56 protein-coding genes (1 of these 56 only partly in view) are annotated in these 57,671 nt (G+C 40.9%); 21 read left to right on the forward strand and 35 right to left on the reverse strand.

What is annotated here, in order from left to right:
* The first annotated feature begins 59 nt into the window (after window positions 1–59).
* From ACTF5Q_RS06825 to deoD, 3 genes are all read left to right on the forward strand, one after another.
* Window positions 60–2,027, forward strand: a complete 1,968-nt coding sequence (locus tag ACTF5Q_RS06825) for a methylmalonyl-CoA mutase family protein (protein ID WP_438953888.1) — start codon at window positions 60–62, stop codon at window positions 2,025–2,027.
* Between the two features lie 89 nt (window positions 2,028–2,116).
* A complete protein-coding gene (locus ACTF5Q_RS06830; protein WP_438953889.1) occupies window positions 2,117–2,563 on the forward strand; it encodes a GNAT family N-acetyltransferase in 447 nt (148 codons plus the stop codon).
* A 3-nt stretch (window positions 2,564–2,566) separates the two neighbouring features.
* Window positions 2,567–3,277, forward strand: a complete 711-nt coding sequence (gene deoD / locus ACTF5Q_RS06835) for a purine-nucleoside phosphorylase (protein ID WP_438953890.1) — start codon at window positions 2,567–2,569, stop codon at window positions 3,275–3,277.
* A gap of 19 nt (window positions 3,278–3,296) precedes the next feature.
* On the opposite strand, the gene ACTF5Q_RS06840 is transcribed toward deoD, so the two are convergent.
* The 6 genes from ACTF5Q_RS06840 to ACTF5Q_RS06865 form a co-directional block, all read right to left on the reverse strand.
* Window positions 3,297–4,076 (reverse strand): succinate dehydrogenase iron-sulfur subunit, encoded by a 780-nt coding sequence (locus ACTF5Q_RS06840; protein ID WP_153693650.1) that lies wholly within the window; start codon window positions 4,074–4,076, stop codon window positions 3,297–3,299.
* Window positions 4,077–4,086: 10 nt separating this feature from the next.
* Window positions 4,087–5,898, reverse strand: coding sequence for a succinate dehydrogenase flavoprotein subunit (gene sdhA, locus ACTF5Q_RS06845; RefSeq protein WP_438953891.1), 1,812 nt, complete (start codon window positions 5,896–5,898; stop codon window positions 4,087–4,089).
* A 10-nt stretch (window positions 5,899–5,908) separates the two neighbouring features.
* Window positions 5,909–6,250, reverse strand: a complete 342-nt coding sequence (gene sdhD / locus ACTF5Q_RS06850) for a succinate dehydrogenase, hydrophobic membrane anchor protein (RefSeq protein WP_438953892.1) — start codon at window positions 6,248–6,250, stop codon at window positions 5,909–5,911.
* A 37-nt stretch (window positions 6,251–6,287) separates the two neighbouring features.
* The gene (gene sdhC / locus ACTF5Q_RS06855; RefSeq protein ID WP_438953893.1) at window positions 6,288–6,671 is read right to left on the reverse strand and encodes a succinate dehydrogenase, cytochrome b556 subunit; all 384 of its coding nucleotides are present in this window, start codon (window positions 6,669–6,671) and stop codon (window positions 6,288–6,290) included.
* A 102-nt stretch (window positions 6,672–6,773) separates the two neighbouring features.
* Window positions 6,774–6,980, reverse strand: a complete 207-nt coding sequence (locus ACTF5Q_RS06860) for a DUF1737 domain-containing protein (protein ID WP_154034292.1) — start codon at window positions 6,978–6,980, stop codon at window positions 6,774–6,776.
* Window positions 6,980–7,531 (reverse strand): NnrU family protein, encoded by a 552-nt coding sequence (locus ACTF5Q_RS06865; protein WP_164377043.1) that lies wholly within the window; start codon window positions 7,529–7,531, stop codon window positions 6,980–6,982. The genes ACTF5Q_RS06860 and ACTF5Q_RS06865 overlap by 1 nt, the downstream gene beginning before the upstream one ends.
* A 288-nt stretch (window positions 7,532–7,819) precedes the next feature.
* On the opposite strand from ACTF5Q_RS06865, the gene mdh reads away from it, so the two are divergent.
* The 6 genes from mdh to lpdA all read left to right on the forward strand — a co-directional run bounded on the left by mdh (window position 7,820) and on the right by lpdA (window position 16,799).
* A complete protein-coding gene (gene mdh, locus ACTF5Q_RS06870; protein ID WP_438953894.1) occupies window positions 7,820–8,782 on the forward strand; it encodes a malate dehydrogenase in 963 nt (320 codons plus the stop codon).
* Between the two features lie 231 nt (window positions 8,783–9,013).
* A complete protein-coding gene (sucC, locus tag ACTF5Q_RS06875) occupies window positions 9,014–10,207 on the forward strand; it encodes an ADP-forming succinate--CoA ligase subunit beta (RefSeq protein ID WP_153902518.1) in 1,194 nt (397 codons plus the stop codon).
* A 4-nt stretch (window positions 10,208–10,211) separates the two neighbouring features.
* Window positions 10,212–11,102: a succinate--CoA ligase subunit alpha gene (sucD, locus tag ACTF5Q_RS06880; protein ID WP_438953895.1), complete on the forward strand. Its 891-nt coding sequence runs from the start codon at window positions 10,212–10,214 to the stop codon at window positions 11,100–11,102.
* Window positions 11,103–11,147: 45 nt separating this feature from the next.
* On the forward strand, window positions 11,148–14,111 hold the full coding sequence (locus ACTF5Q_RS06885) for a 2-oxoglutarate dehydrogenase E1 component (protein ID WP_438953896.1): 2,964 nt from the start codon (window positions 11,148–11,150) through the stop codon (window positions 14,109–14,111).
* A 3-nt stretch (window positions 14,112–14,114) separates the two neighbouring features.
* Window positions 14,115–15,344 (forward strand): 2-oxoglutarate dehydrogenase complex dihydrolipoyllysine-residue succinyltransferase, encoded by a 1,230-nt coding sequence (gene odhB, locus ACTF5Q_RS06890; protein ID WP_438953897.1) that lies wholly within the window; start codon window positions 14,115–14,117, stop codon window positions 15,342–15,344.
* A gap of 69 nt (window positions 15,345–15,413) precedes the next feature.
* On the forward strand, window positions 15,414–16,799 hold the full coding sequence (gene lpdA, locus ACTF5Q_RS06895; RefSeq protein WP_438953898.1) for a dihydrolipoyl dehydrogenase: 1,386 nt from the start codon (window positions 15,414–15,416) through the stop codon (window positions 16,797–16,799).
* A gap of 51 nt (window positions 16,800–16,850) precedes the next feature.
* Here the strand turns inward: lpdA and ftsH are convergent, their stop codons facing one another.
* The 16 genes from ftsH to ACTF5Q_RS06975 all read right to left on the reverse strand — a co-directional run bounded on the left by ftsH (window position 16,851) and on the right by ACTF5Q_RS06975 (window position 33,040).
* Window positions 16,851–18,776, reverse strand: coding sequence for an ATP-dependent zinc metalloprotease FtsH (gene ftsH, locus ACTF5Q_RS06900; RefSeq protein ID WP_438953899.1), 1,926 nt, complete (start codon window positions 18,774–18,776; stop codon window positions 16,851–16,853).
* 74 nt (window positions 18,777–18,850) lie between these two features.
* Window positions 18,851–20,128 carry a tRNA lysidine(34) synthetase TilS gene (gene tilS, locus ACTF5Q_RS06905; protein ID WP_438953900.1) on the reverse strand — a complete coding sequence of 426 codons (1,278 nt, stop codon included), beginning with the start codon at window positions 20,126–20,128 and terminating at the stop codon, window positions 18,851–18,853.
* A gap of 9 nt (window positions 20,129–20,137) precedes the next feature.
* Window positions 20,138–20,956, reverse strand: coding sequence for a tetratricopeptide repeat protein (locus ACTF5Q_RS06910; RefSeq protein WP_438953901.1), 819 nt, complete (start codon window positions 20,954–20,956; stop codon window positions 20,138–20,140).
* Window positions 20,957–20,977: 21 nt separating this feature from the next.
* Entirely contained in the window at window positions 20,978–21,478 is a 501-nt protein-coding gene (gene pal, locus ACTF5Q_RS06915; protein ID WP_438953902.1) for a peptidoglycan-associated lipoprotein Pal, read from the reverse strand.
* Window positions 21,479–21,547: 69 nt separating this feature from the next.
* Complete coding sequence (tolB, locus tag ACTF5Q_RS06920; protein ID WP_438953903.1) at window positions 21,548–22,858, reverse strand: Tol-Pal system beta propeller repeat protein TolB; 1,311 nt, start codon at window positions 22,856–22,858, stop codon at window positions 21,548–21,550.
* The gene (locus ACTF5Q_RS06925; RefSeq protein ID WP_438953904.1) at window positions 22,858–23,988 is read right to left on the reverse strand and encodes a hypothetical protein; all 1,131 of its coding nucleotides are present in this window, start codon (window positions 23,986–23,988) and stop codon (window positions 22,858–22,860) included. The genes tolB and ACTF5Q_RS06925 overlap by 1 nt, the downstream gene beginning before the upstream one ends.
* A 6-nt stretch (window positions 23,989–23,994) precedes the next feature.
* Window positions 23,995–24,462 carry a protein TolR gene (gene tolR / locus ACTF5Q_RS06930; RefSeq protein WP_020044576.1) on the reverse strand — a complete coding sequence of 156 codons (468 nt, stop codon included), beginning with the start codon at window positions 24,460–24,462 and terminating at the stop codon, window positions 23,995–23,997.
* 1 nt (window position 24,463) lies between these two features.
* Entirely contained in the window at window positions 24,464–25,135 is a 672-nt protein-coding gene (tolQ, locus tag ACTF5Q_RS06935; RefSeq protein WP_020044575.1) for a protein TolQ, read from the reverse strand.
* Window positions 25,136–25,237: 102 nt separating this feature from the next.
* Complete coding sequence (gene ybgC / locus ACTF5Q_RS06940; protein ID WP_438953905.1) at window positions 25,238–25,630, reverse strand: tol-pal system-associated acyl-CoA thioesterase; 393 nt, start codon at window positions 25,628–25,630, stop codon at window positions 25,238–25,240.
* Window positions 25,630–26,262 carry a hypothetical protein gene (locus ACTF5Q_RS06945; protein ID WP_438953906.1) on the reverse strand — a complete coding sequence of 211 codons (633 nt, stop codon included), beginning with the start codon at window positions 26,260–26,262 and terminating at the stop codon, window positions 25,630–25,632. The genes ybgC and ACTF5Q_RS06945 overlap by 1 nt, the downstream gene beginning before the upstream one ends.
* Before the next feature lie 22 nt (window positions 26,263–26,284).
* Window positions 26,285–27,313, reverse strand: a complete 1,029-nt coding sequence (gene ruvB, locus ACTF5Q_RS06950; RefSeq protein WP_153696889.1) for a Holliday junction branch migration DNA helicase RuvB — start codon at window positions 27,311–27,313, stop codon at window positions 26,285–26,287.
* Between the two features lie 4 nt (window positions 27,314–27,317).
* Window positions 27,318–28,028 (reverse strand): Holliday junction branch migration protein RuvA, encoded by a 711-nt coding sequence (gene ruvA, locus ACTF5Q_RS06955; RefSeq protein WP_438953907.1) that lies wholly within the window; start codon window positions 28,026–28,028, stop codon window positions 27,318–27,320.
* Window positions 28,025–28,531, reverse strand: a complete 507-nt coding sequence (gene ruvC, locus ACTF5Q_RS06960; RefSeq protein WP_153696887.1) for a crossover junction endodeoxyribonuclease RuvC — start codon at window positions 28,529–28,531, stop codon at window positions 28,025–28,027. The genes ruvA and ruvC overlap by 4 nt, the downstream gene beginning before the upstream one ends.
* Window positions 28,532–28,660: 129 nt before the next feature.
* Complete coding sequence (locus ACTF5Q_RS06965) at window positions 28,661–29,530, reverse strand: 50S ribosomal protein L11 methyltransferase (RefSeq protein ID WP_438953908.1); 870 nt, start codon at window positions 29,528–29,530, stop codon at window positions 28,661–28,663.
* Window positions 29,531–29,579: 49 nt separating this feature from the next.
* Window positions 29,580–30,794 (reverse strand): MFS transporter, encoded by a 1,215-nt coding sequence (locus ACTF5Q_RS06970; protein WP_438953909.1) that lies wholly within the window; start codon window positions 30,792–30,794, stop codon window positions 29,580–29,582.
* A gap of 44 nt (window positions 30,795–30,838) precedes the next feature.
* On the reverse strand, window positions 30,839–33,040 hold the full coding sequence (locus tag ACTF5Q_RS06975) for a primosomal protein N' (RefSeq protein WP_438953910.1): 2,202 nt from the start codon (window positions 33,038–33,040) through the stop codon (window positions 30,839–30,841).
* Window positions 33,041–33,123: 83 nt separating this feature from the next.
* Here ACTF5Q_RS06975 and fsa point away from each other — a divergent pair, with 83 nt between their 5' ends.
* The 7 genes from fsa to ACTF5Q_RS07010 all read left to right on the forward strand — a co-directional run bounded on the left by fsa (window position 33,124) and on the right by ACTF5Q_RS07010 (window position 38,761).
* The gene (gene fsa, locus ACTF5Q_RS06980; protein WP_153902536.1) at window positions 33,124–33,777 is read left to right on the forward strand and encodes a fructose-6-phosphate aldolase; all 654 of its coding nucleotides are present in this window, start codon (window positions 33,124–33,126) and stop codon (window positions 33,775–33,777) included.
* 50 nt (window positions 33,778–33,827) lie between these two features.
* Window positions 33,828–34,520, forward strand: coding sequence for a DUF484 family protein (locus ACTF5Q_RS06985; protein WP_438953911.1), 693 nt, complete (start codon window positions 33,828–33,830; stop codon window positions 34,518–34,520).
* On the forward strand, window positions 34,508–35,437 hold the full coding sequence (locus ACTF5Q_RS06990) for a tyrosine recombinase XerC (protein WP_438953912.1): 930 nt from the start codon (window positions 34,508–34,510) through the stop codon (window positions 35,435–35,437). Before ACTF5Q_RS06985 ends, ACTF5Q_RS06990 begins: the two co-directional genes overlap by 13 nt.
* A 39-nt stretch (window positions 35,438–35,476) precedes the next feature.
* Window positions 35,477–36,166: a CDP-alcohol phosphatidyltransferase family protein gene (locus tag ACTF5Q_RS06995; protein ID WP_438953913.1), complete on the forward strand. Its 690-nt coding sequence runs from the start codon at window positions 35,477–35,479 to the stop codon at window positions 36,164–36,166.
* Window positions 36,167–36,252: 86 nt separating this feature from the next.
* Window positions 36,253–36,828 (forward strand): GcrA family cell cycle regulator, encoded by a 576-nt coding sequence (locus ACTF5Q_RS07000; RefSeq protein ID WP_438953914.1) that lies wholly within the window; start codon window positions 36,253–36,255, stop codon window positions 36,826–36,828.
* Window positions 36,829–36,904: 76 nt separating this feature from the next.
* Window positions 36,905–38,266 (forward strand): 30S ribosomal protein S12 methylthiotransferase RimO, encoded by a 1,362-nt coding sequence (gene rimO, locus ACTF5Q_RS07005; RefSeq protein WP_438953915.1) that lies wholly within the window; start codon window positions 36,905–36,907, stop codon window positions 38,264–38,266.
* 102 nt (window positions 38,267–38,368) lie between these two features.
* Window positions 38,369–38,761, forward strand: coding sequence for a thiol-disulfide oxidoreductase DCC family protein (locus ACTF5Q_RS07010; RefSeq protein WP_438953916.1), 393 nt, complete (start codon window positions 38,369–38,371; stop codon window positions 38,759–38,761).
* Here the strand turns inward: ACTF5Q_RS07010 and ACTF5Q_RS07015 are convergent.
* The 10 genes from ACTF5Q_RS07015 to coxB form a co-directional block, all read right to left on the reverse strand.
* Window positions 38,751–40,163 carry an FAD-binding oxidoreductase gene (locus ACTF5Q_RS07015; protein ID WP_438953917.1) on the reverse strand — a complete coding sequence of 471 codons (1,413 nt, stop codon included), beginning with the start codon at window positions 40,161–40,163 and terminating at the stop codon, window positions 38,751–38,753. The genes ACTF5Q_RS07010 and ACTF5Q_RS07015 overlap by 11 nt on opposite strands.
* Before the next feature lie 48 nt (window positions 40,164–40,211).
* Window positions 40,212–40,802 (reverse strand): GNAT family N-acetyltransferase, encoded by a 591-nt coding sequence (locus ACTF5Q_RS07020; protein ID WP_438953918.1) that lies wholly within the window; start codon window positions 40,800–40,802, stop codon window positions 40,212–40,214.
* A 2-nt stretch (window positions 40,803–40,804) separates the two neighbouring features.
* Complete coding sequence (locus ACTF5Q_RS07025; protein ID WP_438953919.1) at window positions 40,805–42,070, reverse strand: M16 family metallopeptidase; 1,266 nt, start codon at window positions 42,068–42,070, stop codon at window positions 40,805–40,807.
* Between the two features lies 1 nt (window position 42,071).
* Entirely contained in the window at window positions 42,072–43,457 is a 1,386-nt protein-coding gene (thrC, locus tag ACTF5Q_RS07030; protein WP_438953920.1) for a threonine synthase, read from the reverse strand.
* Window position 43,458: 1 nt separating this feature from the next.
* Window positions 43,459–44,130, reverse strand: a complete 672-nt coding sequence (locus ACTF5Q_RS07035) for an SURF1 family protein (RefSeq protein ID WP_438953921.1) — start codon at window positions 44,128–44,130, stop codon at window positions 43,459–43,461.
* 89 nt (window positions 44,131–44,219) lie between these two features.
* A complete protein-coding gene (locus ACTF5Q_RS07040) occupies window positions 44,220–45,020 on the reverse strand; it encodes a cytochrome c oxidase subunit 3 (RefSeq protein WP_438953922.1) in 801 nt (266 codons plus the stop codon).
* Window positions 45,008–45,619 (reverse strand): cytochrome c oxidase assembly protein, encoded by a 612-nt coding sequence (locus ACTF5Q_RS07045; protein WP_438953923.1) that lies wholly within the window; start codon window positions 45,617–45,619, stop codon window positions 45,008–45,010. Before ACTF5Q_RS07045 ends, ACTF5Q_RS07040 begins: the two co-directional genes overlap by 13 nt.
* Window positions 45,612–45,779 carry a hypothetical protein gene (locus ACTF5Q_RS07050; RefSeq protein WP_438953924.1) on the reverse strand — a complete coding sequence of 56 codons (168 nt, stop codon included), beginning with the start codon at window positions 45,777–45,779 and terminating at the stop codon, window positions 45,612–45,614. Before ACTF5Q_RS07050 ends, ACTF5Q_RS07045 begins: the two co-directional genes overlap by 8 nt.
* Window positions 45,776–46,717, reverse strand: coding sequence for a heme o synthase (gene cyoE, locus ACTF5Q_RS07055; protein WP_438953925.1), 942 nt, complete (start codon window positions 46,715–46,717; stop codon window positions 45,776–45,778). The genes ACTF5Q_RS07050 and cyoE overlap by 4 nt, the downstream gene beginning before the upstream one ends.
* Window positions 46,718–46,780: 63 nt before the next feature.
* Entirely contained in the window at window positions 46,781–47,659 is an 879-nt protein-coding gene (gene coxB, locus ACTF5Q_RS07060; RefSeq protein ID WP_438953926.1) for a cytochrome c oxidase subunit II, read from the reverse strand.
* Window positions 47,660–47,806: 147 nt separating this feature from the next.
* Here coxB and tldD point away from each other — a divergent pair, with 147 nt between their 5' ends.
* The 4 genes from tldD to pdeM all read left to right on the forward strand — a co-directional run bounded on the left by tldD (window position 47,807) and on the right by pdeM (window position 55,191).
* Window positions 47,807–49,228, forward strand: coding sequence for a metalloprotease TldD (gene tldD, locus ACTF5Q_RS07065; RefSeq protein WP_438953927.1), 1,422 nt, complete (start codon window positions 47,807–47,809; stop codon window positions 49,226–49,228).
* Between the two features lie 196 nt (window positions 49,229–49,424).
* Entirely contained in the window at window positions 49,425–51,923 is a 2,499-nt protein-coding gene (gene topA, locus ACTF5Q_RS07070; RefSeq protein WP_438953928.1) for a type I DNA topoisomerase, read from the forward strand.
* A 156-nt stretch (window positions 51,924–52,079) separates the two neighbouring features.
* Complete coding sequence (locus ACTF5Q_RS07075; RefSeq protein ID WP_438953929.1) at window positions 52,080–54,491, forward strand: ligase-associated DNA damage response DEXH box helicase; 2,412 nt, start codon at window positions 52,080–52,082, stop codon at window positions 54,489–54,491.
* A 31-nt stretch (window positions 54,492–54,522) separates the two neighbouring features.
* Complete coding sequence (gene pdeM, locus ACTF5Q_RS07080; protein WP_438953930.1) at window positions 54,523–55,191, forward strand: ligase-associated DNA damage response endonuclease PdeM; 669 nt, start codon at window positions 54,523–54,525, stop codon at window positions 55,189–55,191.
* Window positions 55,192–55,197: 6 nt separating this feature from the next.
* On the opposite strand, the gene ACTF5Q_RS07085 is transcribed toward pdeM, so the two are convergent.
* Genes ACTF5Q_RS07085 through ACTF5Q_RS07095 form a run of 3 tightly spaced genes read right to left on the reverse strand, consistent with a single transcriptional unit; the run spans window position 55,198 to window position 57,514 of the window.
* Window positions 55,198–55,935 carry a lysophospholipid acyltransferase family protein gene (locus ACTF5Q_RS07085; protein ID WP_438953931.1) on the reverse strand — a complete coding sequence of 246 codons (738 nt, stop codon included), beginning with the start codon at window positions 55,933–55,935 and terminating at the stop codon, window positions 55,198–55,200.
* Window positions 55,935–56,804 (reverse strand): cell division protein FtsX, encoded by an 870-nt coding sequence (locus ACTF5Q_RS07090; RefSeq protein ID WP_438953932.1) that lies wholly within the window; start codon window positions 56,802–56,804, stop codon window positions 55,935–55,937. The genes ACTF5Q_RS07085 and ACTF5Q_RS07090 overlap by 1 nt, the downstream gene beginning before the upstream one ends.
* Before the next feature lie 32 nt (window positions 56,805–56,836).
* A complete protein-coding gene (locus tag ACTF5Q_RS07095) occupies window positions 56,837–57,514 on the reverse strand; it encodes a cell division ATP-binding protein FtsE (protein ID WP_438953933.1) in 678 nt (225 codons plus the stop codon).
* 125 nt (window positions 57,515–57,639) lie between these two features.
* Here ACTF5Q_RS07095 and ACTF5Q_RS07100 point away from each other — a divergent pair, with 125 nt between their 5' ends.
* A protein-coding gene (locus tag ACTF5Q_RS07100; protein ID WP_438953934.1) for a zinc-ribbon domain-containing protein crosses the window boundary here: on the forward strand, window positions 57,640–57,671 show its beginning. 646 nt of this gene lie beyond the right edge of the window; the window shows 32 of its 678 coding nt (coding positions 1–32); its start codon is at window positions 57,640–57,642; its stop codon lies beyond the right edge, outside the window.

Here is a 57,671-nt window from a genome sequence, read left to right on the forward strand (position 1 = left end):
TTCATTATCTACCCTCCAAGTCTAAGATTATTTCGAAAAGAATACTCAAGGAGTTTTAGATGTCACAAACTACAAAAGATCGTCCGTGGCTTATTAGAACTTACGCTGGACATTCAACAGCCTTAGCATCGAACCAACTCTACAGATCAAATCTAGCCAAGGGGCAAACTGGACTTTCGGTAGCTTTCGACCTTCCAACTCAAACAGGATATGACAGTGATCATCTGCTTGCCCGCGGTGAGGTTGGAAAAGTTGGTGTACCCGTATGTCATCTTGGAGATATGAGAACCTTATTTGACCAAATCCCTTTGGATCAAATGAATACTTCGATGACCATTAATGCTACAGCTCCATGGCTTCTAGCTCTGTACATAGCGGTAGCTGAGGAACAAGGAGCTGACATCCGAAAACTACAAGGCACTGTTCAGAATGATATAATTAAAGAATACCTTAGCAGAGGAACATACATTTGCCCACCTCAAGCTTCTCTAAAGCTAATAGGTGATGTTGCAGAATACTGTTATTCAGAAATCCCAAAATGGAACCCAATGAATGTTTGTTCTTACCATTTACAAGAAGCAGGCGCCACTCCAGAACAGGAGCTTGCATTCGCATTAGCAACAGCCACCGCGGTTTTGGATGAATTGCGCCCACGTGTTTCCAAAAAGGAGTTTCCACAGCTCGTGGGAAGAATTTCGTTTTTTGTAAATGCGGGCATTCGATTTGTGACAGAAATGTGCAAAATGCGCGCTTTCGTAGATCTATGGGATGAGATTTGCACAAAGAGATATGGTGTTTCTGACCCAAAGTATCGCCGTTTCAGATACGGCGTACAAGTGAACTCTTTAGGATTGACAGAGCAACAGCCTGAAAACAATGTTTACCGAATTCTAATCGAGATGCTAGCTGTAACCTTGTCAAAGAAGGCTAGAGCAAGAGCTGTTCAACTGCCTGCTTGGAATGAGGCATTGGGTTTACCACGTCCCTGGGATCAGCAGTGGTCAATGCGAATGCAACAAATTATGGCATACGAGACAGACTTACTCGAGTACGAGGATCTATTTGATAATAATCCAGCAGTTGAAGAAAAAGTTAAAATTTTAAAAGATGGTGCGCGTCACGAATTGGCAAACCTTGATAGTATGGGAGGTGCAGTTCAAGCAATCGAATACATGAAATCAAGGCTCGTGGATTCAAATGCAGACCGGCTCAACAAAATTGAAACGAATGAAACAGTTGTTGTTGGTGTAAACAAATATACATCCACCGAAGAGTCTCCTCTTACTACAGGTGACAAGGGTATTATGATTGTTGATCCAGCAGTCGAAAATGAACAGATTGATAGACTAAATCAGTGGCGCGACGGAAGAAATGCTGAAGTAGTAGAAAAAGCACTAGCTGAGCTTAATGATGCTGCAAAGAACGGCGATAATATTATGCCTGCTTCGGTAAACGCTGCTAAAGCCGGCGTAACAACCGGGGAATGGGCTGCGATTATGCGATCAGTATATGGTGAATACCGCGGACCTACTGGCCTGTCAAAATCGAAATCAAACAAAACTGATGGCTTGGATGAAATACGTTCGGCTGTAGACTTAGTATCTGACAAACTAGGACGAAGATTAAAGTTTCTTATGGGAAAGCCTGGTCTCGATGGGCATTCAAACGGTGCCGAACAAATTGCTTTTCGTGCCAGAGATTGTGGAATGGAAATAGAATATCAGGGAATTCGCTTAACGCCAGAGCAACTGGTTGATGCAGTTCTAGAAACACAACCACATGTTATTGGGCTATCTATTCTATCTGGAAGCCACATACCGTTAGTAAAAGAAACATTAGAAAGGCTGTCAAAAGCGAATTTGAACCATATTCCATTGGTAGTTGGAGGAATAATCCCTGACGAAGACGCCACTGCACTTAAAGCAATGGGCGTGTCTAAAGTTTACACTCCAAAAGACTTTGAGCTAAATTCTATAATGATTGATATAGTGGAGCTCGCAGATCCCCAACGAGTAGCAGCTGAATAACTTTGCCATTGCAGAGACCTTCTCAAAAAAGCTTGGATGTTTATTCTGGTGTATGATAGATAAAATACTTCAGAAAAACAGGCCAAACGATGACTAAAAGTTTCAATATTAGACCACTAGAAGAGCAAGACAGGGATCAATGGCAGTTTATCTGGGGAGAATATTTGAGGTTTTACGAAACGAAACTGCCACTGGAAATATACTCTGAAACCTTCTCTCGACTAATCAATAGAGATAACAAAAATCAATGCTGTTTAGTTGCTTACAGTGGAGATAAGCTACACGGGCTAATACATTATATTTTTCATGCTCACAACTGGCGGACGGAAGATGTATGCTATTTGCAAGACTTATTCACGCTGAAAGAAATGCGGCGTCATGGTGTTGCAAAAGCTTTAATTCAATCTGTCTACGAGGCGGCCGATGAAAATGGAACTTCGTCGGTCTACTGGATGACGCAAGAATTTAATCATGATGCACGGAAATTATACGATCAAATTGCATCTTTAACCCCATTCGTAAAATACCAAAGGTAAATAATGACTACTCACATTGGAGCTAAAAATGATGAAATCGCCGAAACGGTTCTTTTACCGGGAGATCCAATGCGAGCAAAATGGGTGGCAGAAAACTTTCTGACGTCTCCTCGTCTCGTAAACCAGGTTCGAGGAATGTTTGGCTACACAGGATCTTTCAATGGAAACCGCGTTACTATACAGGGCAGTGGTATGGGAATGCCTTCCCTTTCAATTTATGCGAATGAACTCATAAGGGATTATGATGTAAAAACTTTAATTAGAATTGGTTCATGCGGCGGAATGCAGCCAAATATAAATATTCGCGATATAGTCATTGCACAAACTACCAGTTACATATCAACGCCTTCTTCTACTATAATGAAAGAAGTAAGCTTTTCTCCATGTGCAGATTTTGAACTTCTGCATAAAGCTTATAATTTTGCAAAGAGTAAAGGCATTAAAACCCACGTTGGAAATATTTATTCTTCAGACACTTTCTATGACGAAAGACCAGATCTTAATGAGCAAATGGTCAGACATGGTATTATGGCTGTAGAGATGGAGGCGGCTGAACTATATACTTTAGCTGCGCGTTTTAATAGAAAAGCGCTTGCAATCTTAACTGTATCTGATCATCTTCAGACGGGAGAGGCCCTGCCATCTGATGAACGAGAAAAGACATTTGCTCAAATGATCGATGTGGCTCTGGCAGCAGCGTTTCCAGCCAAATAAAACGTCATAAAAGTTTTCGCTAAAAACTTCTCTCTACCATCATTTTTTTTACCTCAGCTATTGCTTTGGCAGGATTAAGTCCCTTTGGACATGTATTTGTGCAATTCATTATTGTATGACAGCGATATAGTTTAAACGGGTCTTCAAGCTCACCCAGGCGTTCGCCGGTCGCCTCATCTCTGCTGTCAATAATCCAACGATAAGCGTGAAGCAAAGCAGCAGGACCTAGGTACTTATCACTATTCCACCAATAAGATGGACATGAGGTCGAACACGATGCACACATTACGCATTCGTATAGGCCATCCAATTTCTTCCTATCTTCGATAGACTGTTTCCACTCCTTTGCCGGCCTGTTGGATTTGGTCTCTAACCATGGCATTATCGAGGCATGTTGGGCATAAAAATGAGTTAGATCAGGAATAAGGTCTTTAATCACAGGCATATGAGGTAGAGGGTAAATATTTATATCCCCTTTTATGTCGTCAATTCCATGAATGCATGCCAAAGTATTAATACCATCTATACTCATAGCACATGATCCACAAATCCCTTCACGACAAGATCTACGGAACGTAAGGGTCGGGTCTATCTCTGTTTTAATTTTTATTAAAGCATCCAAAATCATTGGACCACAGTTATCAATATCTACGAAGTAAGTATCTAAGCTAGGGTTTTTTGTATCATCTGGCGACCAACGATAAATGTTAAAGACGCGTAAATTGTTAGCTCCTTCAGGCTTTGGCCAAGTTTTGCCCTTCTTTATTCTACTATTCTTTGGAAGTGTTAGTTGTACCATGCCATAACCTCTAAAATGTCCGCTCTTTTGGTGCTATTTTTTCCAAACTTATGCCTCCCTGCTCTTCGGACGAAAGAGGCTCTTTTATTACAGGCCGATAGCTTAAATCAATTGAATTTGCGTTGTCAGAAAATCTTGCGATCGTATGTACACGCCATTTTTCATCATCACGACTCGCAAAATCTTCATGAGCGTGTGCACCTCGACTTTCTTTCCTGGCTTCAGCACCCCAAATAGTACTTAATGCGTTCGGCATTAGATTTGTAAGCTCTAATGTTTCCATCAAATCACTATTCCAGACTAGACTTCTGTCGGTAACTGACAAATCTTTTACATCAGATGCAATTTTATTCATCTTTTTGACACCATTCGCGAGCGTCTCTGATGTTCTAAAAACAGCCGCATCCTCTTGCATGGTTTTTTGCATTTGCAACCTGAGGTCAGCTGTCGGAATTTCACCTTTCGCATAACGGAGATTGTCAAAACGATCAAAAGCTTGGTCAATTGATAGCTTATTTAGTTCTGGATTAGATGAACTTGAATCTACAACTTCACCAGCTTTTATTGCCGCTGCTCTTCCAAAAACCACGAGGTCAATTAAAGAATTAGAACCTAATCTATTAGCCCCATGAACTGAAGCGCAACCAGCTTCGCCAACAGCCATTAAGCCTGGCACAATTTCATTTGGGTTTTCTGGTTTAGGACTCAAAACCTCACCCCAATAATTTGTGGGGATACCGCCCATGTTATAATGAACCGTTGGGAGCACTGGTATTGGCTCTTTGGTAACATCGACTCCAGCAAAAATTTTTGCAGACTCAGAAATGCCAGGAAGCCTTTCCGCAAGCGCATCTTCTGGTAAATGACTCAGATTAAGATGTATGTGATCTCCTGACTTACCCGCGCCTCGACCTTCACGAATTTCCATAGTCATGCAGCGGCTTACGTAATCTCTGGGAGCTAAGTCTTTATAATGTGGAGCGTACCGCTCCATGAAACGTTCTCCCTCTGAATTCGTCAAATAACCACCCTCACCTCGAGCCCCTTCTGTAATTAAACAGCCTGAACCATAAATGCCGGTTGGGTGAAATTGTACAAACTCCATATCTTGAAGCGGAAGTCCAGCACGAGCAATCATGCCACCACCATCACCGGTACATGTATGAGCTGATGTTGCGCTAAAATACGCCCTCCCGTAGCCACCGGTTGCGAGGACAACCATTTTCGAGTTAAACACATGGAAGGACCCATCATCCAACTTCCAGCAAACAACACCTTGGCAGCGCCCATCTTCGGCCATTATCAAATCAACAGCAAAGTACTCAATATAGAATTCAGCGTTCTGCTTCAGTGATTGACCATATAATGTATGCAGGATTGCATGACCGGTCCTATCCGCCGCCGCACACGTTCTTTGAACTGGCGGTCCGTCACCAAATTCTGTCGTATGACCGCCAAACGGACGTTGATAAATCTCACCCTTTTCAGTTCTACTGAAAGGAACCCCATAGTGTTCCAGCTCATATACAGCCTTAGGTGCTTCTCTAGCCAAATACTCCATAGCATCGGTGTCACCAAGCCAATCCGAGCCTTTAACCGTATCATACATATGCCACTGCCAATGATCAGGACCCATGTTTCCAAGTGAAGCCGCTATGCCACCTTGTGCCGCTACGGTATGCGAACGAGTAGGGAAAACCTTTGTTATGCAAGCTGTTTTGAGACCTTGCTCAGCCATGCCCAAAGTTGCACGAAGTCCTGAGCCACCGGCGCCCACAACAACTACATCATACTCGTGGATTTCATGAGAATATGCTTTCAATGAAAAGTCCCTATAACAATATTTTAGTCAACGCAAAAAGTGTTAGTCCAATCAACAGATAAGATAAGGCAATGGTAATATTTATCCATACTTTGCTCATACTTCCGTGCACATAATCCTCTATCAAAACCTGAACTCCACTTTTAAAATGTAGCAGACCTACTGTAAAAGTTAATGCGACGATAAGCGCATAAATAGGCTGTTCAAGTTTCGCCAGAATTATTTCACGTTTTTCACCAACAATAGGTGCTATTGTAAATAAAAAAAGTGGGATCAGCAGTACTAATATCATAGAGCTAATTTTCATGGCTCTAAAGTGCGAGGTTCCTGTTTTAATCATTTTGAATGTCATTTATCTGATACCTTAATATAATTAATGTACAATGAGTTCACAAAAATAAAACGGTTACGAAGGTCAAAGCAAAGGAGCCAATCACCACAGACCAGCCTAAAAGTCTTGATTTTCTAATATCAAGCCATACCGCGTGATCCCAAATAAGATGCCTAATGCCTGCTAAAGTGTGATACCAAAGGGCCCAGAGAGATCCAATTAAAATCAGCTTGCCAAACCAACTCGAAATTATCGCATTTACAGCCCGAAAACTAGCATCAGAAGTAGCTGCAGCAAGTAACCAACTCACAAATAGTATAACGCCAACAATCAGTGCATTACCAGTAATCCTCGTAAGAATTGAAGTAATAGCATGCAACTGCCATTTATAAACTGATAGATGCGGTGACAGTGGGCGTTGATTACTCTTTGAAGTCGACATTGTTGGGCTTATACCTATCAAGCAGAAGTTGTGTTATGGACTTATTGCGGGAACAATACATAGATTAAATTTTTAATTAGGGCCAGAGGCTAAGATTATATTTCATTGTTCTCCCAACTTCATGTCTGCATCGTAGTCCTGACTAACATTCTTGATCACAGCTTGAGCACAACGCATCTTACTGGTTTGACCGTCATAACTATACTGAGGATCCCCGTAAAGACACCAACCTCTTGCCAATGCTAAACTCACCTTGTGACAAAACTCAGAACTGTCTTCGCCTGTAAGCAATCTATATAGCTGTGCCACTACGCAGCTCCCGGGAATGGCCAAACACCTAAAGCCCAATGAATACCCGAAACTAAAACATATACAGACAATACTATAACCACCAGAACTGCATCCTTTTTTGCCTCACCGGGTTCTGGTCGCTCCCATGTTTCAGATTTGTTTATTAAAACTACAGCCATTGCAGCCCACGCCAACATTGAACCAAATAGAATTATCGATGCCAAATCACCATTTACCAAAAGGTGTGCAAGAGCCCAAATTTTTACAGATGTAAGCATTGGATGGCGCAAACGACCTCGTAAGCGACCTTTTGTATGACCGATTGCAAATACAAAAACAGCTGCAACCATCATTAAGTTATTAATATGAAGGAAAAATTGTGGAGGTGTCCAAACGCCGATGTACTCGGCAGATCTATAACCTAAGATCATGAGTACCAATGATATGATTATCAAGAAAGCAACGGCACCCTTGCCAGCATTTCCTAAGGAATTCCTGAAATTCGGCAATAAGCGCTTGAATGTATGTGCAATTATCCAAAGAATATTTCCAAATATTAAAAGTGTCATAAGTTCTCTCTTTTGCTTAAAATTAGATCCATTTAATTCGGTATTAAACGTAGACAAATTCAATGTCGAGTAATGGTAAAATTTACAAAATACCGGAAGAAACTAAAATGTTCGGCTGCATTTAAATTTACAATAAAAAATCGTTAGAAGTCACAAATAAGTTTGTAAAGCTGTAATTAAAAAAAATTATATTAAAAAGATGTCTAACTCTGACAGATACCTTGCGAAAGTAGGTTAAAAAGTCTAGAGCTTCAGTGGATTTTCTTATTAGCAGTACCGGAGTTTTCTATGGCTAGATCTAAAATCGCTCTTATTGGTGCGGGACAAATTGGTGGAACTTTAGCACATCTTGCAGCAATCAAAGAACTAGGCGATGTTATTTTGTTTGATATCGCAGAAGGTATCCCAAATGGCAAAGCTCTGGATATTGCAGAAGCCGGACCATCCGAGGGCTTTGACGTGGCTTTAAAGGGAACACAATCATATGAAGATATAGCAGGCGCCGATGTATGCATTGTGACAGCTGGAGTTGCAAGGAAACCGGGTATGAGCCGAGATGATCTGCTTGGTATAAACCTAAAAGTTATGAAATCAGTCGGTGAAGGAATTAGCTCTCACGCACCCAATGCGTTTGTGATCTGCATAACCAACCCTTTGGATGCAATGGTCTGGGCATTGAGAGAATTTTCTGGATTACCTGAAAATAAGGTATGCGGGATGGCAGGGGTATTGGACAGCGCTCGATTTCGTCACTTTTTGTCCGTTGAATTCAACGTGTCCATGCGGGATGTGACAGCTTTTGTTCTGGGTGGACATGGCGATACAATGGTGCCATTACCGCGGTATTCAACGATTGCCGGTATTCCATTGCCAGACCTTGTTGAAATGGGTTGGACTACCCAGGAGCGAATAGATAACATTATTCAAAGAACACGAGACGGCGGCGCCGAAATAGTTGGACTACTTAAGACCGGCTCTGCTTACTACGCTCCCGCTACCTCAGCAATTGAAATGGCTGAGGCATATCTGAAAGATCAAAAACGGTTACTACCCTGCGCGGCTTACTGCAAGGGCGAACTAGGGGTTTCCAACATGTATGTGGGCGTTCCAACTATTATTGGACGCGAGGGTATCGAGCGTATCGTAGACATCAAGCTCACTAAAGACGAACTCGACATGTTCAATAGTTCTGTCGAATCAGTAAAAAGTTTAGTTTCAGCATGTAAAGCAATAGATAATTCGCTCAATTAAATAGGATCACTTATGTTGATCCCTGAGTCAAAATTGCCCCGCTTAAATACGGGGATATAGGCATTTAACCAATATTGATAAACCTTATTGATCAACTATGTGATCACAAAATTATGATTGTGATCACATATCTATGAATTATTATTTATTTCATAAAATTTTCAAAAATTTAGTAGAAACTTCAGTGTCTTAATGGCCTTTTGACGATCAAGGTAAATCAGGAAAATAAATATGAATATTCACGAATACCAGGCAAAAGCTCTACTTAGAAGCTATGGCGCACCCGTTTCGGATGGAAGAATTGTCCTTAAGTCAGAGGATGCTAAAACTGCAGCAGGTGAACTAGATGGTCCACTTTGGGTGGTAAAGGCTCAGATCCACGCGGGAGGGCGCGGCAAAGGTTCTTTTTTAGAAACAGATGCCGGAACTAAAGGCGGGGTACGAATTACCAAATCAGTGGAAGAAGCTGCCTCCGAAGCAAAGAAAATGCTTGGCCGCACCTTGGTTACCCACCAGACCGGTCCGATCGGCAAACAAGTAAATCGAGTATATATTGAGGATGGCTCTGACATCACCAGAGAATTATATCTAGCTATTTTGGTAGATCGTCAATCAAGCAGAATTTCATTTGTATGCTCTACCGAGGGTGGAATGGATATTGAAGCCGTTGCCGCAACTTCTCCAGAAAAAATCTTATCATTCTCAATAGATCCGACCACATCATTTCAACCATATCATGGCCGGAGGATAGCTTTCATGTTGGGGCTGGAAGGTAAACAATTAAAGCAGTGTGTCTCGTTAATGAGCACCCTTTATAACCTCTTTGTTGATAAAGATATGGAGATGTTAGAAATCAATCCATTAATTGTATCTGGCTCTGGAGATCTAAAATGTTTGGATGCAAAAATGGGCTTTGATGGAAATGCAACATATAGACATGCAGATATAGCAGAGCTGCGCGACACTACGGAAGAAGATCCAAAGGAATTAGAAGCTTCAAAATATGATTTGAATTACATTGCTTTGGATGGTGAGATTGGCTGCATGGTCAACGGCGCCGGGTTAGCGATGGCCACCATGGACATTATTAAGTTGTATGGGGCCGAGCCAGCAAATTTCTTGGACGTGGGTGGTGGTGCAACAAAAGAGAAAGTCACTGAAGCGTTCAAAATAATAACATCAGATCCAAACGTTAAAGGTATTTTAGTAAATATTTTTGGGGGGATCATGAGATGCGACGTGATTGCCGAGGGCGTTGTAGCCGCGGTCAAAGAAGTAGGCTTAAAGGTGCCACTAGTTGTCAGATTAGAAGGAACAAATGTAGAGGCAGGAAATAAAATCATAAACTCATCAGGCTTAGATGTAATTGCAGCTAATAATTTAAAAGACGGCGCCGAGAAAATAGTTAAAGCGGTAAAAGGGTAAAACGATGGCAATTCTAGTTAATGAAAACACCAGGGTAATTTGCCAAGGGTTTACAGGGTCACAAGGTACATTTCATAGTGAACAGGCCATCGAATACGGTACAAATATGGTCGGAGGGGTCACTCCTGGCAAAGGTGGTTTAAAACATATTGGGTTGCCTGTTTTTAACTCAGTTCATGAAGCAAAAAGTGCTACTGGGGCAAATGCAAGCGTGATATACGTGCCACCACCATTCGCCGCCGACTCGATCCTGGAAGCAATAGACGCTGAAATCGAACTTATAGTTGCAATTACTGAGGGAATACCAGTCTTAGACATGGTTAAAGTTAAGCGGGCACTGGAAACCTCAAAATCAACTTTAATCGGACCAAACTGTCCCGGTGTAATTACCCCGGGCTCATGTAAAATTGGTATAATGCCAGGTCATATTCACCGCGAAGGGTCCGTTGGTGTCGTGTCACGATCTGGAACACTAACTTACGAGGCCGTTAAACAAACATCAGATGTAGGATTAGGACAATCGACATGTGTGGGAATAGGCGGTGATCCCATAAAGGGAACAGAGCATATAGACGTTTTGGAATGGTTTCTATCAGATGATGAAACCGAGAGCATTATAATGATTGGTGAAATTGGAGGTTCTGCTGAAGAAGAAGCCGCCGATTTCTTAAAACAAGAGGCTAAGCGTGGCCGACAAAAACCAGTTGCAGGTTTTATTGCTGGCCGCACTGCTCCACCAGGTCGCCGCATGGGGCATGCCGGTGCAATTGTCGCCGGAGGCAAAGGTGGTGCTGACGACAAAATAGAAGCAATGCGATCTGCTGGGATTATTGTTGCAGAAAGTCCCGCAGAATTGGGTGAAGCTGTCTTAAAGGCAATAGACAACAAAAAATAAATCAAAAGTTTATCGTATTAATAATAGCTTTGAATAGGTATAAAAATGAACGAGCAATCTTCTAACGAATTCTTTCACGGATCGTCATTTATGCAGGGTCAGAATGCAGAATACTTGGAGAATTTGCGATTAAACTTCAAGGAAAATCAAAATTCTGTTGACAGTGCATGGCAGGCATTTTTTCAGTCTCTTGAGTCCAATGCTAGTGAACCTTCGGAAAGCTCGTTTAAACCAAGCTGGACGCGACAGGATTGGCCGCGACAACCGAATGATGAATTAACTAATGCGTTAATGAACGAATGGAATACTGACCCTGAATTTGCAGTTAGAGCCGGTCAAGAAATAAATGCAAAGGCAAATGAGGCAAATATAACTTTAAGTAATGATGCAGTTGAAAGGGCAGTTCTTGATAGCATAAGAGCCATAATGATCATAAGGGCTCATCGAATTCGTGGACACCTTGTGGCAGATCTCGATCCTCTCGGGCTAAGAAATGAAAAAATCCATCCTGAATTAGACCCAAAATCCTATGGGTTTAAAGATGAAGACCTAGATAGACCTATTTTCATTGACAATGTGTTAGGCCTTCAAATTGCATCCATGCGTGAAATAATTGATTTGGTGCGTCGAACCTACTGCGGTACTTTTGCACTCCAGTATATGCACATTTCAGATCCTGAACAGTCTGCTTGGTTAAAAGAAAGAATAGAAGGATATGGGAAAGAAATAAAATTTACCAGAGAGGGCAGAAAGGCCATCTTGAACAAGTTAGTTGAAGCTGAGGGCTTCGAAAAATTCCTTCACGTCAAGTACATGGGCACAAAAAGATTTGGTCTCGACGGTGGAGAGGCGCTAATACCAGCTTTGGAGCAAATAATAAAACGCGGTGGTGCTTTGGGCATCAAAGAGATTGTAATTGGAATGCCACACAGGGGACGATTATCTGTTCTGGCAAACGTGATGGGCAAACCATACAAGGCAATTTTTAACGAATTTCAAGGAGGCTCATTTAAGCCGGAGGATGTTGATGGATCTGGTGATGTAAAATACCATCTTGGTGCTTCTTCAGATAGAGAATTTGATGGGAACAAAGTTCATCTATCTTTAACAGCAAATCCATCTCATCTTGAAGCAGTAAACCCAGTAGTCATAGGGAAAGTTAGAGCCAAACAACAACAATTAAATGATAAAAATAGGACTGCAGTTCTCCCATTGCTACTCCATGGAGATGCTGCATTTGCTGGTCAGGGTGTTGTTGCTGAATGTTTTGGTCTGTCAGGATTGGTTGGCCATAAGACAGGTGGAACAATACATGTAGTCGTAAACAATCAAATTGGCTTTACTACAGCGCCACACTTTAGTCGTTCTTCTCCATATCCTACAGATATAGCCCTAATGGTAGAGGCGCCAATTTTTCATGTAAATGGTGATGACCCAGAAGCCGTAGTTCATGCTGCAAAAGTTGCAACAGAATTTCGTCAGAAATTCCAGAAAGATGTTGTTATAGATATAATTTGTTATCGGAGGTTTGGTCATAACGAGGGCGATGAGCCTATGTTCACGAACCCGATAATGTATAAAAAAATAAAGACACAAAAGACAACTTTGACGTTGTATACTGATCGGCTAGTGAAGGATGGGCTAATACCAGAGGGTGAAATTGAAGATCTGAAAACTGGATTTCAGTCGTTTTTAAACGAAGAATTCGAAGCTGGAAAAAATTATAAACCGAATAAAGCAGACTGGTTGGATGGAAGATGGGCACACTTAGATAGAAATAAGGAGGATTATCAGCGGGGACAAACTGCGATTTCTGACGCAACATTTGAGAAAGTTGGCAATGCTTTATCAAATCTGCCGGATAACTTTCCTGCTCATAAAACAGTTGTTAGAATATTAGAAAATAAAAAGAAAATGTTCAGTGATGGCACTGGCTTAGACTGGGCAACCGCTGAAGCTTTGGCATTTGGCTCACTTCTTAACGAGGGTTTTCCTGTTAGGCTCTCGGGTCAAGATGCAACGCGCGGCACTTTTAGTCAGCGACACTCTGGCATTATTAATCAAAATAATGAAGACAGATTCTATCCATTAAATAACATCGCTGAGGGGCAAGCACGGTATGAAGTAATAGATTCAATGCTGTCTGAATACGCAGTATTAGGCTTTGAGTATGGTTACTCATTATCAGAACCCAATGCCCTAGTAGCGTGGGAAGCTCAATTTGGTGATTTTGCTAATGGGGCGCAAATAATGTTTGACCAATTCATAAGCTCTGGCGAAAGTAAATGGCTTAGAATGTCAGGCCTTGTAGTTTTGCTTCCCCATGGCTTTGAAGGTCAAGGCCCCGAGCACAGCTCAGCAAGACTAGAACGGTTTTTGCAAATGTGTGGCCAGGACAATTGGATTGTGGCTAATTGTTCAACCCCTGCCAACTACTTCCATATCCTACGACGTCAACTACATCGGTCATTCAGAAAACCACTTATTTTGCTGACACCGAAGTCCTTACTCCGCCATAAACTTTGTGTATCTGACAAGTCTGATTTTACAGATGGTTCTAGTTTTCACAGAGTTTTGTGGGATGATGCAGAAAGAGGATCGAGTAAAACAAAACTATTAACGGATAAGAAAATTAAACGTGTCGTTATGTGTTCAGGAAAGGTTTATTATGATCTATTAGAAGAGCGTGATAGGAGAGGTATTAGCGATATATATATATTGCGATTTGAGCAGTTTTATCCATTTCCCGCAATTTCAGCCGTGAAAGAATTGGAAAGGTTTAAAAACGCTGAAATGGTTTGGTGCCAAGAAGAACCCAAAAATCAAGGCGGTTGGTCATTTATGGAACCAAACCTGGAATGGGTACTCAGTAGAATAAATGCTGCAGCCAGTCGTCCACGTTATATTGGCAGAGCTTCCAGTGCCTCACCAGCTACAGGACTGGCTTCAACTCACAAAAATCAACAAGAAGCGCTAATTAATGAAGCGCTAAGCTTTGAGGGACATTAAGCGATGACAGAAATTAGAGTACCTACACTTGGCGAATCTGTTACTGAAGCCACAGTAGCCACTTGGTTTAAGAAACCGGGTGAACTTGTGTCCATTGATGAAATGATATGTGAGCTGGAAACTGATAAAGTAACCGTGGAGGTGCCTGCCCCTATTTCCGGTGTTTTATCTGAAATTATTGCCGACGAAGGAGAAACTGTATCAGTGGATGCTTTGTTGGCCGTACTGACTGCTAAAAGTGACAGCAAACCAGTGTCCGAAAAACCAAAAGCAACTAACGGAGAGCCAGACGATAAAATAGAGGCGGATCAGAAGCATAAAAATGTTGAGGTACAAGTAGCACCATCTGCAAGAAAAGCTATGGTTGAGGCAGGAATATCCCAAAATGAAATTACAGGCAGCGGGCGTCAGGGCAGAATAATGAAAGAAGATGTTAAGAGCGCAATATTAGACAGGGAACAAAACCAATCACTTGAGAAAGTATCGCAAGCATCAATTCCCGTAAACGCTACATCTACTAATCAAAATTCAATTGGGCGCGAAGAACGCATAAAAATGTCGCGACTTCGTCAAACTATCGCAAAAAGGTTGAAAGACAGTCAAAATACGGCGGCAATGTTAACAACATATAATGAAGTTGATATGACTGCTGTTATAGATTTACGACAAGAATATAAAGAACTCTTTGAGAAAAAGCATGGTATACGTTTAGGCTTCATGTCTTTTTTTACAAAGGCCTGTTGCCAAGGACTTAAAGAAATTCCTGAGGTAAATGCCGAAATTGATGGCGATGAGATCGTTTATAAAAATTATGTAAATATGGGAATTGCCACTGGAACGCCAACGGGCTTAGTAGTGCCAGTTATTCGAAATGTAGATGGAATGTCATTCTCTGAAATTGAGAAGCAGATTGCAGAAAAAGGATTAAGGGCAAGAGACGGAAACCTCTCAATGGCAGATATGCAAGATGGCACATTTACAATATCAAATGGAGGCGTATATGGCTCTCTAATGTCATCACCCATACTTAATCCCCCACAATCTGGAATACTAGGTATGCACAAGATTCAGGATAGACCAGTTGCCATAAATGGAGAGATAGTAATTAGGCCAATGATGTATCTGGCTTTGAGCTATGATCACAGAATTGTAGATGGCAAAGGAGCAGTAACATTTTTAGTTAGGGTAAAAGAAGCACTAGAAGATCCAAGACGATTACTCATGGATCTTTAAATTGGTTCAGCTGAGCGAATTTAAGCACTGGAAACTTCACATCTTGCATTCAGATTTAAGGAAATAAAAATGTCATACGACGTAATAGTTATTGGTAGTGGACCCGGAGGATATGTGGCAGCGATACGTTGCGCTCAACTTGGGCTAAAGACAGCCTGCGTGGAGGGTCGAGAAACTCTCGGTGGAACCTGCTTAAACGTAGGGTGTATTCCATCTAAGGCACTATTACATGCGTCACATCAATTACATGAAGCACAACATAACTTCTCCAAAATGGGTCTCAAATCAGAAAAAATTTCAGTTGATTGGGATCAAATGCAAACATACAAAAACGAGGTAATAACGGGAAATACCAAAGGAATTGAGTTTTTATTTAAGAAAAACAAAATTGACTGGATCAAAGGTTGGGCCAAAATCCCCTCCCAAGGTAATGTTAAAGTAAATGACAAAACTTACGAGACAAAAAATATAATAATCGCTTCTGGATCTGAACCCTCCTCGCTTCCAGGATTAGAGATTGACGAGAAGATCATTGTAAGTTCCACTGGTGCGCTCGAGCTTAAAAAAATACCGGAGAAAATGGTAATTATCGGAGCTGGTGTAATCGGTTTAGAACTGGGATCAGTTTATTCACGATTAGGATCGGATGTAACTGTACTTGAGTACCTGGATAATATTACACCAGGCTTGGATTCAGAGGTTCAAAAATCCTTCCAGCATATATTAAAAAGGCAAGGAATTAAATTTGTAATGGGTGCGGCAGTAAAGTCTGCAATATGCAAAAAAAACAAAGCGCATGTTTTATATCAAAAAAATTCAGATGAAAGTGAGCACTCCATAGAAGCTGATATTGTTTTAGTCGCAACAGGCAGAAAACCATTTACAAACGGACTGGGCATTAAAGAGCTAGGTATTGCAGTATCGGAAAAGGGCTACATAGAGATAGATAATGGTTGGAAAACAAGTGCAAATGGAATTTATGCGATAGGCGACGCTGTCCTGGGACCGATGCTAGCGCATAAAGCAGAAGATGAAGGTATCGCAGCCGCAGAAATAATAGCCGGAAAACATGGACATGTTAATTATTCTATAATTCCAGGAGTAATCTATACATCGCCCGAAGTCGCATCGGTGGGGAAAACGGAGGACGAGCTAAAATCATCAAAACAAAATTACAAGGTAGGAAAATTTATGTTCTTGGGCAATGGACGGGCGAAAGCTAACTTTGCAGCAGACGGTTTTGTAAAAATTCTAGCTGACGCAGAGACCGACCGAATTTTAGGTGCTCACATTATTGGTCCAGCAGCTGGCGATCTAATACATGAATTATGCATGGCAATGGAGTTCGGTGCTGCTGCGCAGGACATAGCTCTAACATGTCATGCACATCCAACCTACTCTGAAGCAATTCGGGAGGCTGCCTTAGCATGCGGAGATGGTCCTATCCACGCATGAAGGCATAAATTTAAAATCAAATTCCGGAAAATGGCATATAGTTAGTTAAATTTAAGTAGCCTCTGGTGTCATCTTTCCACCACTCTTGCCTTTTATCCGGGACTTTGTTTTTGGGACCGCCATTACCGACTCTTTCACTGCACTATCAGACTTCGCGGCATCACCATCCAGGTCATCATCTCCGTGCGGCGGTTCACCTTTTATCACTCTCTTTATCTCGTCACCTGTTAAAGTTTCATATTCAAGTAAACCCTGCGCTAGTCTTTCCCATTCAGTTTTCTTCTTACTCAGAATTTTGTAGGCACGATCGTATGCTTCTTGAACAAACCTTTTAACTTCAACTTCAATAAGCTCTTTAGTATTAGCTGACACAGAAAGACCGGCGGTGTTACCCGAATAACCTTCATGAGCTTCGGCGTAGTCAATATTTCCAACTTTTTCGGACATGCCCCAGCGAAGTACCATCGCACGAGCTAAACCAGATGCTTGTTGGATGTCTCCAGCGGGGCCGTTTGATACGTTATCTTCCCCGTATTTAATTATCTCAGCGGCCTTTCCGGCCATGGTCATCGCCATCTTCTCTTCACATTCAGCTTTATGCCAATTTAATCGGTCAATTTCTGGCAATGAAACGACCATACCTAAAGCTCCACCTCGCGGAATGATTGTTGCCTTATATACGGGGTCACACTGAGGAAGCTCCAGTCCTACAATCGCATGCCCAGCTTCGTGGTATGCTGTCTTTTCCTTTTGATCATCTGTAAGGACCATAGACCGCCGCTCGGCTCCCATCATCACTTTGTCTTTGGCGTTCTCAAAATCCACCATGCTCACAAATGTTCTGCCTATTCTAGCAGCCATTAGTGCTGCTTCATTGACCAGATTTGCTAAATCAGCGCCAGAAAAGCCAGGCGTTCCTCTAGCTATCAAACGCAAGTCAACATCCGGCCCTAAAGGAGTCTTTCTTGCATGGACATTCAGTATTTTCTCTCTGCCCTTAATATCCGGATTTGGAACATTAACTTGGCGATCAAACCTACCGGGGCGCAGTAGTGCAGGATCAAGTACATCGCGCCTGTTTGTTGCTGCTAAGATTATGACACCTTCATTTTCTTCAAAACCATCCATTTCAACCAAAAGTTGGTTTAAGGTTTGCTCACGTTCATCGTTTCCACCACCATAACCGGCGCCCCTATTTCTACCAACAGCGTCGATCTCATCAATGAATACAATACATGGAGCATTTTTTTTAGCCTGCTCGAACATATCTCTTACTCGACTGGCGCCTACCCCAACGAACATCTCCACGAAGTCAGAACCGGATATTGTAAAGAACGGTACACCCGCTTCCCCGGCAATTGCTCTGGCGAGTAATGTTTTACCAGTGCCCGGAGGCCCTACAAGGAGAGCGCCCCTAGGAATTTTACCTCCTAGTTTACTAAATTTTTGTGGATTCCTTAAAAACTCGACTATCTCTTCAAGCTCTTCTTTGGCTTCATCAATACCAGCCACATCGTCAAAGGTAACTCTTCCCTGCTTTTCTGTAAGTAACTTAGCTCTACTTTTCCCAAACCCCATGGCTCCGCCACGGCCACCTCCTTGCATTCGGTTCATGAAGTAAATCCATACCCCAATCAGCAACAAAAACGGTAAAATTGACATTATGAAAGACTGAAATAAAGATTGCTCTTGCTTTTCGGCTCGCACTACAACCTGGTTTGCAATCAGAAGGTCGGTGACGTTTGTATCAGCGGGTCGAACTGTTACATATTCAACATTATCCCCACCTTTAAAACGAATATTTTCTCCATCAAGAATGACTGTTGCAACTTCCCCGCGCTCCACTGATGCAACGAAATCAGAATAACTAATCTCGCGCGATTGTAATGATGAAGTGCCAGAACTAAAAACGTTGAACAAAACAACGATTAGTAAAAACAGAACTAACCAAAAGGCTATATTACGATTATTGCTCAACAGAGCTCTCCTTTATGACTTCCACAATATCGTGGATGTTTCTCAATACATACATAAACATTAGTTCGCTATGTTCAATGGTCTAGTAAGAATTGATCAAATGGTTGTTTGCAAAAATTAAAAGAAAATTTTGATTGCGGGTCTAAAAACGGAAAATCTATCAAAGCGCTATCTTTAAACAGCGCAGGTAGCGCAATTATAGTTTTATATGGGATCTCTTTCCGAACATTTGCGTCCAAAAACTTAAATCCATTTTCACCCAAGCATTTGACAGTAAACTCCGTACAATTTGCCGACGTACTTAATTCCCATCGATTATCGAAGATTAAACCATTTGCCGCCTCTACTTCATTTACACATGAATTCAATTCTCTGGTTATTTTAATACTTTTGTCATGAAAGTAGCAAATGGTACCGGACCCTGAAAAGGTGGTCTTTTCGTTAATAGAATCAAGCAATGCATCTATTTGTGATAACCTTGGGCGATACTTCTGACTGGAGACCCATTGTTGTGCAGCAGCTAGCAAACGTCTTTTGATATCTAAAGGGAGGTTAGAAAATTCCTCAAAATCGAAGATAATATCCCCATACATGCAAGATCCAAATTTTTCATAACAATCGACTGCAAAATGGTTCAATGCTGTTTTAGCACTTTGCATCAACGAAGCCGTTTTATTTATCTTAGTCTTATCCAGACCTAATTCTGCAAAACTAGTGAGCAATTTTCTCACTCGGACCCTTTCAAAACCGTCATCACTATTTGTTGGATCTTCAAGCCACTTTACTTCATGAAAGTTTAAAACATCTCTCAAAGTTTGACGCTCAAATTTTAAGAGTGGCCTGAATATCATAATATCGTCGCCACCAAAGGACAAATAACTCCGCTCAGCCATGCTGGATAACCCATCCACTCCAGATCCTCTTCGCAGTCGCATTAGAAAAGTTTCAGCTTGGTCATCTAGGGTGTGCCCCGTTAGTAAAAGCGCGCTAGACGGAAGAGATTTTTGCATCAAAAAATATCGAGCTTCACGAGCGTTGGCGGATAAGTTACCTTTCAAATCCTCCCGCGCCCACAATAAGGTTTTATGTTTAAGGCCAAGATTTTTGCATAACTTACCCACATACGATGCCTCATCAGATGATCCATCTCTCAAATTATGGTCAACGGTAAGGACTATGATTTTTAAATTTCTTTTATTGGGCCAAGAATTTATAAGATACAATAGGCCAAGGCTATCACTGCCACCAGAAACTGCGATACCAAGAGCAGACGGATTATTAGAGAGACTGTCTAAAAAACTATCGATTTTACCGTTGAACTTATTAGAAATTGCATCGAAATCAAAGCCCACTGGTTAACCTTACTGGCACTGTAAATCATTCATTGCATTTAATGCTAAAACAGTCTCTTGAGCCTCTGGAAACCTAATCTGCACTTGAGACAGGATCTGACAACCCGCGTCTATCTGACCGAGATCTACTAGTGTCTGTCCTAATCTAAACATAACTTCGGGTGCGACACCTGATTCTGGAAAGTCAGTGTAGCTATTTAAAAACGCTCTAGCTGCAGACTTCAATTCACCCAATTCCTCAAAGGCAATTCCTCTTGAAAGTAATGCTTTCGCATTTAGTGGACTGTCCGGATAAGTATTCGAAAAACGCTGGAATAGATCAGTAGCTAATTCATATTCGCCATTTGCAAGAGCATCAGAAGCAGCGTCAAAATCTGCTTTTTCACCAACGGCCAATTCAGGCTCTGACGTAACTTTGTCAATCGAAGATTCAATAGCACCTTCCAATTCGACCAATGTACCCAAAGTAGTCGTTTCCGATATATTTGAAACATCACCACCTTCGAGTTCAACAAGTCGAAATTCTAAGTTCTCTATTCTGCTTGTTCCATCGCGAACCACTCTGTCGACCTGGTACTGCAATTCCTCGGTTTGAGCAATTAACCTTTGCAGTTCAATCTCAATAGCTTCAAGTCTAGCTAAACTCGAGCCACTGGTAATAACTTGAGGTGAGGCAGCGCCAGTTGTGGATAGCTCTCTCTTAAGTTTGAGCATCTCTATGTAAAGTATAGTCAAATCCTGACGCACATCTGCAAGCGTTTGCTCCTTATTCTGGGCAAAAGCAACTCCAGCGAAAAGTATGAAAAAAATTATATAAAGAAGCCGCATAAAGCTTTCCTAAATTATTTATCAGGACCCCAAGTTATTCAAGACCGTAACAGCTCTACGATTTACCGAATAACAGCTTTCATTACTACAGATCTCAATTGGGCGCTCTTTGCCATAGCTTACGGTTTGTATTCTACTTGCAGCGATGCCCAGCGAATTCAAATATTCTTTTACAGAGTTAGCTCGTCTGGCACCTAACGCGACATTATAGTCCCTCGTACCTTGTTCATCTGCATGACCCTCAACAATAATCTCATAATCACCATTGGTCATTAACCAGGTTGCTTGACTACTTAACAGGTCCATTGCTTCTGGACTTAAGTTAGATTGATCAATTGCAAAAAACACTCGATCACCTATTGCTTGTTGAAAATAAGCCGGAGATGTAGGATTTGAGATATCTCCCAAATCATTTCCAAAGAATGTATCATTAGAATTGCCGCCAAAGGGATTTCCTGAATTAGAGCATGCTGTTAACATCACCAGAGCAGTAAATAATATTGCATTTTTGAGCTTTTTCATACTTCACCTACCATGTTCGATATTACAAGTTTACATTGTAAATTAGTATCTGAAAAGTGCTATAAGTTTCTAACGCGCTAAAGGCGACCATGATGGATCTGATGCTCCCTCTGGAGTAATCAAAGGCTTCAAATTCCTGCCTGAGATATCTACACTATAAAGGGATGAAGTTCCATTTCTCCCTTGGGTCGATCGGCTAAATACTATTACACGTCCATTTGGAGACCAAGTTGGGCCTTCATCTAAAAATGACGCAGTTAATAATCTCTCTTCACTACCATCTAATCTCATCACACCAATGTGAAACCTACCCTTACTCTGCTTTGTAAAAGCTATCATATCACCTCTAGGTGACCAAACTGGTGTGCCATAGCGGCCAGATCCAAAGCTTATTCGTCGAGCCTCGCCTCCATTAGCGGACATTATGTATAATTGTTGGGAGCCAGATCTATCACTCTCAAAAACAATCTGTTTTCCATCAGGAGAAAAACTAGGTGCTGTTTCAATTGCTGGCGATCTTGTTAGGCGTTTTACTGTTCCATTTGACAGTTGCATTCGATAAATATCAACATTACCACCATTCTCTAACGAGTAGAGTACTGAGTTACCATTTGGAGAAAATCTAGGCGCAAAAGTCATAGTACCAGCTTGATTAATTAGTGGCCTACTCCGAACATTACCAACATTAAGTATTTGAACCTGGGGAAATCCGGAGGCATAGCTCGTGTACAAAACTTTGTCTCCTTTCGGAGAAAATCTTGGAGCCATTACTATTGAATTACTATCGGTAAGATATTTCACATTTGCGCCATCGTAATCCATCAAAGCCAACCTTTTTCTTCGTTGTGCCTTACCGCCGGTCTCAGAAACAAAAACAATCCGACTATCAAAATATCCCGTTTCTCCAGTGATACGGCTATATACCTCGTCGGCTACTTTGTGAGCTATCCGCCTCCAGCTATTAGCATTCCCTGAGAATTTGAGGCCAGAGCCTAATTCTTGCTGCGAGAACACATCATATACACGGAACATAACTGTGACTTTACCACCGTTGTTCACAGAGACTGAGCCAGTGATTAGCGCATCTGCATTTATGACTTGCCAATCACTAAACTGAACAGGTGAGGAGAAACCAGTGATTTTACCGACGTGTGCAGAAGTTGGAATTTCTCGAAACAAACCTGTGCCAGTAAGGTCATTACGAACTACGTTGGTCAAATTGCGCGCAACTTCAACAGCATTTGGGGTCTCCGCGATAAATACGGGTACGGCAAAGGGCATAGGCTCAATGACGCCTTGCGTTATCTCAATTCGCAGTGGGGCCGCGAATAACGCGCCGCAATTTAAAATTATGAATGCTGCAAAAACAAGCCGAAACATTATCTATTCCTCATCTGATCTGGATTGAATGTGAGGACAATCTGTTGCCATTGCGCATAATCAAAATCTTGCAAATTAAATCCATCCCATTTCTTTTGACACTTAAAAATTGTTTTCTTTGCATTTGTAAATGCACTGCGAACTGCTGATCCTGCTCCTCCTTCACTTGAAATAAGGTTTATTTCATTGCGTTCAATTTTACCATTTTTATCCAACGAAAATTGTACTGTAACCTTAACATAGGCATTTTGGTTTCCAACATCAACATTCCAACAAGGCTCAATTTGCTTAAGTAAAGCATTCCCAACTGACGCATTTATCGTTTCTATGCCTGGCGATTCACTGGAAACGACATCTGGGCTTTCTAAATTTTCCAGTTCATTTTCAATACCGCTTAATGCGGAACTGACAGCGTCAGCAAGATCTACACTATCAGTATCTTTTACTTCGTTATCCGGCTGGATTTGAGGTCTTCCCTTCGGTCGCAGTGAACTTTTTGGTGCACCAGATGGCTTTTTCTTCGGTTCAGTAATGATTTCAGTTGTCGCTCCGCGTGTAGATTGCATTTTTTCTTCTAATTCTAAATCTGGCTTTTCTTCGTCAGTGGGAACTTGACTTAAGCTTTCAATTACATCGTCATTGAATGCGTCCTCGTTTTCCGGCATAACTGGGACCGATGCGACCCTATCCGCTATCACTGGACTTGGGGTTTCACTGGCCTCTAGATTTGACTCCACTGATAGATCATCTTTATTTAAAACTGGCTGATCTGGCTCATTGGATAATTCAGGGGACACAGACTGCATCTGTTCAGGTATTTCAAGCTTATCTTGCTCCAACTTAGGGGTATTGGGAACTTTCGGAGAAACCGCTGGAACTTCTGAATCAATTTTTGAAATGGTTGGATTATTCGTTAGCTCGTCAGGTTCAATCTGATTTAGAATATCAATTTCATCACTTACCTGTGGGTTACTATCCTTTGCTAATTGATTTGCGAACTGTTCCTCAGAAATAATAGAAACTGAGGTGATTGAGATTTCTTCCGGTTTTGAGATAAAAACATCCCCCATAACAAGCCATAATAGAAAAGAAAGATGCGCTGCACCTGAAATATAGTGCCCAACATGCATCTCGTATTAATTCTCAACATTCATAATATCTGGAGATCCAACATCAGTAACCAGGCCAACATTTGAAAAACCAGCACCGTTTATTGCCCCCATAATTTTTGCTACAAACTCATAAGGTACGGACCCATCCGCCCTAAGGTAGATCAAATCACTTTCACGCTCACCTGATATTGCCGATAACTTAGGTATCAGTTGCTCATACGGAATAGCTGTTTCTTGTAGAACAATTTTCTTATCTGCCGAAATTGTAATTGAAAGAGGTACATCATTTTCACTGGGAAGGGCATTAGCCGCTGTTTTAGGTAATTCTATTGGAATTCCCACAGTCAGCATGGGTGCAGTTACCATAAATATTATCAGTAAAACCAACATTACATCGACGAAGGGAGTGACGTTAATTTCCGACATAGGACGAACTCTTTTTGTGCGTCTATTTCTTTTACTTGTCTGCAGCTGTACTGTTCCAGCACCCATTTCAACTATCCAATTGGCGGCTTAAAATTGTTGAAAATTCATCAGCAAAACTTTCATACCCAGCAACAATTCGGTCAGAATCCGCACTAAGTTTATTATAAAATATCACAGCTGGAATGGCAGCCAAAAGTCCAAGTCCTGTTGCTAGTAAGGCTTCAGCAATTCCTGGAGCAACTACTGCCAAATTAGTGTTCTGCTGCTCAGCAATCTCTATAAAAGCATTCATTATTCCCCATACGGTTCCAAATAAACCGATAAAGGGAGCTGTAGACCCAATTGTTGCCAGGATTGTTAATCCTGACTGCAGATCTTCAGCCTCACGCACTACGGCTACATCCATTGAACGATCTATTCGCGCTTGCGCGCCGGCTATCATGACTCCATCCGATCGGTGACTTCGTTCCCACTCCACCATACCGGCAGCAAAAACGCGTTCCGTATGTCCAGTTGGATCTGGCCCCAATTTTTCGAACAGCTCATCCAAAGGCTCTCCAGACCAGAAAGATTGGTCGAAGTTAGATGCTTCAGTCCGTGCTGTCCTAAATGATATTAATTTTTTGAATATAATTGACCATGACCAGAATGATGACCCAATTAACATAATCATAACAATTTTAACTGTGATAGTTGCACGCCCAAAAAGCGCCCAAAAAGTAAAAGCTTCATTTTCCATTTTATCTGCTCATTTAATTGCCATCTTTGGCTTGGCGTGAGCATAAACGTTTTACTAGATAAATCCAAATAATATCGTTTAGAAAACCGAGAAATAAATATTTTAAGTGAATTTATCAAAAATTACATTTGGTAATTTTACCAAAACGCCACTCCTATCGATGGAGACTATATCCAAAACGGCTTTAAATATGAGATAATTATCTCGATAAATATCCTGATTTAATTTAAGTCGGACCCGTGTTTTACTTATTAATTCTGTCGATATTGTAAGTAGATCGTCAAATTTTGCCGCTTTTATATAATCCGCTTCTACTTTCCGAACCGCAAAAACAATTCCAAAATCGTTGCGCAGAACATTTTGGTCGAAACCAATGTTACGCACCCACTCACTTCTCGCCCGTTCAATAAACTTTAAATAGTTTGCGTAATAAACAATCCCGGCTAAATCGGTATCTTCATAATATACGCGGCATTGGAAAGTATCTCTTTTCATCAATTAACCACCATTTTGGTTACTCTTGCAGACAATCGTAATGCCATAGATTTATCATTAGAGGCATCTGGCAAAGTAGGATCATAGGCAACCCTGATAAGTGTTGAGACATTAGGTTTCAACAAAGTATGATGATCATCGGAAACTAACAAGGGAGAGCCGCTTTTAAAAGCATCATCTGACCACAGTAAAACCGACTGTACTACCTGTGATAACATCAGTGTTTGCGCTGGCACTTGCATTATATTTTCATCGATTTTAATAAATACAAAACAAGCGCGAATAGCTCCTGCATTATCAAATCGAAAAATCCTATACTGATTTGCTTCCGCTTCTATAAGCTGTTCCACAAGTGTGGACATGTTTGGCACCAATTTGTCGAGATTTGGCACTTCAATAAGCTCGAGCCAATTACTAAAAAAGAAGAACATAAAATTCGAACCAAGCTCTGGGTCTGTCTCACTCATTTGTTGATTTGTAAGTGACATAACTGCTTCAATGGCACCTTTTAGTATAGCTAAAGAATTATCGTCTAAGCCAAATACCACGGGAGCGACCGGTCGTCCCCACCTAGCGAATAAAAAAGTGCCATCTTTTCTAGTAAAATAACTTTCAACTTCTTCAGGGGTCAATTCACTAATTCCTGAAATGTTACTAGTTAATGGAGTGAAATAGATCGTCAGATTGGCTTGGCGGCTTAAGTCCAAGATGCTTCCAACCACCGCTAGCCAATGCTCTTCCACGAGGAGTTCGTTGTATAAGGCCCTGTTGCAAAAGATATGGCTCAATAACCTCTTCCAGTGAATCTCTACTTTCTGACAGAGCAGCACTGATGGTTTCTATGCCAACCGGGCCCCCGGCATACTGTTCAGCAATAAGTTTCAAATATCTCCGGTCAGCGCCATCTAAACCTAGCGAGTCAACACCTAGTCTAGTTAAGGCGTGATCTGCAAGTTTCTTCGATATTGTACCATCCCCATCAACCAATGCAAAATCAGCTACTCTCCTTAACAACCGACCAGCAATTCGAGGCGTACCACGAGCGCGCTTAGCGATTTCCATTGCGCCCAATACATCTGCAGGGGCCCCTAATTTCTTCGCATTTCGAGATACAATCTCGAAAAGCTCTTCATTTGTATAAAACTGCAATCTAGTTGGAATTCCAAATCGATCTCTGAGAGGCGTTGTTAACAAACCAAGTCTCGTCGTGGCACCAATTAAAGTGAACGGTTGCAATTCAATTCTAACCGTTCTGGCAGCAGGCCCCTCGCCGATAACCAGATCTAACTCAAAATCTTCCAATGCAGGATACAATACCTCTTCCACTGCAGGGTTTAGTCGATGCACTTCGTCAATAAATAAAACGTCTCTGGCTTCCAGATTTGTCAATATTGCTGCTAAATCTCCCGCTTTTGCCAACACAGGACCCGATGTCATACGAAAATTGACACCCAACTCTCGGCTCATAATCTGTGCCAAGGTTGTTTTCCCAAGCCCTGGCGGACCATAAAAGAGAGTATGGTCCATTGCTTCACCACGCCTTTTGGCTGATTCAACAAAAACCTTCAAATTCGATCTTACTTCTGCCTGCCCAATGAACTCTGCTAAACTTTCAGGTCGTAGTGCTCGATCATTATCATCCGAGTTTTTTTCAGGACTTAAAATTGGTTCTTGTTCAATCATAAAATCAATTTTCGTTTGGTGAAAGAAGCTTAAGCGCTTTCTTAATTATGTCTGGCGTAGATAACGTTTCTTCTAGATCGCTTGCAAGAGATATAGCATTAGCAGCCTCGGAGGGACTATAGCCCAAGTTTTTTAAAGCTGATAAAGCTTCGGCTTGATTTTTTTGTCTTTCTTCTGAAGACGAAGTACTTCTTTCCAGTGTACCGGCCACCTCGCCCTCAGAATATATATCTGCATTGTCTTTACTATATTTAGAGATAGGCTCTTTCTTTTCTACAGCTGATTGACCAAAAACAGCAGCCATTGCCATTATTTGAGGTGCCTTTTCTTTAAGTTCATTTACAACTCTTTGCGCCGTCTTTGGTCCTATACCTTTTGCTTGCTTAACAGCAGCCCAATCACCAATGGAAATCGACCTATTTAATCCATCAGCACCCAAAGCCCCCATGATTGCTAATGCAGCTTTAGCACCAACGCCTTGCACCGTCATTAAGAGCCTGTGCCACTCTTTTTCTACAATACTAGTAAAACCAAAAAGCTGAAGTATATCTTCGCGCACTAAAAGATCTGTATATAAAAATGTATATTCGCCAACTGCTGGTAAAGATCGTAGTGTTCTCTCTGAACAGTATACTACATAGCCTACCCCTTGAACATCAATGAGTAGGTGATCCTCCGAAAAATACTCAATTTTACCGTACAGCCGCCCTATCATGAGACTGCCTTTTCAATTGCGACCATATATCTATTTTGAGAGTAACCATAATGAGCATGACACAAGGCAATCGCCAAAGCGTCCGTTGCGTCCACACCATTCAGAGCAACGCCAGGTAGTTGTAATTTCACCATATGCGCAACCTGATTTTTATCTGCATGTCCTACACCTACAACGGCTTTTTTTACTTTATTTGGAGCGTACTCAGAAACTGCCAAACCAGCTTTTGCTGGTACTAGCAAAGCTATTGCTCGCGCTTGGCCAAGCTTTAATGTCGCAGCTCCATCCTTATTGACAAACGTTGTTTCTACTGCAGCAACATCGGGTTTAAAATTCTCAAAAATATTTTCCAGCTGGATGAATAAGGAATGCAGTCTTTCTGATAAATCTATGCCTTTTGATCTGCAAATACCATTTGCAACATGAGTAATGCGGCTTTGCTTTACATCTATTAACCCCCAGCCCATATTTCTAAGGCCGGGGTCAATACCTATAACCCTCATTATCCTGCACCTCAATTTTTGCAAATATTAGCACGAAACGTGAACAAATGCCAAATAGAATTATTTTATTCTCAAATACGCTTACATTTAAAACCAAAACATTTAATATTTATAAAGGACATAATAGAGTCAAATCTTGCGGAAAATTATTGTCACCCATTCCCCAATCTCTATCTGATTGGATAGAGAGAAGCCTACGCCAGTATATTTATTGACAACCAATTCCGCTTGCTCACTTAAAATACCAGATAACACAACGTATCCTCCAGACAAAGAATACTTTGATATATCAGTTGCTATCGCAAGAAGAGGGGCAAGTAATATATTTGCAAAAATCAAATCAAACGGATTTTTGGTTTTTATTTGCTCATGGGCAAATCCACTTGCTTCAAAACATTGAATGTTTCGATCTAATCCATTTGCAAGAATGTTCATTTTAGCGACGCTATGGGCTACCGAATCAATATCACTAGCGATAACATTGGCGGAGAAAATACGCGCAGCAGCCATTGCCAAAACTGCAGTACCACAACCGACATCAATAACATTTTTTGCCTTAAACCCACCTGTGATGAGTTGCTCCAGAGCAAGCAGGCAACCTTTAGTTGTCCCATGATGTCCGGTCCCAAAAGCCATTGATGCCTCTATAAGCAATGGTTCACAATCAGGCGGGACTTTATCACTATCGTGTGATCCATAAACGAAAAACCTTCCAGCAACTACTGGCTTTAGTGAACGCTGAACTTTTGAAACCCAATCAATCTGAGGCAATTCTGATATTTTAAATTCTTCAGCTTGAAAAACAGCAGCAAGCAAAGCCAAACTTATATCATCTGGCTTTTCCGAGAAATATGCTCCAACCTCCCAAAGCCCCGAACCATCTTCCAATTCGAAAACTCCAACTCCAATTGGTTCGGGTGTAAGCCGTTCTAAAGCATCGCCGAGATCAGAAGCGTTTATTTTCCCGGGAAGTGTCGTTAAAGCAGTAAAAGTAGTCATTAATAAATATACGCCAATCTAATACAAATTGATAAAATTAAATAAGATATCATGAAACACAAAATATAGTTTCTTTACCTATTCTAGGCTCTCCAGGGATTAAAAGAGCTAATACAAAAGAAAAAACTGCTAAAATACCAGCTGCGCAAAAAACTAAAAAAGGAGACGCAAGCCACAAGAAGCCAAGAACAACGGGCAAGAAAATAGCAGCTATGTGATTTATTGTAAAAGCAACAGCGGCAGTTGCTGCTATATCTCTCGGGTCCGCAATTTTTTGAAAATAGGTTTTAATCGCTAAAGCCAGAGCAAAGAAAAGATGATCCAAAAGATAAAGGATGGCAGCAATTAAAACACCCCAACCGAAGAGGTATATCCCACCGTAAGCAAAAAAGACTAATGCAAGACCAAGGTATTCGACCGCAAGAGCATTACGCTCTCCATATCGAGCAACTGCGCGCCCAATTAATGGTGCTAGACAAATATTAAGAATTAAATTTATTAGGTAAAGTGTTGTCAATTGCTGCACGTCCATGCCAAACTTTTCCACCATCATAAATCCGGCAAAAACTACAAATATCTGCCTTCTTGCCCCCGACATGAATTGTAGCAGATAATAAAGCCAATAACGCTTACGTAGGACCATTTTCTTCGTCTGAGAAATTGATGCCTTAAAGTTGGGGAAAAGGATATAGCCCAGCACAGCCAATAAAAAACAGGCAAGTCCAGCTAACATATATGCAGAATTAAAAGATATATTTAGCTTATCCCAACCAAAAATTATACATATGTAAGCGATCAAGGTCGCTGCCGACCCGATTGCCATGAGTTTACCAAGCTTACCTGGAGCCTCTTCTTTTGAAAACCATTGAAGTTGCAACGACTGATTAACTGTTTCAAAAAAATGAAATCCGATGGAACTCAGAAGAGTTATCGTCAATATGCCACTTAAATGAGGGAACCATGCAGTAGCGGCGGTAGCAATGCCGAGCAGCCCTAGCATTAGAAGCGCTAATGTCTGCTCTCTAAAAAAAAGTAAGATGCTGATTACACCCACGGCAAAAAAACCAGGTATTTCTCGGACAGTATGCAAAATGCCGATGTCTAAACCATCAAAACGAATTATTTCGACGACAAAGTTGTTCAAAAGGGCAGACCAAACGGCAAATGCTAAGGGCATAGCAATTGCCATTAATATTAATAAGGCTTCAGGACGTCTCCATTTTGGCAACTTAGATAAATGTCTAATATGATAGTTTTCCTTCATAGCCCGCGTATAATCAGGATTTGTATTTAAGACCAGTTGGTAAATCACAAAAAACTTTGAGGATCCACATCAATTACTAAACGGATATCTTTTCTTAAATTTAAACCCGAAAGCCATAACTTGATTACGCTTTGCATGGATACGGCTTTACTCGCCTTAAGTAACATCCGAATTCTATATCGACCTCTCACTCTTGTAATAGGCGCAGGTGCTGGCCCATAAAGGGTAATTCCGGCAGAAGATAGAATAGTAGCCTTTTTTGACAATTTATATCCAATCTCAAAGGCATCTTCAGAATTCTGAGCAGAGATTAGGATCCCAACCAATCGACCGAAAGGAGGCATTTCTGCCAGTTCCCTACCTTTTGCTTCTGCAATCCAGAATTGTTCATCTTGCCCGTTAGTAATAGCTTCTATAACTGGATGCTGAGGTTGGTATGTCTGTAAATATGCCGTTCCTCTTTTATCATTTCTTCCCGCTCTACCAGAGACCTGTCGTAAAAGTTGAAAAGTACGCTCAGCAGCGCGGAGATCTGACCCCTGCAAACCTAGATCGGGATCAACAACACCAACAACCGTAAGATTAGGAAAATTATGTCCTTTGGCAATCAATTGGGTGCCGATGATTATATCCGTATTACCGCGCGAAATACTTTCCAATTCATCTTTTAATGACCTCGCTGAACTATACAAGTCTGATGATAATACTGTGATTGATGCCTCTGGAAATGATTTGGTTGCTTCCTCTGCCAGTCTTTCGACGCCGGGTCCAATCGGAGCAAAGTTGTCGATTGCCTGGCAACTTGGACAAGTTCTGGGCATAGGCTTAGTTTCACCACATTGATGGCACATTAACCGTTTCTGGAATCGATGCTCGATCATTGCAGTATCACAAAAATCACAACCAATTCTCTGACCACATGAGCGGCACAAAGTGACTGGAGCATAGCCTCTACGGTTCAAAAATAATAATGCTTGTTCATTATTATCAATCGCTTCTTCGATTTTATATTTTAGGATTGGTGAAATCCACTGATCCGATCGTAACTTTTCGTTCCGCATATCAATTACTTGAATATCTGGCAAAACTGACGAACCATATCTTTTTGTCAAATTGAAGCGCTTATACTTACCTAATTTGGCATTATTCCATGTCTCCAAGCTTGGGGTCGCTGATGCCAATATTACTTTTGCACCTGCTAAAGATGCTCTAAGCACGGCCATATCTCGCGCATGATATAATACACCATCTTGCTGTTTGTAAGATGAATCATGCTCTTCATCGACAACGATAAGCCCCAGTTCCTCAAAGGGTAAAAAAAGTGCTGACCGAGCTCCAATTACGATTTGAGCCTGACCTCGACCAACCATTTTCCAAACCCTGCGGCGCTCAGATTGAGAAATACCAGAATGCCATTCCGCCGGTGAGACTCCAAAACGGGCTTTAATTCGTTTTGTGAAATCTCCAGTTAATGCTATCTCTGGCAGCAGAACTAAAGCCTGTTTTCCATTATCAATTACCTTTGAAATTGCCTCTAAATACACAGCAGTTTTCCCAGAACCAGTCACACCACAAAGTAAGATTGAGGAATGGCCTTGTTGATCCAAAAGGTTATTTATATCAAAAACTACCTGTGCTTGATCTTCGCTTAGCTCATTTAATGAATATGCAGTATTTACCTTTGCGTATGGTAAGTCCTTGGGCTCCATTTTAGTAAATAAGTACCCAGATGAAATCATCCCGCTAATTACAGAGGGCGAAACTTTTGCTAATTTAGCTAATTCTGAGATGGGCACGCCGATACCATTCAAATTATCTAAGGCCCCTAAAACACGGCTTCTTGCAGGGGTCATTTTAAATTGATTTGGCACTTTCCCCTTATAAATTAATTTTTTGTAAACCTCTTGGGCCGCAAGATCTCGTACGCGTGTAGCTAATCTCAATACAGCATATAACGGTGAAACTGTATAATCTGCTACTTTCCAAATAAAATCTTGAAATTCTGGCTGTAAAGGCTGAAAATCTAAAACCCTATCAATCGTTTTAATTTTCTCAAGCTCAATTTTTTCAGTACTTGAGCCCCATACCAAACCCACGACTATACGCTGACCAAAAGGAACAAGAACGATAGCACCTTTAAAGCAACCCTCACGCGGAGCCCTGTATGTGAATAAACGATCGATAGGCTGTGTCGTCAACACTTCTACCAACGATCCATCAACAAAAAATTCTTGATCTTGTCTCAAAGTTTTCCTTAAGGGCTTTTCCAAAGCTTAAAACTGAAGTAAATGATCTTCAACGCTTCGCCAAGCGCAAGGGAGATAAAACAATGAAATTTTTTGTTGATACGGCAGAAATTGATCAAATTAAAGAGCTCAACGACCTAGGAATGGTGGACGGTGTAACAACGAACCCATCACTTATTAAGAAATCAGGAAGAGATATCATTGAAGTTACAAAGGAAATTTGTTCGATTGTAGACGGCCCTGTGAGTGCTGAAGTTACTTCGACTGAAGCTGATACTATGATTGCGGAAGGTCGCAAACTTGTAACAATTGCAAAAAATATAGCTGTGAAAGTCCCATTAACCTGGGATGGGTTGAGAGCATGCAAAACCCTAAGTTCTGAAGGGCACATGGTAAACGTGACGCTTTGTTTTTCGGCAAATCAAGCCTTACTAGCAGCAAAGGCGGGCGCCACATTTATTTCACCATTTATCGGAAGGTTGGATGACATCAATCTCGACGGCATGCAGTTGATTGAGGATATTCGTGAAATTTATGACAACTACGATTTTGAAACTCAAATTTTGGCTGCCTCGATCCGTACCGTTAACCACGCATTAGAAAGTGCTCGTATAGGCGCCGATGTGATGACCGCACCACCAGCTGTCATAAAATCCATGATAAACCATCCACTTACCGACAAAGGTTTAGCCGCTTTCTTAGAAGACATAAAATTTACAAAACAAAAAATCCTGTAAATTATTTAAATACCATGCCATTGTATTGATAAAATTATACGGGCAAAAATATGGAAGAAACTACTCGCGCAGAACTGCTCGCTGATCCATCAATTATTCTTGATGACAAGGAATTGATGGAGAGCCTTCTAACGGCAACAGACATCAAATTAGGTAATAACGTTGTTGATTTACGTCACGTAGCTATGAGCCGATTAACTCATAAGTTGGGAGAGCTTGAAGGGACACATAAATCGGTCGTTGCTGCAGCATATCAAAATCTTTTAGGAACAAAACAGATCCATCAAGCAGTTATTGAGCTTATGAGCAAGAACAACCTAGATCAGTTTGTTCTCAGTTTAAAATCTGACTTATTAAAAATTTTAAATGTTGATTGCATATTTATCTTGGTTGAGAGCCCAGTTGGTTTGGATAGCGACTTACTACCAACCCACGACAATCCTCACGTACAATCCGTAATTCCAGGCTTTGTAAACACTTATATAAATCAGGGAAATGAAACTAAGGCATCAAAAATAAAACTACGACAAGCAACTAGTGCCACGGATCAGTTATTTGAAAATGTATCCGTTAAGATTGCATCAGAAGCATGTATTGAGTTAAATCTTAATGATAACGAAACCATAGGAATGATTGCATTTGGATCAATTGATGCAAATTTCTTTGAACCAGGACAAGGTACCGATTTATTGAAATTTTTTGCCTGTGCCTGTGAGAAAATGTTGGAGCGATGGATAACTTAAAAATTATCGCACCTGCCATAATCGAAAGCATTGAAAACTGGCTTGAAATAAAAGCTGCGACAAGCACTCTCGCTAGTAATACTAGGGTAGCATATCATAACGATGTGACAGATTTTTTTATTTTTTTATCTGAACACCACAATGAGACCACTCAGCTTTCAACTGTTGAAAAGCTAAAAATTTCAGACATAAGAGCATGGCAGGCAAAGTTAAGAAATATGAATTCAGGCGCCAGATCAAATGCCAGAAAGTTATCAAGTTTAAAGTCATATATACGGTGGCTTGCCAAGCATCGAGGGTTTGATGCTACCCATATATTGTCAATAAAGTCTCCAAAATTTTCTAATAAATTACCACGTCCCCTTGCACCAATGCAGGCAAAAGCTGTTTTATCAGAATGCGAAAGTACATCAACTGAGCCTTGGGTGATTGCGCGAGATAGCGCCGTTTTAATATTGCTTTACGGTTGCGGCTTACGCATATCAGAGGCACTAGACATACGGACAAAAGATATACCGCTAGGCAACTCAATGAGAGTCGCTGGAAAAGGCGGCAAAGTGCGGGTGGTTCCGGTGTTAAAAATTGCACAAAATGCTGTTCGTGATTATGTCGAATTATGTCCATTTCAACTATCGGCAAATGATGAAATTTTTCGGGGCGTAAGAGGTAAGCCGCTATCGCCCAAAATAATTCAAAACAAAATGAAGTTAGTTCGAAATCTTCTTGGCCTTCCGGCATCTGCCACACCGCATGCTCTGCGACATAGCTTTGCCACGCATCTATTATCAAACGGCGGTGACTTAAGGACCATTCAAGAACTACTTGGACATGCAAGTCTCTCGACTACACAAATTTATACAGCGGTAGATAGTGTGAGGCTAATGGAAGTTTATTCTAAAACTCATCCTCAGGCTTAGCAGTTGCGCTCAGACTTAATATAATCGTATAGAATGAAAATGGATCCAAGAATTGCCGCTTTATCTGTCCACTTATTTACTGCTTCAGGAGCAGTATTTGCAATGCTTTCAATGCTTGCGGCAGCAAATCATCAATGGAGTTTAATGTTCTTATGGCTCGTAGTTGCATTTGCAGTAGATGGTATAGATGGTCCACTAGCAAGAAGATTTGATGTCAAAAATTATGCCCCAAGGTTCGATGGAGTGCTGCTTGACCTAATTATAGATTATTTAACTTATGTGTTTATACCAGCATTTGCACTGTTTCAATCTGGCCTATTACCGGGTTGGACCGGATGGGTTACAATAATTATAATAACATTTGCATCAGCGATGTACTTTTGTGATGGAAATATGAAGACTAAAGACAATAGCTTCCACGGATTTCCCGGGTGTTGGAACATGGTAGCTCTTGTGATGTTCGCGATTCAACCAAACTTTTGGATCATTCTGTCGCTGGTTACTACATTAGCTATAGCTATGTTTCTTCCATTGAAGTTTATCCACCCGGTTCGGACTGAGCGCTGGCGTCATGCTTCCTTACCTATAACACTTCTATGGATTTCATTTGCTGGGTGGTCTGCTTGGGTTGATTTTTCATCAGACCCAATAATTTTGTGGGGACTAACAATCACATCACTATATTTAATTAGTGCTGGTCTGTTTCAACAGCTCCTATCAAAAAGATAATTCAATATTAAACCTTGGTGCTATATGCCCTTGTAAGTCTGTTACTAAAGTTTATGATTATGGGATCAAACTTATGGGAAATTTAAATGTCTTGGACTGATGAAAGAGTAGAAATTCTTAAAAAATTATGGGGCGAAGGCCAGTCGGCTAGTCAAATAGCTAAAGAACTCGGTGGCGTGACTAGGAACGCAGTAATTGGGAAAGTGCATCGTTTGGGATTATCAAATCGAGCCACAAGTTCATCATCAAAATCTGATGCTAAATCAAAAGCTTCCGTTAAGTCTCTCTCTGAAACAAAAAGAAATTCAAATAAGGCTAGCACATCAAAAGTAACCACTGCAAATTCTCCGTCAGAACCAAGATCAAATGTAACAAGTTTAAGACGGCAGATTATACCTGCAGGCCAACCTCTTCCTCCTCAACCATCAGCAAATGAAATTAGCCCAGAAGCTTTGGCTCGCGTGAATGAGATTGAAAAGAAGGCGAAAAAAATCTCTCTTCTTGAATTGACCGAACGAACATGTAAGTGGCCGGTTGGAGACCCGGCTACTGAAGATTTTTGGTTTTGTGGTCTACCATCTCAGGCGGGCAAACCATACTGTGAGGCTCATGTCGGCGTTGCATTTCAACCGATGAGCCAGAGGCGTGATCGTCGTAGATAGCTTTGGATAGAAGTTTGAGTTTGGATCCAGAAAAAAGGCTATTGTTAAAAGATTACTTGCTTAAACAATGGTGAAAATGAACATAATGCGCCGTCCAGATCTAGCAAACCCAAGAATTCCCAACGATTTACAAAAAAATCAGCCTACTGTTGGTATGGTCTCATTGGGTTGTCCAAAAGCCTTGGTAGATAGTGAACGCATACTAACAAAACTTCGTGCGGAAGGTTATCAAATATCTAGCGATTATGCTGGTTCTGATGCAGTAATAGTAAACACCTGTGGTTTTCTAGATAGCGCAAAAGCCGAAAGCTTAGATGCAATCGGAGAGGCATTGGCAGAAAATGGCAAAGTAATTGTTACCGGCTGTTTAGGGGCCCAGCCAGATTACATTACCAAAAAGCATCCCAAAGTATTAGCCGTAACCGGACCACAACAGTATGAAAATGTACTACATGCAGTTCATCAAATTGTGGCACCGAAACCCAACCCTTTTGTTGATCTCCTTCCACCTGCAGGTATTAAATTAACTCCAAGACACTATAGCTATCTTAAAATTTCAGAAGGTTGTAATCACAAATGTAAGTTTTGCATCATTCCGACAATGCGTGGTCGTTTATCAAGCAGACCAGCCAACCACGTAATCAAGGAGGCTGAAAAACTAGTAGACAATGGCGTAAAAGAATTATTAGTTATCTCTCAAGACACATCAGCCTACGGTCTAGATTTAAAACATTCTACTGTTAATGGTCACAGAGCACATATTTTCGACTTAGCCAGAGATTTAGGATCTTTGGGAGCATGGATAAGACTGCACTATGTCTATCCATATCCTCACGTAAAAGATTTAATTCCATTAATGGCAGAAGGGAAAATTCTACCATATCTCGACATACCATTTCAGCATGCTCACCCTGAAACATTGAAAAGAATGGCCCGCCCCGCAGCTGCATCACGTACTTTACACGAAATCGAAAATTGGCGAAAAATTTGCCCAGACATCACTTTAAGGTCAACATTCATAGTAGGTTACCCAGGCGAAACAGAAGAAGAGTTTAGCTTTCTGCTTAATTGGTTAGAAGAAGCCCAACTAGATCGCGTTGGTTGCTTTCAATATGAAAATGTGGAAGGTGCAAAATCAAACCGATTATCAAATCAAGTACCGAATGACATAAAGCAGGATAGGTGGGAACGTTTCATGTCAAAGGCTAATGAGATATCGTGTAGTAAATTAGAGCGCAAAGTAGGTACAAAGGTCGAGGTAATAGTTGACCAAATAGATGAAGACGCTGCAATATGCAGAACCAAAGCAGATGCACCAGAAATTGACGGTAATTTATTTATTGATAAAAATTTTTCTCATTTAAACCCAGGCGATTTACTTACAGTAAAAGTAGATGAGGCAGGTGATTATGACTTATGGGGTGCAGAAGTTGGGTAAAGGTTTTGCAAATTTAATAATCATTATATGAGTAATCTATATCTTGAATGGAAAATTGTCGCGCTTCATTGTCTAAAGTAGGATAACTACTATCTGTAGATCATGAGTGATCACAATATACCTTACACAACAGTTTTTTTTAATGGCGACTGTAAGATTTGCAATAAAGAAATTTGTGTCTATCAAACTTACGGCGCCGGTAGGGGTCTGCCTATCGATTTTAAGGATATCAATGCTATTGATCTGGCTGCATTTGGGTTAACAAGAAATGAAACCGCTCGTCAACTTCATGTGATCAAGAATTATGAATTATTCAAAGGCGTTAAAGCTTTCGTTGTCTTATGGAACGAAATGCCAAGATATCGCTTTCTCGCAAAAATTTTTAGTTTACCCGGGGTCACGAACGTAGCACAATTTTTTTATTACCATATAATCGCTCGTTATCTTTATGCACGTGACATAAAAAGATTAAAAAAACAGCGCTCTATTTTATAATTACCCCAGGGTTCATAATACCATTCGGGTCAAATATATTTTTTAGTTTTTTCATTAGATCTAATTTTACAGGGCTACTATACTTGATTAAATCGTTTACCTTAAATCGGCCTATACCGTGTTCTGCACTTATAGATCCTTCAAGCTCCACGGTTAAATCATGAACTACACTTTCAATAATTTCTCGCTGCGATGAATATTGATCTTTTGTTTTTCCAGCTTCAGGAAATACATTGAAGTGTAAATTACCGTCACCCAAATGTCCAAAGCAGTTTATACGAAATTTTCCAACCGACGATAACTGAAAGTGAGCCCTATCTATAAATGTTGGAATTGCTGAAAGCGGTAATGAAATATCATGACTGGCGATAGCACCAACTTTTCGGTTGGCTTCAGGTATTGTTTCTCTAAGACCCCACAACGCATCACTTTCCTTCTGAGATTTTGCAAGTACGCCATCATAGGCTAACTTCATACCGCAGATTTTCTCATACAGTTCTATCATAGAGTTTTCTGCGTTTCTATTCGATCCAAAACCTAAATGAATAAGTATTGCCCAATCAGGTATTTTAATAAATGGAAAACTTACATCAGGCATTTTTTCTTGAATGAAAGAAAAACCCTGCCCTGATAACAATTCAAATGCACTTATTCCTTCAGCAAAAAAATCTTGAGCAATATTAAGAACAGCTAGCGCATCCTTTGGGCAATCTACGAATAGTAGAGCAGTACTTTCCGATTTCGGCAATGGAGCCAATTTAAGTGAAGCAGCAGTCACAAAACCTAAAGTACCTTCGGAGCCAATCAATAAGCTTTTTAGATCATAGCCAGAGTTATCTTTCCTAAGGCGGCGAAGATCAGACCAGATTTCCCCACTGGGAAAAGTTGCTTCTATCCCTAAACATAAATCTCTGGCATTACCGTATCTTATCACACCAATGCCGCCTGCATTAGTAGCTAAATTACCTCCAATTCTCGCAGTACCTTTTGATGCTAAAGATAATGGAAATAAACGGTCAGCGGCCCTCGCCTCCTTTTGAATATCTTCCAATTTGCAACCTGCTTGACACACAATAGCATGTTCTTTTGGGAATATATCGATAATCGATGTTAATCGTTCAGCGGACAAAATAAGGGGTGCCAATAAGTTTTCACCGACTTGGCCACCAACGAGCCCTGTACCACCACCGTAAGGTATCACGGGCACACGAGCATCTGAGCAAATCTTCAGAACTTTTGATGCCTCAGTGACATTTCGTGGTGCCACAACTGAACCAATATTGCCAATCCATCTACCTCGTGGTTCTTCAGCATAGGCCTGCAAAGCTGGGCGAAAAACCTCATACCCGCAGGCATTTTCTATTTTGGCTAAAAGCTCTTTATCAACAGGATTGAAAGTCAAAATAAATATACCGAACTAAATTAGCAACATCTTTCATCTGCATTAATATCATACAACCCCAGTATCAGTCTTTCCTCTTCTATCGTGTCTTAAAGAGGCATATAAAACATGGGTACGCCACCTACCATCAATTTGAATATAGGCCTGGGCTACTCCTTCATATTTAAATCCACATTTTTCCAATACCTTTCGCGAAGGGGTATTCTCCGGCAAGCACGCCGACTCAATTCGACTTATATCTAACGTATTAAATGCGTAATGGACCAAAGCAGCTATTGCCTCAGACATAAATCCCTTACGCACGTATGGAAGACCAATCCAATAGCCCATTGTAGCAGTTTGATTTGGCCCCCTGCGAATATTATCTAATGTTATTGCTCCCAAAAGCGCACGATCGACCCTGTTAACTATAAACAAAGGTATAGCAGTTCCATTTTGCATTGAACGCTTTGCCCAATTAACTCTATTTATAAAAGGTCTTTTTAGTAGATGGTCATGGGACCAAACTGGCTCCCAAGGTGTTAAAAACTCTTTGGACTCTAGACGCAATTGTGACCAATTTTTGTGATCTGAGAGCTGAGGTAACCGTAAGTCTAGTCTATCTGTTCTAATCAGCAACTGGCGCTTACTAAATAGCATTGTTAGGCTGCTCGTCTTATTTCTAACTCACTAAGATCTGGCGCTAAACCTACTGGGCCATATAATGCCATTGCAGTTTTAGATGAAACTGCAATTTTTTCTGCATAACTTCGCATATCATTTAAATTTATTGCATCAATTTCCTTTACAGTTTCTTCCAAAGTTGGAACCCGATCCCATATTGAGATCATTCGAGCAAGTCGCTCAGCACGTGAAGACACGCTTTCAAGCCCCATTAGCAAGCCAGCTTTCATTTGAGCGCGTGCGCGATTCAACTCAGACTGGCTGAAATTATCCGCAGCTCTTTTAAGCTCATCGAAAGTTAGTTCACTTAATTCCTTCAACCTTTCCTCACTGGTGCCGGCATATATTAAAGTGCTACCACCGTCGCGATACGCTACTGACTGCGCAAAGATAGAATAACACAAGCCGCGCTTTTCGCGTATTTCTTGGAAGAGACGGGAGGACATTCCTCCCCCTAGTGCCACACTATAAATCTGGGCTGCATAAATTTCGTCATCCACGTAACTAGGTCCGTCGAAGGCTAAGGCCATATGAGCTTGTTCTAATTTCTTCTCTCTTCTAAACTCTCCACCCTTAAAATTAATTGGATCCGTAGAATATTTTATTTTACTTGATTTTAAACTGCCGAATTGTTCTTTAGCCAAAGAGACGATTTCCTCATGCTTAACTCCACCGGCAGCAGCTAAAATTAACCTGTCCGGGGAGTAATTTTCTGACACAAAGTCCGAAAGATCTCTCTTATCAAACTTTCTGACTTTTTCTGCTGGTCCTAAAATTGTTCGTCCCATTGGTTGATCTGGATATGCTGTTTCCTGCAACCAATCGAAAATTATATCATCAGGAGTATCTAGTGACTGACCAATTTCCTGCAAAATTACATTACGTTCAACTTCGATTTCTTTTTTATCAAAAATTGAATTCTTCAAAATATCTGCCAAAATATCAATTGCTAATGGTATATTTTCTTTTAACAACCTAACATAATAAGCGGTCACTTCCCTTGATGTGTAAGCATTTATGTATCCACCTACGTCTTCAATTGCTTCAGCAATATCTAGAGCAGATCTCTTGGAAGTCCCCTTGAATGCCATATGTTCTAAAAAGTGAGCAATGCCATTTTGTTCTAAGCGTTCATGTCGGCCACCAGCATCAACCCAAACCCCAACCGAAGCTGACTGCAGACCTGGCATATGCTCTGTGACAATACGAAATCCATTTTCTAATTTTTCTGTTTGGACTGTCAAATTATATCCTGTCTTTAATAAATCTTTTTAATTCATCCGGATCATTTGCAACTTTTGAAATCCTTTCAGATCTATCAAAAAGATCACTCATCCTATCTGGAAGACTTGGATTTACCTCAGAAGCATTCTTAACTGCTGCCGGGAATTTTGCAGGGTGTGCTGTTGCCAGTGTAATCATAGGCACAGCATGATCACGAAAGTCGTCTGCAACCTTAACACCAATTGCTGTATGTGGGCACAGCAGTTGGGCAGATCTACTCAAACTGCGCCCAATCGTACTAGATGTTTCAACTTCAGTAGCCATACCAGATGAATAATGTTGCGATAAAGCGCTTAAAGCTGCATTTGTAATATCGAAACCACCATTCTGCTTCAATTGGTCCATAAGCTTTGCAATTTCATTTGCATCCAAAGCATACGCATAAAATAGAGCACGTTCGAAGTTTGAACTGATTTGTATGTCCATTGATGGGCTAATTGAGGCTGCAACTTCAGTTGTATGATATCCATTACCACTCAGGCATCTGTGCAAAATATCATTTTGATTAGTAGCCACAACCAATCTATCAATTGGCAAACCCATTTCTTTAGCAATATAACCAGCAAAAATATCACCAAAATTACCAGTTGGAACCGTAAAACTCACCTTTCGTGACGGGGCCCCTAAAGAAACGGCAGATGAAAAGTAATATACAATCTGTGCTAAAACACGAGCCCAGTTAATGGAGTTAACACCAGCAAGCTGTACTTTGTTTCTGAATTCGTGGTCATTGAACATGTCTTTTACACGAGATTGACAATCATCGAAGGTCCCATCTACTGCAATCGCATGAACATTGCTTTCTTTAGCAGTTGTCATCTGTCTACGTTGCACATCGGAAACCCGGCCATCCGGAAAAAGAATAAACACATTTACTGCATCTAAACCTTTAAACGCCTCGATAGCAGCACTACCAGTATCACCACTAGTTGCACCGATTATTGTAACTCTTTTTCCACTGCGTTTTAACGCAACTTGGAATAACTGGCCTATCAGCTGCATCGCAAAGTCTTTAAATGCAAGAGTGGGACCATGAAAAAGCTCTAATAAAAAGTGATTAGCTTCCAATTCAACAAGCGGAGCGCACGAGATATGACTGAAATCCGCATAGGCTTTTTCAATAATTTCATGTAACTCATCATCTTCGAATGCGTTACCCATGAAAGGTTTAGTTATTTTGAAAGCAATCTCTTGATAACGTAAGCCCTGCATAGACAAGATCTGATTCTTTGTTACTTTGGGAATATTCTCTGGAACATATAACCCACCATCCAGAGCCAAGCCCGTAAGCATCGCCTCTTCAAAAGTGAGCGCGGGAGCCAATCCACGGGTCGAGATATACTTCATTTTATAGCCTTTTTCGTCTTGTAGTCCAAACAAATAGACAGCTCATCAGAGCCCAGATTATGGCTAAAGAAAACCATGTAAATGCGTACTGCAAGTGATCATTTGGAATGTGCGAAGTGTCAATAGGCATTGGAGTTATATTTTTATCTTTATGTGATGAGTCTTTAAGAATTAATAGAACAGGTTCTGTCCGTAAGAAAGATGCCATACGCTCGACGTCGCGTGCAAACCAAATATTATTTTTGAGATCAGGTATGGGAGTAAATGTGTCTACCTCATCGGGCCAATGTAAATTCCCAACCAAAGAAATACCACCGGCCAAACTTACATCATAAGTATTCTCAAGCCTAACAAAGCCTTGATCTACGAGCAGCCTACGCTGGTTTGTTTGAAAAACACTGATTATACGATAGCCGGCTCCATAGTGCTTTCTGCTAGCCAACACTCGAATGCTTTCTCCCGTATATTGACCAAGAATTTCTACGGATAAATATTTATGATCATCTTCATTAGGTCTAGCCGGCAAAATAACAGGAACTTCAGTAATTTTTTGATCTATCTTTCCTAAAAGATCCGTTTTCCAATGAAGCCTATCTATCTGCCACTTTCCAAGAGAGAGCAAACAAGCTGTGCCAGCAAAACCAATAAAAACTATAAACCAAACGCGTGTCATTGGACCAGCGCTTTAAACATCAAATACATTAGTAACAAATATTGAATATGTTAACTATTAGGGCTCTTCTTGGTACATGGGCGTGAATATCATCCACCCCATACATAGACAGCTGCAAACAAGAATAGCCAAACTACGTCCACAAAATGCCAATACCAAGCCGCAGCCTCAAAACCAAGGTGGCTTTCAGGTGAAAAATGACCACGCATAGTCCTCAATAAACAAATAAATAAAAATATCGTACCTACGATCACATGAAATCCATGGAAACCAGTTGCCATGAAAAAATTAGCGCCATAAATATTTCCACTGAAACCAAAGGCTGCGTGACTATATTCGTAGGCTTGGAAAACAGTAAAAATAGCTCCTAGCAAGATTGCAATAATCAAACCATTTTTAATGTCTTTGCGATTATTTTCATGGACTAAAGCGTGATGTGCCCAAGTTGCAGCAGCTCCAGAACATAATAAAATAAGTGTATTTATCAGAGGTAGATGCCATGGGTCAAAAGTCTCAATTCCGACGGGCGGCCAAACTCCATCAACCATCGGGGACTGCTCTGACATTGGATACATGGCGTGCTTAAAGAAGCTCCAGAACCATGCCGCAAAAAACATGACTTCAGACATAATAAAAAGAATAAAACCATAACGAAGTCCAATTAAAACTACAGGGGTGTGATCACCCTCTTTATTTTCGGTGACGGTATCTGCCCACCATCCAAACATTACATAAATAACGCCGACGAAGCCTATTAGAAGAAGCCAAGGACCGTTATCATGGAAAAACAAAACAGCCCCAAACAGCATGACGAAGGCTGCGACTGCCCCAATAAATGGCCACAATGATGGATTTAAAATATGATAATCGTGATTTTTTACATGTGCCATAATTGTCCCTCTTTGGCTTGGCTAGTCACTTCTGTACTCAAGTTTCTACCGCTAATTTTTGCTTCATCGACCGGCAGGTCAATTTCATAAAATGTATAAGACAATGTAATCGTTTTAGCAAACTTGGCGTCCCTATCGTTAACCAACTCTGGATCTACGTAGAATGTCACAGGCATTTGCACCCGCTCACCCGGTTGCAGGACTTGCTCTTGAAAGCAAAAACAATCAATTTTATTAAAAAACGAGCCAGCATCGTAGGGGGTTACGTTATAACTGGCTGAACCTGCAACAGGCCTATTTGTAGGATTGTAAGCTTCATAAAATGCGAGAGCCGTTTCACCAATTTTAACTTTAACCTGTCGTTCCACAGGGCTGAACTCCCATGGCATATCTCGTTCCAGGGATGCATCAAACCTTACAGTTATTAACTTGTCTAAGATTATATCGGATTCAGAGTCTGAAACGTTAGTATAACCGCCGTAACCAGTCACTCGACAAAAGAGATCATATAGAGGCACTGATGCCCATGCCATCGCCCCCATGAATAAAACGGTACCAAAAGCGAAGAGAGCAGTCTTCTGATTTGCTTTTTTACTCATTACTTGCTGCTCCCACGATGGCGCCCGAAACATCGCCTTCGGTAACTTTAACAACTGTTAACCCAAAAATCAGCGCAACGAAGGTTACAAGAATTATGCCTAGGCCAATATTTCTGCTCATGCGACGTTTATGTAGTTCATGCTCAGCTCCAAAGTTCATAAGAACCCCCATGAAAAATTTGTACCAAGCCCCAAGTCGACGAGAATTGATCCAAATTGTAAGAAAAGGTACATTAATGAATACCTGAAAAAATTGCGTTCTACTTTAAAGTTATCTGCTTCTGCTTCAGGCTCATCTCTGACCCAAATCTTGAAGGCCATCGTGACGAAAACCGCATTTAAGACTATTGCGGTTACGAGATATGCCCAACCGCCTATAGACGTAATTGACGTAAACAATGCAAACATTGCTAGTACGATAGTATAAAAAAATATGTGATTTCTGGTAGAACGCCGACCGTGCGTAACCGTAAGCATGGGAACGCGTGCAATTTCGTAGTCAGCACGCATAAAAAGCGCTAGAGCCCAAAAATGTGGTGGGGTCCATAGAAATATTAAAGAAAACATTAAAACGCTTTCCATCGATATTCCGGAAGTAGCAACGGCCCAACCAATCATAGGTGGAAAGGCACCAGCGGCGCCTCCAATGACAATATTCTGTGGCGTTAATCTTTTCAGCCACATTGTATAAATGACCACGTAAAAGAAAATCGTAAACAATAAAAATAATGCAGCAAACCAGTTTGCTGCTAATCCCAACATTACAACAGATATACCAGCCAATCCAAAACCAAATGCTTTTGCTTCATCGCGTGTAATTTTTCCAGAGGGAATTGGGCGATTTTTCGTACGGCGCATCAAACTGTCTAGATCGGACTCATACCACATATTTAACGCACCAGAGGCTCCGCCACCAAGCGCAATAAAGATAATGGAAACGAATATTGTAAACGGATGCAAATCAACCGGCGCCGCAATAATCCCCACTAAAGCCGTAAAGACAACTAGTATCATCACTCTTGGTTTAAGGAGAGCAAAGTAATCGCCAATACTTGGTTCGTAATTTATTTCAGCTTTTACGAGAGTCGTATCACTCATGATATTTTTAAAACCCAGTAAAGTTACAAATCAGACCTTCAAGATTGGTTGAGCTGCGAAAATTCAATTGGCCAATGCTAACTCAATATTACTATCAATCTCTTCCAAACCAGCAAATTCTTCAATTGCACCGGATAACCAAGCTTCATAATTTTCTTGGCTTACTACTTTCACAGTAATTGGCATGTATGCGTGATCCTTCCCACAAAGCTCAGAACACTGACCAAAGTAAACGCCCTCTTTTTCAGCCTTGAACCATAACTGCCCTAATCGGCCAGGAACCGCATCTTGCTTGACACCAAAAGCTGGAATGGTCCAACTGTGAATAACGTCAGCGCCGGTAACTTGCATTACAACCACTTTGTCAACAGGAACTACGACAGCAGTATCTGTGGCCAATAAAAACTCATCTTTTGAATAGCCAGCTTCTATTAGCTCCGCCTCTACCTCGGGTGTTAGAACTTTGCCGTCACCAATCAGCATACTATCAAACCCAAAACCATGATCTGTATACTCGTATCCCCAGTACCACTGGTAGCCTGTAACCTTTATGTTAATATCACCATCCGGTATTACCTGTTGCTTAAAAAGCACCGGGATAGAGAATGCACCAATAAAAGCAAGAATAACTATAGGCACCACCGTCCAAGCTACTTCAACTGGCGTATTGTGCGTGAATGAGGAAGGTTCAGGATTGGCTTTACGATTAAACTTTAAAATTACGTAGCCTAACAGAAAAACTACAAAAAGACTTATGGCAGTGATAATGATTAAAAGCATACCATCTAGCCATTGAAGGTCTCGTGCTAACTCTGTAACTGCTGGCTGAAAGCCGGTACCTGATGGAGTTGGCACCCCAATTAACTCCAAGTTTTCTTGCGCGTTGGCAGAAGCTCCAAGCAGAGTGGCTGCTGCACTATATTTGATAATATTCTGTCCCATAATATAACCTAAGTAAGTAATGTAGTTGGCTGTTGTCTTATTACAGTGTAAAACCATATTCTAACGGATAGTTAAAGAAGAAAACTTGCGTCAAAGAGACGCTTTCTATCATTTTGGCCAGATTTGAAAAAAAATTGGATAAAAAAAATGCGAAACGAAATATTTCAGCCCTTCGAAGAGACCTTGGACGAGTCCAAAACCAAGAAATTTTTGGCTGACACACTAAAGTCCGCTGACGATGGTGAATTGTTTTTCGAAGAGAAGCGCTCCGAGTCGCTTGTGTTAGATGATCAAAGGTTGAAGTCTGCTAATCTAGATGCTGCAAAAGGTTTTGGGCTCCGCGCGGTTAAAGGTGAGACAACTGCTTATGCTCACTCAACAGATATAAGTGAAAAAGCATTAATAAGGGCTGCAGAGACTGTTAAGCTACTAAATTCAAATGGGACCCCACAGGTTAATCAACCTCCTTCAAACTTAATAACCAAACTCTACCACGATATAGACCCAATTATTGAAGCACCATTTTCATCAAAAGTGGATTTACTAAAGGAAATTGATGAGTATGCCCGAAACTTAGATCGACGAGTTGTTCAAGTTTCAGCATCAATTTCAGCTTCGGTTCAAAACATATTAATTATGCGGCACGATTGTGATCTCAAACGAGATACAAGACCTTTAACAAGATTAAACATTTCTATCAGTGTTGAAGAACAAGGACGCCGCGAAACCGGTAGTGCCGGTGGCGGAGGTAGATACGCGCTTTCCCTAATCACTGCCCCAGAAATTTGGCAAGGTTTTGTTAAAGAAGCCTTGAGAGTTGCAATTTTAAATTTAAACGCAGAACCAGCTCCAGCAGGGGTTATGGATGTAGTTTTAGGACCAGGGTGGCCTGGAATTTTACTGCATGAAGCAGTTGGTCATGGTTTAGAAGGCGACTTTAACAGGAAAAACACCAGTGCTTTTTCAAACTTAATGGGGAAACGAGTTGCAGCAAAAGGTGTTACAGTTTTGGATGATGGTACAATCCCTGATCGAAGAGGATCTATCTCTTTTGATGATGAAGGAACTCCAAGCGCAAAAAATACCCTTATCGATGATGGGATCCTAGTGGGTTATATGCAAGACAGACAAAACGCTCGCCTAATGGGCACATCATCTACCGGAAACGGGAGAAGACAGAGTTATGCTCACCCTCCAATGCCCCGAATGACAAACACATACATGCTCAATGGCACAGAAAATGTAAACAATATGCTATCTTCATTAAAAAATGGGATATATGCCGTTGGGTTTGGCGGAGGACAGGTTGATATAACTAATGGTAAATTTGTTTTCTCATGCACTGAAGCATACAAAGTTAAAGATGGTAAAGTTGGTCCTCCGGTAAAGGGTGCAACTCTTATAGGAGATGGTGCTTCAGCTCTTAAAGAAATTCGCGCGATCGGCGATGACATGTCGTTAGATCCAGGTATGGGTTCGTGCGGAAAAGCGGGGCAATGGGTCCCTGTAGGGGTTGGTCAACCATCACTGTTGATTGGGGGCTTAACTGTCGGTGGATCGCAAACCTAGATAAAAAAATAATTTAAACGTGACCAACTTGGTGGATTATTTTTTTAATTAAGGATCTATCGCTTATGGGTTTGTAGTTTTTGCAATAGGAAACCAAATATTTTTGATTAAAGTTCAGACAACGGATTGACAACACCCAGTTAGTCAATTCATTAAACGCCGCAATTAACTGTTCGTCGAGTCGGAAGGAAACATAATGCCTGTAGTTGTTGTGGAGTCCCCAGCGAAAGCGAAGACGATCAATAAATATTTGGGAACAGATTATAGCGTATTTGCATCATATGGTCATGTAAGAGACCTACCCCCAAAAGATGGATCAGTTGACCCGAAAAACAACTTTGAGATGTTATGGGAGGTATCTACTGATAGTAAAAAACACATCAAAGCAATATCAGATGCCTTGAAGAAAGATAACACTCTTATCCTGGCAACCGACCCAGATCGCGAAGGCGAGGCGATAAGTTGGCATTTAGAGGAGGCACTTCGTAAAAGACGTGCAATCAATGGAAACACGCAAATTCAACGCGTCGTATTCAATGCAATCACAAAATCAGCTGTTTCAGAAGCTATGAAAGCTCCAAGAGAAATAGACTCGCCGCTTGTAGAAGCCTATCTCGCGAGGCGAGCTTTGGACTATTTAGTAGGTTTTAATTTGAGCCCAGTGCTGTGGCGGAAATTACCTGGAGCCCGATCTGCGGGACGCGTCCAATCAGTATGCTTAAGATTAATTGTAGAAAGAGAGATGGATATTGAGGCATTTAACGCTCAAGAATACTGGAGTGTTCATGCATCTTTAAAATCCCCAAGAGGACAGGTTTTTGATGCCCGCCTCGTTAACTTAGCCGGTGATAAGTTAGAAAAATTTGATTTACATAATGAAACGCAGGCCGAATTGGCTGTTGCAGCAGTTGAAAGCCGTAACCTTCAAGTTAAGAGTGTAGAAGCAAATGCAGCAAATAGAAATCCTTATGCACCATTTATGACGTCGACCCTTCAGCAGGAGGCAAGTCGTAAATTTGGCATGGGGGCTAGGCAAGCAATGAGTGTAGCGCAACGTCTATATGAGGCAGGCCACATTACTTATATGCGAACTGATGGTATCGATATGGCACCAGAAGCCGTTATGGCAACTCGAGAAGAAATTCAAAAGCGTTACGGAAATAATTACGTCCCTAAAAGCCCACGTATGTATAAAAATAAAGCAAAAAACGCTCAAGAGGCTCATGAATGTATACGGCCCACTGATATTTCTAAAGACGCCTCAAACGCAAAAATAAATGATGTAGATCAAAAGAAATTGTACGATCTTATTTGGAAAAGAACGATTTCCTGTCAAATGGAAGCCGCAAAACTTGAAAGAACTACAATTGATATCACCAGCGAGGACCAGCAGATTCTTCTTAGAGCTAACGGCCAAGTGGTAATTTTTGATGGGTTCTTAAAAGTATACGAGGAAGGTCGAGACGATAATGATAGCAAAGAGGATGGTAAGAGTTTGCCAAAACTCTTTCAAAATGAGCAATTGGAAAAACTAGGCGTAAACAAGGATCAACACTTCACACAGCCTCCACCTCGTTACACCGAAGCAACTCTTGTAAAAAAAATGGAAGATTTGGGCATAGGTCGACCATCCACATACGCCTCTATTGTAACAACAATTCAAGAACGCGAGTATGTACGTAAAGAAAAAAACCGTCTTTCGCCAGAGGATAAAGGCCGGATTGTAACAATCTTTTTATTAAACTTTTTCAAAAAATATATAGAATACGATTTTACTGCAGGTCTTGAAGAAAAACTTGACATAATCAGTGCTGGTAAACTTGAATACACAAATGTTTTAAAAGACTTTTGGCAGGACTTTTCTTCGGCGATATCAGAAACTTCAGAACTTCGTATTACTCAAGTTTTGGATGTTTTGGATGAGGCTCTATCACCGCAGCTCTATCCGTCACGAAGCGACGGATCAGACCCCCGATTATGTCCAAAATGCCAGAGCGGCAAGCTGCATCTCAAATCTTCAAAAACAGGAGGGTTTGTCGGTTGTGGCAACTATCCAGAATGTAATTTCACTAGGCCAATTTCTGGGGATAACGGCGATAATGCAGATCGTACTTTGGGCGAAGACCAAGGGGATATTATTCAATTAAAATCTGGACGCTTTGGTCGCTACATTCAACGCGGCGAGGTCACCAGTGAAAATCCCAAACCTCAGCGAGCCAGCTTACCTAAGGGCTGGGAGGCATCAGAGATGGATCTTCATAAAGCCCTTAAATTATTAGGGTTGCCAAGGGAAATCGGGAAGCACCCCGACGATGCTGAAATTGTGGAAGCCGGTATTGGACGGTATGGTCCATTTGTTAAGCATGGACGGCTGTATGCCAATCTCAAAGAGGTCGATGAAGTGTTTACAATCGGCATGAATCGAGCCGTCGAAGTTTTGGCACTTAAAGCAAGTAGCGGTGGGCGTAGATCAGAAGTCTCAAAACCTATTAAAGAATTAGGAGAACATCCTGATGAAGGTGGTCCAGTAAATGTTATGGATGGAAAATATGGTCCATATGTGAAGTGGGAAAAAATAAATGCAACACTTCCAAAAGACATAGAGCCAACAAGCGTGGACCTTGAAACTGCTGTGAGGTTAATTTCCGAGAAAAGTAAAAAAGGACCTACGAAAAAGAAAAAGCGAAAAAAGTAAGTAATATCTCACTTACTCAAAAGTATGTCTGCTACTCAATAACTCACACAGTAAAACGATTACTTATATTAGCATCTTTTGACAAAGCTGGTTTGAACTCTAGTTCGCAACAAAAGTGGATGATGACATCCTTTAGTCTAAAATAGCTAGGCCAAAGTGCATATACCTGATAAAATTTCAAAATGGATACGAGCCAAAAATTGGACGTTACATGAACATCAAATAAGGATGTTCAAAAGTTCTGAATGCTCATCTCAATTATTAATAGCTCCGACGGGTTCAGGTAAAACGCTCGCAGGTTTTCTACCAACAATAGCTGATCTTTATCTAAACCCATCTCAAAAATTACATACTCTCTATATTTCTCCACTTAAAGCATTGGCTTCAGATATAAAAAGGAATTTAGAAACACCAATAAAGGAGTTAGAGCTTAAGATCAGCGTGGAAGATAGAACGGGAGACACAAAACAGTCTATTAAAAAAAAACAAAGGGTAATCCCTCCTAACATACTTCTCACTACGCCAGAAAGTTTGGCTCTTTTGATGTCATATCCGGAAGCGCCATCTATATTTTCAAGTTTGAAACGAATTATAGTAGATGAGATTCACGCCATTACTGAAAGTAAAAGGGGAGATCAGTTATTTCTAGCAATCTCCAACATACGTAAATACTGCCTTGACGCTAAGATAATTGGCTTATCGGCCACTGTTAATGATCCCTCTATAATTGCAGGTTGGCTTGCTCCAGCAAATGATTGCGACATTATTCTTTCTGACCCAGGACTGATCCCAGAAATTTCAATACTTAAGACCTCAGAACCTCCTCCGTGGGCTGGAGCCGGAGGATTATATTCTATCCCAGAGATTATAACTGAAATTGAGACACACAAAACAACCTTAATTTTTCACAATACCAGAGCTCAAGCGGAAATATTTTTTCATAATCTTTGGCTGGCTAATAGTAAAAATTTGCCAATTGCCATACACCACGGGAGTTTAGACAAAGAACAAAGAAACCAAGTTGAAACTGCGATGGTTCGAGGGGAACTACGGGCTGTGGTTTGTACGGGAAGTCTAGATCTTGGTATTGATTGGGGATCAGTAGATTTGGTAATACAAATAGGCGCTCCAAGGCAAGTAAAACGATTGATACAACGCATCGGTAGAGCAAATCATAGCCATAGTGGGGCTAGTAAGGCTCTTATTGTCCCGGCAAATCGCTTAGAGGTACTTGAGTGTTTCATGGCCCTGGATGCAATTTATGAAAACAAACTGGATAGCGAAGTACAAACCCAAATTCCATTAGATGTAATTTGCCAACATTTATTGTTAGTAGCGTGCGCAGGGCCATTTCTGCCGGTAGATGTATTTAATGAAATAATAACGCTCGCTAAATATAAAAATTTGAGCCGTGAGGATTTCGATCAATGCCTAGATTTTTGTATAAGTGGCGGATACGCCCTCAAAAAGTACAACCAGTGGCACAGGCTTATTCAGACCAGCGACGGCTCTGTAAAACTTAGAGATCCACGTATAGCCAACCGTTTAAGAATGAATGCGGGAACCATTCAGGACAGCGATACATTGAAAGTTAGATATAAGTCTAAGCGTGGCAAATCAAATGGCTCAACTATCGGAGAAGTAGAGGAGGCATTTGCTGTTTCTCTCACCCCAGGCGATACCTTCTTGATTGGAGGTAAGATTGTAAAATTTGAATCACTTCGAGAGATGGTCGTTGAGGTCTCGCCGAGGCCTGAAAAGAAACCCAAGATTGCCGTATTTAGCGGAACTAAATTTTCCACGTCAACGTTATTATGTGATAGAATTCTTAGAACTTTGGAAGAGAAACGCTGGGATAATTTACCCGAGTATCTCTGCCGATGGCTTGAACACCAGGCATCGTTTTCAAAGTTACCAGAATCCAATAGCGTACTAATTGAAACTTTTCCAAGAAATGAACTTAACTATACCTGCGTCTACGGATTTTCTGGTAGAAATGCTCAGCAAACCCTTGGCTTGTTACTAACAAAGCGTATGGAAGAACTAGCGTTAAACCCAGTAGGTTTTGTAGCGAATGACTACACCACTTTGGTGTGGGGTTTAACGAAAGTAGTTGAACCAAAGAAACTACTCCAAGGAGAAAATATTTTAAGAGGTTTAGACCTTTGGCTTTCTAATAATGCGGTTATGAAGAGAACATTTCGATCTGTTGCAACAGTAGCTGGGTTAATAGAGCGTAATTTGCCCGGCATCAAAAAGTCAGGCCGCCAAGCCACTTTTTCATCGGATATTTTGTATGATACTCTGTTAAAATATGACCCAAACCATCTGCTCCTCAAAGCAACTAAGATAGAGGCAATGCAAGGATTGGTTGATTTTGGAAGAATCGAAAATATGCTTGAAAAAACCAAAAACCATATAACTCACGTTGATTTGAAGAGACCATCTCCATTTTCAGCACCACTCCTTTTGGAAGCTGGTAGAATACCAATCCATGGCAGCGCAATTGAGCTGATGCTAGACTCTGAAATTAATTCGCTTATTTCTGATGCTAGATTAGAGTATTAGAAGCATTAAATTAGATCACGTTTTATAAGAAATGAACTCATACGATTTTTATCTGTCAGGTGAAAAGCTATCAGCACTTAGCTCTGGTGGTCTTTATTGGAGTGACAAGAAAATACTCTGCGTATCTGATTTACATTTTGGTAAAACACACCGACTCAACCGCACCGGTGCTGGAGCATTGCCCCCTTATGAAAACATTGATACTCTTAAAAGATTACAGGCAGACATTTGTGCGACAAATCCAAGTTGTGTAATTTGTCTTGGTGATAGTTTTGATGATCGGATAGCCGAGCAAAGCTTTAATAACGCCGAAACGCATTTACTAAAGATCCTGCAGAAGGATAGAGATTGGATATGGATATCTGGTAATCATGATCCTTATCCGTCCCTTCAATTTGGAGAAAGTATAAGTTCTTTCTCCAAATCATCTATTACTTTTCGTCATATAGCATTAAAGGGTGAAATTGGTGAGATTTCAGGCCACTATCATCCAAAAATCTCTATAAATTTATCGAATGCTCAAATAACTCGGGCCTGCTTCATAGCAGACCAAAAACGACTGATAATGCCTGCTTATGGAACCTATACAGGAGGGCTAAGTGTACGATCTGACGAAATAAAAGTTCTTTTTGAAAATGACGCAACAGTAATGCTTACGGGAAATAAAATAAGGACAATTCCTTATTCTTCATGTTTTTAATTGAATTTACAGCTGGGCGTTAGAAACCAGCACTTCAGCCATTAAATCATTTGAACCTTTCTCAATGGTTTCTTCAAGTTTGGATAAGAAGGTTTCTCGATCTAACCCTGGCATTATTGGTGGTAAAAATTCTATTGTCGCTGTACCGGGTTTTTTAAAAATACCCAGCCGTCCCCAAAATAGGCCAACGTTGCAGGCAACTGGCATGCATGGCTGTCCTAGTTCTTCATAAAGAGCAGCTGCTCCTACTTTGTAAGGAACTTTATCTCCAGGCGCCACACGCGTCCCTTGCGGGTAAATAATTAATTGACCGGGCGTAGCATTGCCATCTTGGACTGCTGATAGCATTGTTTTTATTGCTTCACTGCGCTTACCACGCTTAACCGGAATACAGCCAATTCGCCGAGCATAAAAACCGATTATGGGCATGAAGGTTAACGATGACTTCATAATAAATTTTGGTTTGGGCGTTTTTGATACTATCATTATAACATCTAAAAAACTCTGATGTTTTGCAGCAATCAGCATTTCACCCGATGGCGGTTCTCCTCTAATCTCAGTCTTCAACCCGATTATCCAAGAAGCCGACCAAGTTACATAATTACAAAAAAAACGTACCACCAAATAAGCATAGTCAGTTCTAAGTAACGAAATTGGGGCACCAAAAAAAGCAATTACTGTCATTGCAAGATACATCTGCAAGGCAAATATTAGAGAACGAATCCATTGAATTATGAACAGCATTACATAAGCCTTTTAAGAGAAGTTTTCACTGCCATTCTTGTTGCGAAAATAGATATAATTACGAATATAAGCGGAACCGTCCCAAGCCATATCTTATCAATTAAATCAAGATTAACTTCGTCTAATATTCCTAAATTTTCACTAAAGTCCGGCATTAGGACCAATACAATGCCGGCACAAAATGTTCCTAAAATTGATCCAACAAAAACTCGAGAGGTAAATTTTCGAACAAAGGCTGTTACGATAAATGCATCAAAAGCACCAACAAGCCGAAGGACCCTGAGCACTTTTATATTTGCAGATAATGCCGCGTTTGCCGCCATGCTAACCATTGCTAATGACGATAAAACGAGTAATGCAACTGTGAACATCCCAAGTTGACTAATTAACGCCGCAAAAACTTCAATGGGCTGCCTCCATTGCGAGTGGTTATCTAGAGTCGCCGACGGAAGTTCTGCGCTAAGACGTAATCTAAGACCCTCATAATCAACACCTACGTCAGTTTCTTGTATTTCAATTAACGCCGGCATTTCAATTGCTTCCAACGGAAAATCAAAACCAAGCCACGGTTCTAGTAATTTTTTCTTATCTTGAAGTCCAACAAGACGTGCCGACCCAACACCCTTTGTTTGATCCAGGATAGCTAGCGCTATACTAGTTTGTTTTTCTAATAGATCGGTCGGCGCTGACAATCGTATAGAAGAGGCACTTTTTAGTGAGTCTCCCCACCTATTGGATAGTTCGGCGCATAGTAGCGAGAAGGCTAATCCTATAACGGCTACAAAGCTCATTGCCCCAGCCGTAAAAGTTGTTAGCCAAACCGTAAAACCCGTATTTGGAACGACTTGTATGTGATCAGGACTAGCCAAGAGTGATTTCCAAAAATTCAACATAAAAGACACTACAGATCAGCTCCTGCCTGGCTTAATTTTAAATCTGAAATCCTTAAAGTCCTAGCCGTCACATTAGCCTTAGCCAGCCTAATTAAAGAAAGGTCGTGTGTAGAAATGAAAATTGTTTTACCCATTTTATTTAATTCGATCATAAGTGTTAAAAGCCTCTGCGACATTTCCCAATCCACATTTCCAGTTGGCTCATCAGCCAATATTATCTCCGGTGACATAATTACGGCTCTCGCGAGTGCTAATCTTTGTCGTTCGCCTCCAGATAATTCCTGCGGTTTCACATTAGACTTTGAGTCCAGACCAACCCACTTCATTAATTCCAAAACATTTGCACGTTCTTTGGTATTATCCATACCAGCAACCGTTAAAGGCAGCGCAATATTTTCTTCAATACTCAAATGATCTAAGAATTCACAATTCTGATGTACTATTCCCAAGCGTCTTCTCATCTGCGAAAGTTCATAATTACTCATATTTCTAGTCTCTTCGCCAAAGACTCTGATATTACCTACCTCAGGAATAAGGGCGCCAGCGCAAAGATTAATGAACGTAGTTTTCCCAGACCCAGATGGACCAGTTAAGAAGTAGAAGGAACCGGGAGCTACACTTAATGACACGTCAGAGAAAACTGAATTACCGCCGTAAGAATAGCTAACTTTCGATATTTCTAGCAAAACCGTTCCAAAAATCTAAAAGTTGAAAATATTATAACTCAAACCTAGCACTTTTCCCTATGCTATGGAAAACAATATATGCAATAAGTAATTTATTATTTCTATAAAACCGAGCAACAAAGCTTATGTTAATCAAGTGCCCAAATTGCAACGCCAA

The organism is Candidatus Salinivivens marinus (assembly GCF_965655845.1).
In the GTDB taxonomy this organism is placed as follows: Bacteria; Pseudomonadota; Alphaproteobacteria; order Rhodobacterales; family Rhodobacteraceae; genus Salinivivens; species Salinivivens marinus.

Excerpts from the sequence above, each read along its gene's own strand:
- ACTF5Q_RS06825 (WP_438953888.1), top strand. The coding sequence starts at position 60 with ATGTCACAAACTACAAAAGATCGTCCGTGGCTTATTAGAACTTACGCT.
- ACTF5Q_RS06830 (WP_438953889.1), top strand. The coding sequence starts at position 2,117 with ATGACTAAAAGTTTCAATATTAGACCACTAGAAGAGCAAGACAGGGAT.
- deoD (WP_438953890.1), top strand. The coding sequence starts at position 2,567 with ATGACTACTCACATTGGAGCTAAAAATGATGAAATCGCCGAAACGGTT.
- ACTF5Q_RS06840 (WP_153693650.1), bottom strand. The coding sequence starts at position 4,076 with ATGGTACAACTAACACTTCCAAAGAATAGTAGAATAAAGAAGGGCAAA.
- sdhD (WP_438953892.1), bottom strand. The coding sequence starts at position 6,250 with ATGACATTCAAAATGATTAAAACAGGAACCTCGCACTTTAGAGCCATG.
- sdhC (WP_438953893.1), bottom strand. The coding sequence starts at position 6,671 with ATGTCGACTTCAAAGAGTAATCAACGCCCACTGTCACCGCATCTATCA.
- ACTF5Q_RS06865 (WP_164377043.1), bottom strand. The coding sequence starts at position 7,531 with ATGACACTTTTAATATTTGGAAATATTCTTTGGATAATTGCACATACA.
- mdh (WP_438953894.1), top strand. The coding sequence starts at position 7,820 with ATGGCTAGATCTAAAATCGCTCTTATTGGTGCGGGACAAATTGGTGGA.
- sucC (WP_153902518.1), top strand. The coding sequence starts at position 9,014 with ATGAATATTCACGAATACCAGGCAAAAGCTCTACTTAGAAGCTATGGC.
- sucD (WP_438953895.1), top strand. The coding sequence starts at position 10,212 with ATGGCAATTCTAGTTAATGAAAACACCAGGGTAATTTGCCAAGGGTTT.
- ACTF5Q_RS06885 (WP_438953896.1), top strand. The coding sequence starts at position 11,148 with ATGAACGAGCAATCTTCTAACGAATTCTTTCACGGATCGTCATTTATG.
- odhB (WP_438953897.1), top strand. The coding sequence starts at position 14,115 with ATGACAGAAATTAGAGTACCTACACTTGGCGAATCTGTTACTGAAGCC.
- lpdA (WP_438953898.1), top strand. The coding sequence starts at position 15,414 with ATGTCATACGACGTAATAGTTATTGGTAGTGGACCCGGAGGATATGTG.
- ACTF5Q_RS06910 (WP_438953901.1), bottom strand. The coding sequence starts at position 20,956 with ATGCGGCTTCTTTATATAATTTTTTTCATACTTTTCGCTGGAGTTGCT.
- pal (WP_438953902.1), bottom strand. The coding sequence starts at position 21,478 with ATGAAAAAGCTCAAAAATGCAATATTATTTACTGCTCTGGTGATGTTA.
- tolB (WP_438953903.1), bottom strand. The coding sequence starts at position 22,858 with ATGTTTCGGCTTGTTTTTGCAGCATTCATAATTTTAAATTGCGGCGCG.
- ACTF5Q_RS06925 (WP_438953904.1), bottom strand. The coding sequence starts at position 23,988 with ATGCATGTTGGGCACTATATTTCAGGTGCAGCGCATCTTTCTTTTCTA.
- tolR (WP_020044576.1), bottom strand. The coding sequence starts at position 24,462 with ATGGGTGCTGGAACAGTACAGCTGCAGACAAGTAAAAGAAATAGACGC.
- tolQ (WP_020044575.1), bottom strand. The coding sequence starts at position 25,135 with ATGGAAAATGAAGCTTTTACTTTTTGGGCGCTTTTTGGGCGTGCAACT.
- ybgC (WP_438953905.1), bottom strand. The coding sequence starts at position 25,630 with ATGAAAAGAGATACTTTCCAATGCCGCGTATATTATGAAGATACCGAT.
- ruvB (WP_153696889.1), bottom strand. The coding sequence starts at position 27,313 with ATGATTGAACAAGAACCAATTTTAAGTCCTGAAAAAAACTCGGATGAT.
- ruvA (WP_438953907.1), bottom strand. The coding sequence starts at position 28,028 with ATGATAGGGCGGCTGTACGGTAAAATTGAGTATTTTTCGGAGGATCAC.
- ruvC (WP_153696887.1), bottom strand. The coding sequence starts at position 28,531 with ATGAGGGTTATAGGTATTGACCCCGGCCTTAGAAATATGGGCTGGGGG.
- ACTF5Q_RS06965 (WP_438953908.1), bottom strand. The coding sequence starts at position 29,530 with ATGACTACTTTTACTGCTTTAACGACACTTCCCGGGAAAATAAACGCT.
- ACTF5Q_RS06970 (WP_438953909.1), bottom strand. The coding sequence starts at position 30,794 with ATGAAGGAAAACTATCATATTAGACATTTATCTAAGTTGCCAAAATGG.
- fsa (WP_153902536.1), top strand. The coding sequence starts at position 33,124 with ATGAAATTTTTTGTTGATACGGCAGAAATTGATCAAATTAAAGAGCTC.
- ACTF5Q_RS06985 (WP_438953911.1), top strand. The coding sequence starts at position 33,828 with ATGGAAGAAACTACTCGCGCAGAACTGCTCGCTGATCCATCAATTATT.
- ACTF5Q_RS06990 (WP_438953912.1), top strand. The coding sequence starts at position 34,508 with ATGGATAACTTAAAAATTATCGCACCTGCCATAATCGAAAGCATTGAA.
- ACTF5Q_RS06995 (WP_438953913.1), top strand. The coding sequence starts at position 35,477 with ATGGATCCAAGAATTGCCGCTTTATCTGTCCACTTATTTACTGCTTCA.
- ACTF5Q_RS07000 (WP_438953914.1), top strand. The coding sequence starts at position 36,253 with ATGTCTTGGACTGATGAAAGAGTAGAAATTCTTAAAAAATTATGGGGC.
- rimO (WP_438953915.1), top strand. The coding sequence starts at position 36,905 with ATGAACATAATGCGCCGTCCAGATCTAGCAAACCCAAGAATTCCCAAC.
- ACTF5Q_RS07010 (WP_438953916.1), top strand. The coding sequence starts at position 38,369 with ATGAGTGATCACAATATACCTTACACAACAGTTTTTTTTAATGGCGAC.
- ACTF5Q_RS07020 (WP_438953918.1), bottom strand. The coding sequence starts at position 40,802 with ATGCTATTTAGTAAGCGCCAGTTGCTGATTAGAACAGATAGACTAGAC.
- thrC (WP_438953920.1), bottom strand. The coding sequence starts at position 43,457 with ATGAAGTATATCTCGACCCGTGGATTGGCTCCCGCGCTCACTTTTGAA.
- ACTF5Q_RS07035 (WP_438953921.1), bottom strand. The coding sequence starts at position 44,130 with ATGACACGCGTTTGGTTTATAGTTTTTATTGGTTTTGCTGGCACAGCT.
- ACTF5Q_RS07040 (WP_438953922.1), bottom strand. The coding sequence starts at position 45,020 with ATGGCACATGTAAAAAATCACGATTATCATATTTTAAATCCATCATTG.
- ACTF5Q_RS07045 (WP_438953923.1), bottom strand. The coding sequence starts at position 45,619 with ATGAGTAAAAAAGCAAATCAGAAGACTGCTCTCTTCGCTTTTGGTACC.
- ACTF5Q_RS07050 (WP_438953924.1), bottom strand. The coding sequence starts at position 45,779 with ATGAACTTTGGAGCTGAGCATGAACTACATAAACGTCGCATGAGCAGA.
- cyoE (WP_438953925.1), bottom strand. The coding sequence starts at position 46,717 with ATGAGTGATACGACTCTCGTAAAAGCTGAAATAAATTACGAACCAAGT.
- coxB (WP_438953926.1), bottom strand. The coding sequence starts at position 47,659 with ATGGGACAGAATATTATCAAATATAGTGCAGCAGCCACTCTGCTTGGA.
- tldD (WP_438953927.1), top strand. The coding sequence starts at position 47,807 with ATGCGAAACGAAATATTTCAGCCCTTCGAAGAGACCTTGGACGAGTCC.
- topA (WP_438953928.1), top strand. The coding sequence starts at position 49,425 with ATGCCTGTAGTTGTTGTGGAGTCCCCAGCGAAAGCGAAGACGATCAAT.
- pdeM (WP_438953930.1), top strand. The coding sequence starts at position 54,523 with ATGAACTCATACGATTTTTATCTGTCAGGTGAAAAGCTATCAGCACTT.
- ACTF5Q_RS07085 (WP_438953931.1), bottom strand. The coding sequence starts at position 55,935 with ATGCTGTTCATAATTCAATGGATTCGTTCTCTAATATTTGCCTTGCAG.